This is a genomic window from Dawidia soli (genome assembly GCF_018598185.1).
GTDB lineage: Bacteria > Bacteroidota > Bacteroidia > Cytophagales > Cyclobacteriaceae > Ohtaekwangia > Ohtaekwangia soli.
Genome location: NZ_JAHESC010000046.1, coordinates 1 through 57,523 on the forward strand (window position 1 = coordinate 1; position 57,523 = coordinate 57,523).

At 53.5% G+C, this 57,523-nt stretch carries 60 protein-coding genes (1 of these 60 cut by a window edge); 41 read left to right on the plus strand and 19 right to left on the minus strand.

What is annotated here, in order from left to right; translation table 11 throughout:
• Positions 1-227 precede the first annotated feature (227 nt).
• The 8 genes from KK078_RS24225 to KK078_RS24260 form a co-directional block, all read right to left on the minus strand.
• Positions 228-665, minus strand: a complete 438-nt coding sequence (locus KK078_RS24225; protein WP_254092913.1) for a YciI family protein — start codon at positions 663-665, stop codon at positions 228-230.
• Between the two features lie 78 nt (positions 666-743).
• Positions 744-1,517: a helix-turn-helix domain-containing protein gene (locus KK078_RS24230; protein WP_254092914.1), complete on the minus strand. Its 774-nt coding sequence runs from the start codon at positions 1,515-1,517 to the stop codon at positions 744-746.
• A gap of 136 nt (positions 1,518-1,653) precedes the next feature.
• Positions 1,654-1,956, minus strand: a complete 303-nt coding sequence (locus KK078_RS24235) for a DUF3817 domain-containing protein (protein ID WP_254092915.1) — start codon at positions 1,954-1,956, stop codon at positions 1,654-1,656.
• Positions 1,957-1,965: 9 nt separating this feature from the next.
• A complete protein-coding gene (locus tag KK078_RS24240; protein ID WP_254092916.1) occupies positions 1,966-2,463 on the minus strand; it encodes a hypothetical protein in 498 nt (165 codons plus the stop codon).
• Between the two features lie 23 nt (positions 2,464-2,486).
• Positions 2,487-3,401, minus strand: coding sequence for an AraC family transcriptional regulator (locus KK078_RS24245; protein ID WP_254092917.1), 915 nt, complete (start codon positions 3,399-3,401; stop codon positions 2,487-2,489).
• A 41-nt stretch (positions 3,402-3,442) separates the two neighbouring features.
• Positions 3,443-6,034 (minus strand): ABC transporter permease, encoded by a 2,592-nt coding sequence (locus tag KK078_RS24250; RefSeq protein ID WP_254092918.1) that lies wholly within the window; start codon positions 6,032-6,034, stop codon positions 3,443-3,445.
• Positions 6,034-6,360, minus strand: a complete 327-nt coding sequence (locus KK078_RS24255) for a PadR family transcriptional regulator (protein ID WP_254092919.1) — start codon at positions 6,358-6,360, stop codon at positions 6,034-6,036. Before KK078_RS24255 ends, KK078_RS24250 begins: the two co-directional genes overlap by 1 nt.
• A 159-nt stretch (positions 6,361-6,519) precedes the next feature.
• A complete protein-coding gene (locus KK078_RS24260) occupies positions 6,520-6,885 on the minus strand; it encodes a DUF1987 domain-containing protein (RefSeq protein WP_254092920.1) in 366 nt (121 codons plus the stop codon).
• Between the two features lie 491 nt (positions 6,886-7,376).
• Between KK078_RS24260 and KK078_RS24265 the strand changes: the two genes are divergently transcribed.
• From KK078_RS24265 to KK078_RS24275, 3 genes are all read left to right on the plus strand, one after another.
• On the plus strand, positions 7,377-8,717 hold the full coding sequence (locus KK078_RS24265; RefSeq protein WP_254092921.1) for a hypothetical protein: 1,341 nt from the start codon (positions 7,377-7,379) through the stop codon (positions 8,715-8,717).
• 118 nt (positions 8,718-8,835) lie between these two features.
• Complete coding sequence (locus KK078_RS24270) at positions 8,836-9,168, plus strand: hypothetical protein (RefSeq protein WP_254092922.1); 333 nt, start codon at positions 8,836-8,838, stop codon at positions 9,166-9,168.
• Between the two features lie 67 nt (positions 9,169-9,235).
• Positions 9,236-10,447: a DUF1624 domain-containing protein gene (locus tag KK078_RS24275; RefSeq protein WP_254092923.1), complete on the plus strand. Its 1,212-nt coding sequence runs from the start codon at positions 9,236-9,238 to the stop codon at positions 10,445-10,447.
• A 144-nt stretch (positions 10,448-10,591) separates the two neighbouring features.
• Here the strand turns inward: KK078_RS24275 and KK078_RS24280 are convergent, their stop codons facing one another.
• Positions 10,592-10,957, minus strand: coding sequence for an SDR family NAD(P)-dependent oxidoreductase (locus tag KK078_RS24280; RefSeq protein WP_254092924.1), 366 nt, complete (start codon positions 10,955-10,957; stop codon positions 10,592-10,594).
• Between the two features lie 298 nt (positions 10,958-11,255).
• Between KK078_RS24280 and KK078_RS24285 the strand changes: the two genes are divergently transcribed.
• Positions 11,256-11,468 (plus strand): helix-turn-helix domain-containing protein, encoded by a 213-nt coding sequence (locus KK078_RS24285; RefSeq protein WP_254092925.1) that lies wholly within the window; start codon positions 11,256-11,258, stop codon positions 11,466-11,468.
• Positions 11,469-11,499: 31 nt separating this feature from the next.
• Here the strand turns inward: KK078_RS24285 and KK078_RS24290 are convergent, their stop codons facing one another.
• The gene (locus KK078_RS24290; protein WP_254092926.1) at positions 11,500-11,652 is read right to left on the minus strand and encodes a hypothetical protein; all 153 of its coding nucleotides are present in this window, start codon (positions 11,650-11,652) and stop codon (positions 11,500-11,502) included.
• Positions 11,653-11,806: 154 nt separating this feature from the next.
• Here KK078_RS24290 and KK078_RS24295 point away from each other — a divergent pair, with 154 nt between their 5' ends.
• A complete protein-coding gene (locus KK078_RS24295) occupies positions 11,807-12,778 on the plus strand; it encodes a helix-turn-helix transcriptional regulator (protein ID WP_254092927.1) in 972 nt (323 codons plus the stop codon).
• On the opposite strand, the gene KK078_RS24300 is transcribed toward KK078_RS24295, so the two are convergent.
• Complete coding sequence (locus KK078_RS24300) at positions 12,696-12,887, minus strand: helix-turn-helix domain-containing protein (RefSeq protein ID WP_317195987.1); 192 nt, start codon at positions 12,885-12,887, stop codon at positions 12,696-12,698. The genes KK078_RS24295 and KK078_RS24300 overlap by 83 nt on opposite strands.
• A gap of 947 nt (positions 12,888-13,834) precedes the next feature.
• On the opposite strand from KK078_RS24300, the gene fucP reads away from it, so the two are divergent.
• Entirely contained in the window at positions 13,835-15,109 is a 1,275-nt protein-coding gene (fucP, locus tag KK078_RS24305) for an L-fucose:H+ symporter permease (RefSeq protein ID WP_254092928.1), read from the plus strand.
• Here fucP and KK078_RS24310 read toward each other — a convergent pair.
• On the minus strand, positions 15,061-15,492 hold the full coding sequence (locus KK078_RS24310) for a DoxX family protein (protein WP_254092929.1): 432 nt from the start codon (positions 15,490-15,492) through the stop codon (positions 15,061-15,063). The two genes, fucP and KK078_RS24310, sit on opposite strands and share 49 nt — an antisense overlap.
• A 98-nt stretch (positions 15,493-15,590) precedes the next feature.
• Between KK078_RS24310 and KK078_RS24315 the strand changes: the two genes are divergently transcribed.
• From KK078_RS24315 to KK078_RS24335, 5 genes are all read left to right on the plus strand, one after another.
• Positions 15,591-16,121: a hypothetical protein gene (locus tag KK078_RS24315; protein ID WP_254092930.1), complete on the plus strand. Its 531-nt coding sequence runs from the start codon at positions 15,591-15,593 to the stop codon at positions 16,119-16,121.
• A 60-nt stretch (positions 16,122-16,181) separates the two neighbouring features.
• A complete protein-coding gene (locus KK078_RS24320; RefSeq protein ID WP_254092931.1) occupies positions 16,182-18,464 on the plus strand; it encodes a GH92 family glycosyl hydrolase in 2,283 nt (760 codons plus the stop codon).
• A 128-nt stretch (positions 18,465-18,592) separates the two neighbouring features.
• Positions 18,593-19,879, plus strand: a complete 1,287-nt coding sequence (locus tag KK078_RS24325; RefSeq protein WP_254092932.1) for a PorT family protein — start codon at positions 18,593-18,595, stop codon at positions 19,877-19,879.
• Positions 19,880-20,203: 324 nt separating this feature from the next.
• Positions 20,204-22,582, plus strand: coding sequence for a cellulase family glycosylhydrolase (locus KK078_RS24330; protein ID WP_254092933.1), 2,379 nt, complete (start codon positions 20,204-20,206; stop codon positions 22,580-22,582).
• 428 nt (positions 22,583-23,010) lie between these two features.
• On the plus strand, positions 23,011-24,603 hold the full coding sequence (locus tag KK078_RS24335; RefSeq protein WP_254092934.1) for a hypothetical protein: 1,593 nt from the start codon (positions 23,011-23,013) through the stop codon (positions 24,601-24,603).
• A gap of 75 nt (positions 24,604-24,678) precedes the next feature.
• Here the strand turns inward: KK078_RS24335 and KK078_RS24340 are convergent, their stop codons facing one another.
• From KK078_RS24340 to prfB, 3 genes are all read right to left on the minus strand, one after another.
• Entirely contained in the window at positions 24,679-25,332 is a 654-nt protein-coding gene (locus tag KK078_RS24340) for an HAD family hydrolase (RefSeq protein WP_254092935.1), read from the minus strand.
• A gap of 5 nt (positions 25,333-25,337) precedes the next feature.
• On the minus strand, positions 25,338-26,621 hold the full coding sequence (locus KK078_RS24345) for an MFS transporter (RefSeq protein ID WP_254092936.1): 1,284 nt from the start codon (positions 26,619-26,621) through the stop codon (positions 25,338-25,340).
• Positions 26,611-27,709 (minus strand): peptide chain release factor 2 gene (gene prfB / locus KK078_RS24350; protein ID WP_254092937.1). Its coding sequence is split into 2 segments (ribosomal slippage): positions 26,611-27,648 and positions 27,650-27,709, totalling 1,098 coding nucleotides; the frame shifts between segments, so codons are not numbered across the junction. Before prfB ends, KK078_RS24345 begins: the two co-directional genes overlap by 11 nt.
• Positions 27,710-28,272: 563 nt before the next feature.
• Between prfB and KK078_RS24355 the strand changes: the two genes are divergently transcribed.
• The 27 genes from KK078_RS24355 to KK078_RS24485 all read left to right on the plus strand — a co-directional run bounded on the left by KK078_RS24355 (position 28,273) and on the right by KK078_RS24485 (position 51,505).
• Positions 28,273-28,620 (plus strand): hypothetical protein, encoded by a 348-nt coding sequence (locus KK078_RS24355; protein WP_254092938.1) that lies wholly within the window; start codon positions 28,273-28,275, stop codon positions 28,618-28,620.
• Between the two features lie 124 nt (positions 28,621-28,744).
• On the plus strand, positions 28,745-29,392 hold the full coding sequence (locus tag KK078_RS24360; protein WP_254092939.1) for a DedA family protein: 648 nt from the start codon (positions 28,745-28,747) through the stop codon (positions 29,390-29,392).
• Positions 29,393-29,493: 101 nt separating this feature from the next.
• Positions 29,494-30,327 (plus strand): MotA/TolQ/ExbB proton channel family protein, encoded by an 834-nt coding sequence (locus KK078_RS24365; protein ID WP_254092940.1) that lies wholly within the window; start codon positions 29,494-29,496, stop codon positions 30,325-30,327.
• A gap of 21 nt (positions 30,328-30,348) precedes the next feature.
• Positions 30,349-30,954, plus strand: a complete 606-nt coding sequence (locus KK078_RS24370; RefSeq protein ID WP_254092941.1) for an ExbD/TolR family protein — start codon at positions 30,349-30,351, stop codon at positions 30,952-30,954.
• A gap of 21 nt (positions 30,955-30,975) precedes the next feature.
• The gene (locus KK078_RS24375) at positions 30,976-31,488 is read left to right on the plus strand and encodes an ExbD/TolR family protein (protein ID WP_254092942.1); all 513 of its coding nucleotides are present in this window, start codon (positions 30,976-30,978) and stop codon (positions 31,486-31,488) included.
• On the plus strand, positions 31,485-32,291 hold the full coding sequence (locus KK078_RS24380) for an energy transducer TonB (protein ID WP_254092943.1): 807 nt from the start codon (positions 31,485-31,487) through the stop codon (positions 32,289-32,291). Before KK078_RS24375 ends, KK078_RS24380 begins: the two co-directional genes overlap by 4 nt.
• Before the next feature lie 2 nt (positions 32,292-32,293).
• The gene (locus tag KK078_RS24385) at positions 32,294-32,521 is read left to right on the plus strand and encodes a hypothetical protein (RefSeq protein WP_254092944.1); all 228 of its coding nucleotides are present in this window, start codon (positions 32,294-32,296) and stop codon (positions 32,519-32,521) included.
• 3 nt (positions 32,522-32,524) lie between these two features.
• Complete coding sequence (locus tag KK078_RS24390; protein ID WP_254092945.1) at positions 32,525-33,463, plus strand: PstS family phosphate ABC transporter substrate-binding protein; 939 nt, start codon at positions 32,525-32,527, stop codon at positions 33,461-33,463.
• Between the two features lie 93 nt (positions 33,464-33,556).
• On the plus strand, positions 33,557-35,179 hold the full coding sequence (locus tag KK078_RS24395) for a tetratricopeptide repeat protein (protein WP_254092946.1): 1,623 nt from the start codon (positions 33,557-33,559) through the stop codon (positions 35,177-35,179).
• Between the two features lie 147 nt (positions 35,180-35,326).
• A complete protein-coding gene (locus KK078_RS24400; protein WP_254092947.1) occupies positions 35,327-36,040 on the plus strand; it encodes a MotA/TolQ/ExbB proton channel family protein in 714 nt (237 codons plus the stop codon).
• Positions 36,037-36,435 carry an ExbD/TolR family protein gene (locus KK078_RS24405; protein WP_254092948.1) on the plus strand — a complete coding sequence of 133 codons (399 nt, stop codon included), beginning with the start codon at positions 36,037-36,039 and terminating at the stop codon, positions 36,433-36,435. Before KK078_RS24400 ends, KK078_RS24405 begins: the two co-directional genes overlap by 4 nt.
• Before the next feature lie 281 nt (positions 36,436-36,716).
• A complete protein-coding gene (locus KK078_RS24410) occupies positions 36,717-37,088 on the plus strand; it encodes an NADH-quinone oxidoreductase subunit A (RefSeq protein ID WP_254092949.1) in 372 nt (123 codons plus the stop codon).
• Between the two features lie 11 nt (positions 37,089-37,099).
• On the plus strand, positions 37,100-37,657 hold the full coding sequence (locus tag KK078_RS24415; RefSeq protein ID WP_254092950.1) for an NADH-quinone oxidoreductase subunit B: 558 nt from the start codon (positions 37,100-37,102) through the stop codon (positions 37,655-37,657).
• 54 nt (positions 37,658-37,711) lie between these two features.
• A complete protein-coding gene (locus KK078_RS24420; protein ID WP_254092951.1) occupies positions 37,712-38,215 on the plus strand; it encodes an NADH-quinone oxidoreductase subunit C in 504 nt (167 codons plus the stop codon).
• Positions 38,216-38,229: 14 nt separating this feature from the next.
• The gene (locus tag KK078_RS24425; RefSeq protein WP_254092952.1) at positions 38,230-39,450 is read left to right on the plus strand and encodes an NADH-quinone oxidoreductase subunit D; all 1,221 of its coding nucleotides are present in this window, start codon (positions 38,230-38,232) and stop codon (positions 39,448-39,450) included.
• Between the two features lie 46 nt (positions 39,451-39,496).
• Complete coding sequence (nuoE, locus tag KK078_RS24430) at positions 39,497-40,030, plus strand: NADH-quinone oxidoreductase subunit NuoE (protein WP_254092953.1); 534 nt, start codon at positions 39,497-39,499, stop codon at positions 40,028-40,030.
• 2 nt (positions 40,031-40,032) lie between these two features.
• Positions 40,033-41,394 carry an NADH-quinone oxidoreductase subunit NuoF gene (nuoF, locus tag KK078_RS24435; protein WP_254092954.1) on the plus strand — a complete coding sequence of 454 codons (1,362 nt, stop codon included), beginning with the start codon at positions 40,033-40,035 and terminating at the stop codon, positions 41,392-41,394.
• A 30-nt stretch (positions 41,395-41,424) separates the two neighbouring features.
• Positions 41,425-42,423 (plus strand): 2Fe-2S iron-sulfur cluster-binding protein, encoded by a 999-nt coding sequence (locus tag KK078_RS24440; RefSeq protein WP_254092955.1) that lies wholly within the window; start codon positions 41,425-41,427, stop codon positions 42,421-42,423.
• Positions 42,424-42,428: 5 nt separating this feature from the next.
• The gene (nuoH, locus tag KK078_RS24445) at positions 42,429-43,481 is read left to right on the plus strand and encodes an NADH-quinone oxidoreductase subunit NuoH (protein WP_254092956.1); all 1,053 of its coding nucleotides are present in this window, start codon (positions 42,429-42,431) and stop codon (positions 43,479-43,481) included.
• A gap of 38 nt (positions 43,482-43,519) precedes the next feature.
• Positions 43,520-44,086 carry a NuoI/complex I 23 kDa subunit family protein gene (locus tag KK078_RS24450; protein WP_254092973.1) on the plus strand — a complete coding sequence of 189 codons (567 nt, stop codon included), beginning with the start codon at positions 43,520-43,522 and terminating at the stop codon, positions 44,084-44,086.
• A gap of 12 nt (positions 44,087-44,098) precedes the next feature.
• Positions 44,099-44,605, plus strand: coding sequence for an NADH-quinone oxidoreductase subunit J family protein (locus tag KK078_RS24455; RefSeq protein ID WP_254092957.1), 507 nt, complete (start codon positions 44,099-44,101; stop codon positions 44,603-44,605).
• 63 nt (positions 44,606-44,668) lie between these two features.
• Positions 44,669-44,977, plus strand: a complete 309-nt coding sequence (gene nuoK / locus KK078_RS24460; RefSeq protein ID WP_254092958.1) for an NADH-quinone oxidoreductase subunit NuoK — start codon at positions 44,669-44,671, stop codon at positions 44,975-44,977.
• Positions 44,978-44,979: 2 nt separating this feature from the next.
• Positions 44,980-46,884, plus strand: a complete 1,905-nt coding sequence (gene nuoL / locus KK078_RS24465; RefSeq protein WP_254092959.1) for an NADH-quinone oxidoreductase subunit L — start codon at positions 44,980-44,982, stop codon at positions 46,882-46,884.
• 17 nt (positions 46,885-46,901) lie between these two features.
• Positions 46,902-48,377, plus strand: a complete 1,476-nt coding sequence (locus KK078_RS24470; RefSeq protein ID WP_254092960.1) for a complex I subunit 4 family protein — start codon at positions 46,902-46,904, stop codon at positions 48,375-48,377.
• Between the two features lies 1 nt (position 48,378).
• On the plus strand, positions 48,379-49,761 hold the full coding sequence (locus KK078_RS24475) for an NADH-quinone oxidoreductase subunit N (protein ID WP_254092961.1): 1,383 nt from the start codon (positions 48,379-48,381) through the stop codon (positions 49,759-49,761).
• A gap of 212 nt (positions 49,762-49,973) precedes the next feature.
• On the plus strand, positions 49,974-50,411 hold the full coding sequence (locus KK078_RS24480) for a CBS domain-containing protein (RefSeq protein WP_254092962.1): 438 nt from the start codon (positions 49,974-49,976) through the stop codon (positions 50,409-50,411).
• Positions 50,412-50,812: 401 nt separating this feature from the next.
• Positions 50,813-51,505: an NUDIX hydrolase gene (locus tag KK078_RS24485; RefSeq protein WP_254092963.1), complete on the plus strand. Its 693-nt coding sequence runs from the start codon at positions 50,813-50,815 to the stop codon at positions 51,503-51,505.
• Positions 51,506-51,594: 89 nt separating this feature from the next.
• On the opposite strand, the gene KK078_RS24490 is transcribed toward KK078_RS24485, so the two are convergent.
• Both KK078_RS24490 and KK078_RS24495 read right to left on the minus strand, forming a co-directional pair.
• Positions 51,595-52,239 (minus strand): MgtC/SapB family protein, encoded by a 645-nt coding sequence (locus KK078_RS24490; RefSeq protein ID WP_254092964.1) that lies wholly within the window; start codon positions 52,237-52,239, stop codon positions 51,595-51,597.
• Positions 52,240-52,399: 160 nt separating this feature from the next.
• Positions 52,400-53,218: a head GIN domain-containing protein gene (locus tag KK078_RS24495; RefSeq protein ID WP_254092965.1), complete on the minus strand. Its 819-nt coding sequence runs from the start codon at positions 53,216-53,218 to the stop codon at positions 52,400-52,402.
• 132 nt (positions 53,219-53,350) lie between these two features.
• On the opposite strand from KK078_RS24495, the gene KK078_RS24500 reads away from it, so the two are divergent.
• The 3 genes from KK078_RS24500 to KK078_RS24510 all read left to right on the plus strand — a co-directional run bounded on the left by KK078_RS24500 (position 53,351) and on the right by KK078_RS24510 (position 55,727).
• Entirely contained in the window at positions 53,351-53,980 is a 630-nt protein-coding gene (locus KK078_RS24500; protein WP_254092966.1) for an IMPACT family protein, read from the plus strand.
• Between the two features lie 32 nt (positions 53,981-54,012).
• Entirely contained in the window at positions 54,013-54,402 is a 390-nt protein-coding gene (locus KK078_RS24505; protein WP_254092967.1) for a hypothetical protein, read from the plus strand.
• 71 nt (positions 54,403-54,473) lie between these two features.
• On the plus strand, positions 54,474-55,727 hold the full coding sequence (locus KK078_RS24510; protein WP_254092968.1) for a TCR/Tet family MFS transporter: 1,254 nt from the start codon (positions 54,474-54,476) through the stop codon (positions 55,725-55,727).
• Between the two features lie 21 nt (positions 55,728-55,748).
• Here KK078_RS24510 and KK078_RS24515 read toward each other — a convergent pair whose 3' ends face one another.
• Together KK078_RS24515 and KK078_RS24520 are read right to left on the minus strand one after the other, a co-directional pair.
• Positions 55,749-56,495 (minus strand): LytR/AlgR family response regulator transcription factor, encoded by a 747-nt coding sequence (locus tag KK078_RS24515; RefSeq protein WP_254092969.1) that lies wholly within the window; start codon positions 56,493-56,495, stop codon positions 55,749-55,751.
• Positions 56,492-57,523 carry the 3' portion of a sensor histidine kinase gene (locus KK078_RS24520; RefSeq protein WP_254092970.1) on the minus strand. It continues 24 nt past the right edge of the window, so the window shows 1,032 of its 1,056 coding nt (coding positions 25-1,056); its start codon lies off the right edge, out of view; the stop codon is at positions 56,492-56,494. The genes KK078_RS24515 and KK078_RS24520 overlap by 4 nt, the downstream gene beginning before the upstream one ends.

Genomic DNA, 57,523 nt, shown 5'->3' on the forward strand with positions numbered 1-57,523 from the left:
AACCCCCCCTAGCGGTCGTGCAGGTTGGTTTTTTTATTCCACCCATATTTTCCGGTCAACAGGCCCCCGCCGGGGGCGGGGGGGAAGACTCGCGCCAGGTGCTGATGTGTGTAGGGGCTACGCCCTACTACCCGTTCAGTTTTTTTTTACCAGCGCAAAAAGAGGTGTGGCATAAAAAATTATTAGTGCAGTGCTGGATTTTTATGGCAGGATCTTGCGCCAGATGCTTAGTTCAGTTTTTCGCGTACTTCTACGGTGCCGCCGTAGGCCAGGAGGGGAACTACTTTGGCGAGGGTGGCGGCTTCTTCGAGCGACGCGGCGCGGATGTTGATGGTGCTCACAATGCGCAGGCCCTCGCTGGAGACGGAGCCGGGGTGAGCTGTGCCTTCGCGGCCGCTTACGACGACGCCTTCCTGCACGATCTGGTTGCTGGTGACGAAGATGTTGCGGGCGGTCCAGTCGTCGACAACGATTTTCCATTTGGCGCGAACGTCGGTCAGGTCTTCGGGGGCGAGGGGTGCGGGGTTGATCCGCATGATCAATACATACTCTTTCATCGTGTTATTTTGTTTTGTTGTGGAGGGGGAGGTCTTTTGAGCCAGGAGGGAGAAATGCGCAAGGCATAACACTCCCCACAGCGAGGCTGCCCGGATGATGGTTTTCATATAGCAATCGTTTTATTTTATGACTGCAAAACTACCGTCGGGGTGACGGCAGCCATTGTAAAAATTCAGTGATCTTCGTTACCAGGATCTTTTGGTTGCGAAGAATAGGCCGGGGGTCTGCCCGGTAAAGGCGGTAAAGTCTTTGATGAAATGGGCCTGGTCAAAATACCCGGCGCGGTAGGCGGCATCGGTCAGGCTATCCTGCCCGGTGTGCGTATCGATCACGTGGCGCAACCGGACGACAATGGAAAATTGCTTTGGCGATGTTCCTACCAACCGCCGAAAGCGTTTCTCAAAAGCATCGCGGCTGAGCGGCAGGTCTTTCAGAATTTCGCCGATGCGTGCGGTGCCCTGGGCGGCATGGATCTGTCGCAGGGCCTCGCGGACAATGCGGTCCTGTTCGGGCTCGTGCAATAACGAAAGTAGAAATTGCTCGGTATGCGCGATGCGCTGTGCATGTGATGCCGCGGCACATAATCGGTCTTCCAACGCGGCGACTGCATCGCGAGGGAGGAGCTCGCTTAGCGCTACGCTTTGATCGGATAGCACATGCAAGGGCTGCCGGAGGAAAGCCGCGGCGCCGCCGTCGTGAAATTGTACCAGCAACATGGCCGTCTGCTGTGCATAGTGCACCATGCGCGCTGCGTGGCGTAAGCCTGTCAGCGCGGCTGCCGGCATATTTTCACGCTGTGTGCGATCGGTGAAGGCGGTGCTGCCTTGAAAGCGCAGGGCCATGACGAGCGCCGTGTCGGGCAGGATGCGATTGTCCATGCCGTGTTCGCTGGCGATGATCAGGTATGCCTTTACGAAGGGTTTCAGACGGTCGGTTGGGGCGAAACGCTCGATGTTCACACCAGCAATATACGGAAATGTGCGGGGACGGGTTTAGTGCCTCAATCCAGGCGAAGGCGGTCGGGAGACCGCGACCATACGGGGCACCGGTCTCCGCCCGAGACGGGCTAAAGACCGGCGCCAGAGGCGCGGCGCGCTACATCTTCGATAAGATTTTCCGATCGATATAGAATGTGCCGAATGGCACCAGACATGCGATCAGCACTTTCCATGTCGTTGTCGAAAACTTCCACTGATAGTCGATCCCGACACTCAATGTATTGATCACAAACAGCAAGAAGAGCAATCCGTGTACCGGACCCATGATCCTGACAAGCATCGGTTCATGCAACACGTGTTTTAACGGTACGGCAACGCCGATGAGCACCAGCAGCGAAATACCTTCCAGGATTCCGATCAGGCGCAGGCGGCCGAGCTTGGTGGTTAATAATAAAAACATAGATGCAGATTAGAAGTTGCGTATATAGGGGCGGTTGGCGAACGGCGAGAAAGGCCAGGGGATAGCGATCAGGATGACTGTCAGCCCGAGCAGGAACCAGATCGCCATGGTCTTGAATTTGGCGCGGTCCATTGGCCGTCGTTTGGCGAGGGCTGATCCGACGGTGATCAGTACGACGGCTACCGTCATGAGGAGGATGTGGATCCATCCGAAGAACCGGAACTCGTACGGCAGGCCGGCTTCCCGTGCGTGATCCCGAAAGTGCTGGATGACCGGGCTGTTGAAGTATAGCGTATAGCCGATCATCAGTTGGATGTGGGCGATGGTGGCCGTGCTGTGGCGTAAGGCATTGTCCCAGGCTTCGAACGGTATACCGGTGCGCCAGCCGCGCAGTCCGCGGTAGATGGCATAGAGCAGGCTGGCCAATACAAACCAGCGCATGAGCGAGTGTAGCAAAAGAAGCGTTGTGTACATCGTGGCGCAAAGCTGCGGAGCGAAGCTGCGCACGGCTAGGACAGATACCGGAAACGTCAGGACTTTTCAATCATCTTGCGAAACGCCGTGGGCGTGGTACCGGTGTGCTTGCGGAACAGGCGGGCAAAATAAGAGGGGTCGTCCAGGCCCACCGCCAGCGCGACTCCGGCCACCGTCAACGTGCTTTGACTCAGCAGTACTTTGGCTTCCAGGACGATAGCTTCGTCGATCCACCGGGTGGGTGACTTTTCTGTGGCCGCCTTGACGGACTTGTTGAGGTGATTGGGGGAGACGTGCAGCGCGGCGGCATAGTCTGACACGCGGTGCATTGTACAGACGTTGGTAAAGAGCAGCGCACGGAACTTGTTGGCCAGCGTTACGGCCGCTGTTTGGGCGTGGGTAGCGACGGGGGTATAGATGCGGTTGACTTCGCACAGCAACGTGATGAGGTACGGTTGCAGGATGTTGAGGTGTTGCAGTCCGTGGTCGGTGTATTCCTGGTGCAGCCGTTTGAAGAGGTGGAGTACAAAACGTGCGGTTTGATTGTCGGGTGTCAGGCGCGGGTTGCCCCACACCTGCAGGAACTCGAACTCCTTCAATAACTCGCTTTTTCCATATTTGCCTACCAGCATGTCGTTGTGAAAGCAGCAGATATAGCCTTTGTTTACATCTTTCTCGCCAAAGGAAAACACCTGTCCGGCGGGCACTACGAGCATTTCGTGGCGACGGATAGTATATCGTTCGCTGCCGATCTTCATGGTGGCCTGGCCTTCCGTCAGGAACAGGCAGGTATGAATGGTGGCACGTGTAGCCGGCACGGGGCGCGTCACGTGCCGGTACATTTCTTCCACCCGCACGATCAGGAATTTATTGAAGTCGCCCTTGAGCAGTGCCTGCAATGCCGGCGACGGCATGAAGCGCGCGGTGAAGGCGGAGGGGTTGTACAGCTGGATGTTGTCCCGGAGGGCCATGCGTGCAAGATACGGAATGGCCTTTGTGCATGTACGTTTTTTTATTCGCGCTTCAGGGCCTGCGCCGGGTTGAGCCGTGCGGCACGGAGCGCCTGGGCACCGACGGTAATCCAGGTAATGGCCAGGGCAATGACGCCTGCGAGGAGGAAGTACGCCGCGCTCAGGTCGATCCGGAATGCGAAGGTCTTGAGCCAGGAGCTTGTCAGGAAGTAGCTTAATGGCAATGCCAGCGCGATGGACAGCAAGACCATTTTGGTAAAGTCACGCGACAGCAACAGTACGATGCGCAGCTCGCCCGAGCCGAGCACCTTGCGGATGCCGATCTCTTTTTCGCGGCGCTCTAATGTAAATGCTGTCAGACCGAACAGGCCCAGGCAGGAGATCAGGATCGCCAGACCTGCAAAGTAACGTGAGAGGACTGCCACCCGCTGCTCGGCGCGGTATTGGGATTGGTAGTCGTCGTCGAGAAAACGGAAGTCGAAAATAAAACCCGGGTTATAGGTTTCGTAAAGTTTTTCGAGTCGCCGGATCGTTGCCTGCTCCTGGCCGGGCTCGATCTTCACCATGATGCGCCCGGTGTTTTCCGGGTTTATCCGGAAGAATAGCGGCCGCACATTTTCGTGGAGTGATTCGAAGTGGAAGTTTTTGGCCACGCCGACGATCTCCATGTCTTCGCCCCAGAGCTTGATCACTTTGCCAATCGGGTCTTTTAACCCCATGAAAGCGATAGCGGCTTCGTTAAATATGATGTGGGCGGTATCCGAAGGGAACTCGCGTGCGAAGGATCGCCCGTCGACGATCTGGATCCCCAGGGTCTCCAGCATGTCGTAGCTGACGGCTACGTTTTCAAATTCGGTCCGGTCGTTGGGGTCTTTACCTTCCCATACTACGCCCGATGTTCCGGAATTATGCCCGGTCAGGCTATGGGCAATAGACGAAGCATTGTGTACGCCGGGGACGTCGCGTACGGCGGCCAGGAAGGATTCAAGATCCGTGGTCTCGGCGGCGTTGCCTTCGCGTTCAAAAACGATCATGTTATCTTTGGTATAGCCGAGGCTCCGTGATTGAATATATTCCGTTTGCCGGTAGACCACGATCACGGCGACAATAAAGACAACCGAACACGTAAATTGGAAAACTACCAGCCCTTGCCGCACCCACAGCTCGCCCAGGGCGCTGGTGAGCTTGCCTTTGAGGATTGCGGCCGGATTAAAGCCCGACAAATACAAGGCCGGGTAGCTGCCCGCCAGGAGGCCGGTAAAGATCACAACACCGAACACCCGTTCAGCGAAGGCAAGCGTGACCGGCAGCGTCAGCTGCTTTTCTGTGAGAATATTAAAATATGGGAGCAACACGATGACCAGCCCCAGGGCGATGACCATCGAGATCAGGCTGAGCAGCATAGACTCACCCAGGTGCTGCCACACCAATGTATTTCTTTTGGCGCCAATGGCCTTTTTGATACCGATCTCTTTCAGACGGCGGCTCGCACGGGCGGTAGACAGGTTCATGAAATTGATGCAGGCAATGATCAGTATAAATGTTGCGATGACGGAAAAGAGCTTGACATAGGTAATGCGTCCACCAGATTCGACGCCGTTCTCAAATTGGCCATGCAGGTATTTGTCGGTGTATAATTTTAAGAACATCGTGCGATGTGTAACCTCACCGTTGGTCTTTTGTTTTACGAACCCGGCGATCTTAGCGTTAAGGGCGTTGACATCGGTACCTTCTTTTAACATGACGTAGGTAGCGGCGCCGGTGCTAAACCAGGTTGATACCCAGTCGGGATGGTCCGCCCGGAATTCTTCGAACGATCGTATGAAGTCGGCTTTTTCGGTAGCCTGGTAGGGCAGGTCCCGGAATATTCCCGAGACGGTATATTGTCGGGCGTGGTCCATCTCCACGATCTTTCCCAGCACGGTTTCGTCGGCACGGTTAAACAACTTTCGCGCCAGCGACTCGGACACTACCATGTTGTTTTTTTCTTTGAGCAGCTCGTTCCTGCGGCCGTGCAACAGGGTAAAGGTAAAAACATTAAAGTAATCTTTGCCGGCGTATCGGCCGGTCGCTTTCAGGGGGTGCTCATCTACCGACAGCGTATGGACATCGTTGCGCGTGGTCGTCACGGCGTACTCCACCTCGGGCATGTCGGCGGCGAGAGCGTCTGCGGTGGGACCGGAGGAAGTTTCGGAGGTCCAGATACGGTCGGCCTGTATACGGTTTTCGAGCACTTTATAAATACGTGCTTTGTTTTCGTGAAACTGGTCTACCTGCAGCTCATCGTTTACCCAGAGATAGATCAGCAGGACACAGGCGAGTCCTGTCGAGAGACCGGTGAGGTTGATGAGGAACGAGCTTTTGTGCCGGGCGAAGCTACGGAGTGTGATCAGGAGGTTGTGTCGCAGGATAGACATGACGTTGGTTGGGTAAAGTGATCGGAAAGTTTTCATAAACCGGGGTCGGAAATACCGCAATACACTCCACGTAAACACCCGCCGCGCGCGGCGGAGCGAGACGACGGACTGTTTCTCGAATACTTCGACCAGGTCGCCCTCGATCTCCTCTAAATAATCTTCGCGGCAAAACCAGCGTAGAAATTTCAGGGGTCGTTGTGGCGGGTAGCGCTTCATCAGCCAAAGGATATTTTCGGAATCTGTTGATAGATGGCCGTGCGCAGCGCGTACTGATCATCCAGCATTCGTTTGCCCAGCGCGGTGATCACGTAAAACTTTTTGCGCCGGCCGCCGCGGTCGTTGGTGATGCCGCCAAAACGCGACTTGACAAACCCCTTGTCTTCGAGTCGCTTCAAGGCCACGTGCACCGCGCTGATGTTGAGCTTCTTTCCAAGTTTCCCTTCCAGATTTTCGAGGATCGACACCCCGTACGCTTCGTCGTGAAGGGCCGCCACCATCAGCAATACCAATTCCTCAAATTCGCCGAGTGATTGATTACTCATATTCCGGTCTTAATTACCTTAACAAACGTAAAAATAATACATTAGTTTTAGTTTTGTTAAGTAAATGATGGATTTCGTTTAAAGGCGCTGAAACAGAATCGTTTACAAATAAAAAAGGCCGCGGAGGCGGCCTGTGAAGGGGAATGTTGTAAGTGTCTGCTATTGCAGGACCTTGAACTCAAAAGGGATCTCTACCTGCTCGGCGTATTCGTGGCCGGCTTCGTCCATCGACTCGTCGTCCTGGTGGTAGTGCCAGAACACTGTGATGTTTTTGATGTGTTTCAGCTCGTGCAGCAAATCGAGGATGAGCTTTGACGACGAGGTGTTAAAATATTCGAGTTTAAAATGAAACGCCGTGGCGGGGTTGGGCGCCTGGGCGTATTCGCGGATCCATTGCAAGACCGGTGCATAGAATTCAACCGAATCTTCGGGCAGGGAACGGCCCACCAGTTCAAAAACGCCATCATTTTTGTTTAAGGTCACCTGGGGTGTATCCTGTGTCTCAGTCAGGTATAGTGTGTTCATAATGCTGTACGGTATGTCTCTCGTATATACTCCTCCCACTGAATCCCATCGCAATACTGCACTCTGGAAAAAGGACGAATCGTGATGGATAACGTCTTCGCCGGCCCTTCTGGTATCTTCGGCGTCGTCTTTACATTCAGGGAGGAAATATGCAAAATGTTTCGACACCACGTGTGGTAATTTTCGGTGAAAAGTTTTACCTCCGGGTGTATCTGGCGGCACCTCGTACCTGTCCGATTTGCGGTGTGCCACTGACAGCTTTTTTAGACTCCGTATCTCAAAATCCGACCGTTAGCCATATCACTGCGAGGTCTTCTGGTAGTTTTGTACTATTCCCGACAAAAAAAAGTCATCAATTTGCCGTTTTTGATGGAATGAGTCCGGTATTTAGCGGGTCGCCGGGCTGCAAGAAAAATAATGTCGGCTCTATTTTATATTTTTGACATCCGTAATATACACGTACACGCTATTCAGCTTTCCCAATACATTTTATGAAAAATCTCTTGCATCTGTTTCGTGTCCCTGCACGTCTCCCGTTTATGGCTTTGTTCGTGCTGTTGTGCCTGGGCGTGGCTTGTAGCGATAGTAACGATGACGCACCTGATGACGAGGCAACAGAGGGTCCGGCTACGCTCGACCCATTGCTGACAATTGCTACCCAAGATGAAGCACTCGACGCCTGGGTACGTCGTTACGTCGTTGTTTCAGATAAAAAGGGCACTATCCTGGCGTCGCATGATTTTTCCGACGGCAAGGATTTTACCTTTGTGCCAGACGAGCCCGTGAGCGGCACCACGGTAGGAGTTTCGGTGTTTTACATCCTAACATCGACTGACAGCCGGGATGAGAAAGTTATTGATGTGCGTGCAGAGACCTATACTGCCGTTCCGCGCGGAGCGTCGTGGATGGTGGCACCGATGTTGATTCCGACCAACTATCCGACTACGACCCACGCGGGTGAAATCGGGATTCGCGTAAATAATGTGCCGGACCATTCGGAGCCGCAGTTTCTCGCTGCCACCGACAACGATTTCGCGTACACGCAATACGGGGGAGTGACGGCTACTGGCATCAAGCTTTCGAAATCTCCTTCCTTTGTATATGTACGCTCGTTATACCCCAACGAGGGCCTGTTTGTGATTGCCGAGTCGATGGCCGGTAAGACTACCAATGTGGATTGGACGGGTGCCTGGAATGTACCGACGAAGGAAACCATCCACGTTCCCGCCGGAGGAAGATATATATACAATGAACTGTTTGGTTTGCCTGTGCCAGGTGATTTTACACAGCGCTATTATTTTGGCAATGTAGCCACGCTTGATGGAACAACGATTACGCTCCGATACCCCGAGGCAGATCTCTTTAAAGACTACGCCGTTCGCACGGCCATGGAGGGCGACAGCTATTTTATCTATTCGTTTAATAAGGCTGCCCGCTACGATCTGGATATGATAGCACACGACTTTGCGATCGTGTCACAAAAGGATCGGGCTGTAACATTTTCTACCGCCGACGGCCTTGACCGCGTGAGTGTAGGGTGGGGCTATAAAAGCGATGATGATAATTTCCGTATAATGTGGCACGTATCTACAGCTGCCGGCAAGAACCGGGAGGCTGTGCGGCCGGAAATACCGGACGTCGTACTAAAAGCCGCCAATGAAATTGCGCTGGAGAAAGAACTGAAGATCACACAGGCCCGATTCTGTAACTACGAAGATATCGATAGCTATACGGCATGGCTCGAGGCCGGTATTCACTCCGGACAGGGATCTGTGGATTTTTATACATTCGGTAAGAGCTTTAAGGAGATGACCATTGTATTGCCGAAATAGGCATAATTCGCAGTAGTCGGCCTGTTCCGGGAATTTGTATATGCAGAAATCGGACAGGTCTCCAACCTTTTAGCGGAGATGGGTGTCTAAGAGCCAACGAACATCTGAACGCATAACTATGATTCGCATTGCCGTAGCAACACTCGTTGTATCCGCCTTCACATTCACCGCCTGTAAACCAAAGACATCTGCGCCTGCCTGTGAAGGGGGAGTCGACGCCACCGTGGTGGACCTGGCCGGTCTGGATGGGTGCCAGTATGTGTTTGAGCTGAGCGACGGCGCGCGTCTGCTGCCCCAAATGCCCGCGGAAGGGACTGCGGGCGATCCGCTGAGCAATTTTATCTTTGGCGCCGGTAAAAAAGTGACCATTACCTACGAAGCGGTGGACGGTATGACCACCTGCATGGCGGGTAAACTGGTGAAGATCAACTGCCTGGTAGAGCACCCGTAAAACTTTTCTGAAAAAGCAGGAACCGGGTTGACCGGAAGCCGTTTGAACGGGTAGTTTTACTCCTGTGATGACCCGTACCGTTCCTGCCGCCGCCGTTCCGTTGACCGGCCGCGCCTCCCGTATTGAATCGATCGACCTGTTGCGTGGCCTTGTGATGATCCTCATGGCCCTGGACCACGTACGTGATTACTTTCATGCCGATGCATTTCTATACAACCCCGTCGACATCGGTAAGACCAACGGCGTGTTGTTTTTCACGCGTTGGATCACGCACTTCTGCGCACCGGTGTTTGTCTTCCTGGCCGGCACGTCGGCGTTCCTGGTGGGCAGCCGCCGCGGCAAGGGCGAGCTCTCGGCGTTCCTGCTCAAGCGCGGGGTGTGGCTGGTGGTATTGGAATTGACCATCATCAACTTTGCGTGGCTTTTTAATATACATTTTCAGCTGATCCTGTGCACCGTCATCTGGGCACTGGCCATCGGTATGATCTCACTGGCGGCGTTTATTCACCTGCCGCTGCGGGCGATCGTTGTCACCGGCCTGCTGCTTATCGTGGGCCACAACGCGCTCGACGCGGTGCACGTCGCCGGCGAAGGCGCCGATGCCATCGGCTGGGCGCTGTTACACGAGGCGCGCGGTTTTGCTTTCCCGAACTTCTTCCTGTACATCGGTTATCCTGTCATTCCCTGGATCGGTATCATGCTGCTGGGTTATAGCCTTGGCACGCAGTTTCAGGCGGGCGCCGACGCCAACAAACGCCATCGTTTGCTAGTAACGACCGGTATTGCGGCCATTGTGTTGTTTGTCGCGCTGCGTTGGACCAACGTCTATGGCGACCCGGTGCCGTGGACAACCCAAGCCGACGGCCTGCATACGTTCCTGTCGTTCATGAACGTAGCGAAGTATCCGCCGTCTTTATTATATATATTGGCTACGCTCGGTCCCGCCATGCTTTTCCTGGCATTTGCTGAAAAGTATAAAGGCCGCATTGCGCAATACGTGATCGCGCTGGGGCGCGTGCCGATGTTCTATTATATTCTGCACCTTTACCTCATTCACCTGCTGGCCATTGCCGCAGCACTGGCTACGGGCTATGACTTCTCCGACATGATCTTCAGCACGTGGGTAACCGACTCGTCCAACCTGAAAGGTTATGGCTTTTCACTCGGTGTAACGTACCTGGTGTGGATCGGTGTGGTGCTGGCCTTGTTCCCACTGTGCCTGTGGTACGACCGGTATAAAACCGCGCACAAACATCAGTGGTGGCTCAGCTACCTGTAGCCGGTACGGCGCTGCTTTGCTTACGACGGACGACGTCGTCGTGATCGGTGCCGGTAACAACGTCGTACCAGGCCTCCATATCCTTTTCAAATTGCGGTCTTTTCGCGGAAGCCTGCCGGCGTGTCTATGACGTTTGCCGTGCGGTCAGTGAATGGCCTTCGAGAAAGTCCGTGCGGAAAAAGCCGGGTGCCACCACCGTTGCATGAATGCCCAGGGGAACCACACTTCCTGCGCCAACGCCTCTGTGATACCTTCTACGGCGAACTTGGTCGATCCATACAAGCCCCAGCCAACGTACCCCTTCAGCCCGCCGACAGACGAGATGTTGATGATGTGACCGGCCTGCTGCCGGCGCATATACGGCAGCATTGCCCGGGTGACTTTCAGAAGGCCGAATACGTTCGCATCATAGTTTTTACGTACTTCTTCATCCGATGCCTCTTCGACGGCGCTGAGTAGCCCAAAGCCTGCATTGTTCACCAGCACGTCGATGCGCCCGAAGTGTGACATGGCTTCGGTGGCGGCGGCGCGTGCCGGCGGAGCATTTTGGGTGAGGTAAGAATGGTGCGTGTGATGGATATTTTATACCGTGCGGGTTGGGGTGGAGATGGTATAGAAGGTTAAATAGAGGTATAGGCGTGTCGTAATGAACGCAACGGGTGTGTAGGTTTTACTGGCCTTTGTCATTATTTTTAACGGGAGGGGGATTAATCCTTTTGGCAGAAATATTAATCCGTTTGGCAGCCGGTAAAAAGACAGGCATCGTATAAAATCGCTGTGTTTTTTCCATTTGTATCTATAGGAGCTTATGAATTTTACGGAACAACTAAAAAGACTGAAGCGCGTCGATTATTATATTCATACCGGCACCGGTACGGCTGATTTTATAGCTTCAAAAATGGGTATATCTCGCCGCACATTCTTTAACGACCTGCAAAAGCTGCGCGACATGGGCGCGGAGATCGACTTTGATAAAAGCCGCAAATGTTACCGGTACGGAAACAATTTTACCCTGAGATAGTGCAGGGACTGTGGGGTGTGCGCGCGGGAGGTTAGAAGAGCCGCGTGATGCCCCAGATGGCTGTAGCCAGCAACCCGACAACGGCGAGTATCACAACGATCACAAACGCCGCCGTCAGCGCCACACTTCGTATTTCGTCCTGAGTTGCTTCCTGCTCCTCTTCGTGCGGGGAATATTTACCCATGTATTGGCGTGAATAGTAAGTATATAACCAGGGCAAAAGTATAGGTTTACCATGCAATAAGTATGCACGCAATTTTTTTTAACCATATCCATAGGCGGGATTTGTCTCGCATAGCTTATCGCGCGTGCGCTTTCACTACGTTGAATCGCTTCCCGTGAGTGCATTGCGTATACAACTTTCCGAGCACCCGGAGGTCATCTGGGAGCAGCAATATGCCGGCGACCCCGAGCGCATCGTGGAGGAGAGCGAGCTGCAGATCCGGCATCCGTCGCTGCAGGTACAAGCCATACACACGCGGTTTCGCGGTGTGCACATCGTGAGCGGTGAAGTGCTCTTTCCTCATCCTGTACATCTGCGTGCCCACACAACCCCCGCCATGTATGAACTCACGTTCTTTTCCGAGCACGACATCTGCTACTTCTACCGCTCGTATACCGTGCGACCTATACAAATCGACCGTTACCAGGCCGGGTATTCGATCGTGACCATTTTACTATCGGAGTCGTTCATGCGGCAAGTCATCGCACCCTTTACCGGTACGATGGGCGAATGGCTCACGGCACAGGGTGCCACCCTGCGGCAGGTATATTCCATGCCGCTGACACCGTCCATGAAGATCATTCTGTATAAGATCCGCACATGTCGCGATAGCGGCCTGCTCAAGCGTATGTTGCTGGAAAGCAAGGTGCTCGACCTGTTGGTATTGCTGCTTAAACAGATCACACCCGAAAGGCAGTTCAGGGGTCTGACGGTGCGGCTCGACGACGTCGACAAGCTCTATGAGGTCAAGCGTTTGGTCGAACAACATATTACGCATCAGCACTCGCTGCGCGAGCTGGCCCGCCAGGTGGGCCTCAACGAGTTCAAGCTCAAGAAGGGCTTCCGGGAATTGTTTGGCACGACGATCTTTTCTTATCTGCTCGATCTGCGCATGGAGCATGCCCGGCAACTGTTGCTACAAGGCACGATGACGGTAAAGGAAGTCGCCGAGGAGGTAGGGTATAGATACACCAAGAACTTTTTGGCTGCGTTCAAAAAGAAGTTCAAGATTCTGCCCGGAGCGGTCGGGCCGGGGAGTGATAAACCACCGTCGGGGAGGTTTGGGAAGCGTGGTACTGCTTCCTGAATTCGGCGGGAGTAATACCGGTGTTCTTTTTGAAGATGAGATTGAAGTTGGGTTGCTTGGCAAAGCCGATGCTGTAGCCAATGTCTTGCAACGTCCAGTCGGATTGCAACAGCAGCGTGGGGTAAATTTTCCTCTATTCTCGTTTTTCTACCTTTTAGAGGGTAGCAAGTACGTTGTGCACGAGCGTTGTGTGAGGATTGGGGAAATGTTGGATACCTGATTTTTCAGGTATACTTCCTGGTTGTTCATCGCATCAAATGATACATTGAACGGAATTTCTCCTCTGAGAAATCAGGTTCATAGTAAATTTTTCGATTTATAATGGTTTAGTAACAGGCTTGCTATCTTCTATATCCGTATATTTGGGAATCTCGTCTGGAGGTGATCACAAGTATACCTCCAATACGAATCTCAAACGACAAGAACATTGCTCTTATTCTCAAGCACGGGCTCGATGCCTGGTCGTTGTCGGTTAAAGTGCATTTCGACGGGCTCCAATTAAATAAACCGGGCATCGTTTCCTGTGCTGAGAATCAGAGTTGTATAATTCGGTAGTATAGAAGCCTCTGTCGTGTATATCGATAGTGCCAACGATCACCTTCTATCATCAAACAAATACTCAAGACCCGCGCAGCGGGTTATCCGGAGGACCCGATGATGCGACGGGTAATATAAGCCGAAGCGCTATTGTTACTCACGGTCTCAATGACCTGGCGGTTCGCATTCTTGTCAATAACACGAGGGGTGAGTAATAGCGACGTTTTACGCGTGCTCATGCAATGTCAGGCAGCTTGTTGACGCGGATGACGGGGCCATCTTCGCTCAGGCACGGCGGATGAAACGACGCCGTACCCGGGATGGCACCGAGGGATGATCTTAAGCCTTCTTGTTTAACCTTTTAGCATCGCAAACGCAATTTTCGTGTAAACGATTGCGTTATTTCGGAAGAAAATGCTGCTGGAATCGATATAAACGATAATTTAGGCGTTTCAAACGATTGCCAGTTTTGCCGCTTCGAGCAGAAGAACTGCCTTTTGCCAAACCTTAAACCAACATATGGAGACAGTGGACGTAGCATCCCAACGCCCGGCTACCACGGGTGCGAACCCGGCTAAGCCGGCTTTTACAAAAAAGGAATACCTGATAGTTTTTATTTTCGTCACGTCTCTCTTTATGCTGTGGGGCATTGCCATCACGATGGGCGATGTATTGAATCGTCACTTTCAGAAGGTATTGAGTATTTCCAAGGCCGAGTCGGGCCTGGTGCAGTTCTCGATCTTCGGAGCGTACGCCGTCATGGGGATACCTGCCGGCCTTTTCATGAAACGCTTTGGTTATAAGAACGGCGTGCTGTTGGGGCTTGCTTTGTACGCCATTGGCGCGTTCCTGTTCATACCATCGGCGAACGCCGAGTCGTTTGCAGCTTTCCGAGGCGCATTGTTTGTGCTGGCTTGCGGACTGGCAACGCTGGAGACGGTAGCCCACCCGTTCATGGCGGCCCTTGGCGACCAGCGGACAAGCGATCAGCGTATCAACTTCGCACAAGCATTCAATGGCGTTGGTGCGATCATCGGACCCCTGATCGGGGGGTACTTCATTTTGCGTGTGGGCCACGGGATGGAAAACGACCTGACATCGGTCAAGGTCCTCTATGCCGTCATCGGCGCGATTATCCTACTGGTGGCTTTTTCGTTCTCTCTCGTAAAGGTACCACGGCTGGCAGACCCGCACGCCGAAGCGGACGGAGCGGAAGACCTGCGTCACATTCAGCAGTCGGGCAAAACGCTGTTTCAACATAAACACTTTGTATGGGCCGTCATTGCACAGTTTTTTAATGTGGCGGCACAAGGGGGCACCTGGGCATTCTTTATTGTATATGGTGCGGAGAAAATGCCGGGCATGTCAGACGAACGTGCAGCATACTTCTTTAGCATGAGTATGTTTTTGATGATGATGGGTCGGTTTATCGGTGTGTTCCTCATGCGGTATATCGCCCCTAATATATTGTTGGCTGCCGCCGCAGTCGGTAATATTATCATGGCTGTGATCGTGGCACAGAGCGCCGGCTGGTTCTCCTTTGGTGCTCTCATGATGATGAATTTCTTTATGAGCATCATGTTCCCGACTATCTTTAGCCTGGGGTTAAAGAACCTGGGCAAGCACACAGAGCGCGGTGCTTCGTTTATTGTGATGGGTGTTGTAGGCGGTGCATTGTTCCCGCCGGTAATGGGCTTGATTGCAGACCACGACGTGGCGGTGTCGTATTATCTACCGATCATTTGCTATATCGTGATCTTCTTGTTCGGCTCTCGCTTCTCTAAAGTATCCTGACGTCGGCGGGCGGTGGTGGCAGCATGCCATAACCGCCCGTAGGCGATGACGATGCTGGCGATCAGGATAAAGATGTTCACCCAGATGGCACCGAACTCGTAGCGGTCGATGTGTAACACCATAGCCGCCACCATCAGTAAGGCTACGCCGACGGCGGTATAGCCGGTGATGCGGGGATAGATGCCCAGCAGGCCCGGCAGGATCAGGCCAAGGCCACCGAGGATATCGATCATACCGATGTAGCGGACAAAAACTTCCGTATAGGCGCCCGTCCACTCGGAGGTGTCCGCCAGTTGCTCGTGTGGCAGGAAGAGTTTCGTGTAGCCCGATATTAATAGAATAACGGCCACGGTGATCTGTAAGGTCCAAAGCAAGGCTTTCATACCCCGTTGAAGCATAAATTACTATGCCTGCCGGCGACGGCGGGGTAGGCAGGTTGCGGTATTTCACTACATTTGGACCGCAAAAAACGAAACAGATCATGACGCTTACCAAATTATTTACCGGTGCCCTGGTGGCATTGATGCTGGCCGCCTGTGGCGGGGGGACTAAAAACGAGGCGGCTTCGGCCGATACGACGGCGACGGTGCCGGCGGACGCTACCGCACCCGAGGCGGTGCCCGATGCCCAGGCTGACACCACCGCGGTGACGGCCCTGACGTATGTGACCTCTTTTAAAGTCGCGACACCCGAGAAAATCGTATTGGAACAATATGCCTCCATCTCGGGAGAAGGTACCGAAGCCCCACAGAAGACTGTGGAGATCACCGACGGTGCTGCGCTGGCAGAGATCGTTGCGCTGGTCAACAAGCTGCCGGACTCGGGTCAGATCATGGTGAAGTGGGCCGAGGTACCCGTGCTTCGTGTGAAGCTGGTATATGCGGAAGGCTCACAGTACTTCTCGTTCTTCCAGCAGTCGGTGAAGACGCCGGCGACGAACTTCTATGCCGGCAAGAAGCCTGCTGAAGAAAAGCAGCTGTATGACCTGCTGGCAGCCAAGCTGGCACACTAATTCACAACAGCCGGCCCGTATCTGTGGCCGGCTTTTTTATTTCGCAAAATCTGAATAGTCATGTATAGAAAAATCATTGCAATGTTTGCGTGCGCCGCGGCCCTGTCTGCCTGCAGCACCAAGGACACACCGCATTCGGCGACTGTGCAAAAGACCGACCTGGTCAATCCGTTCATCGGGACGGGTGGTCATGGGCATACCTTTCCGGGGGCGACGGTGCCGTACGGCATGGTACAGCTCAGCCCCGACACGCGCCTGCAGGGGTGGGATGCCTGCTCGGGTTACCACGCCTCGGACAGTGTGATCCTGGGCTTTTCTCATACGCACCTGAGCGGCACGGGTATCGGCGACTATGGGGATATACTCTTCCAGCCGGTCACGGGAGAAAAAGACGAGCACTGGACACAGGGCGATGCCACCACGCCGGGCTACCGGTCGTTTAAGACCCCCGGCTCGGAACATGCAACGCCGGGTTATTATACCGTACAACTAGCCGACTATGGCGTGAAAGCCGAAGTAACGGCCACGGCCCACGCCGGGATGCACCGCTATACCTTTCCCGCCGATAGCATACCGGGCGTGATGCTCGACCTCAGCCATCATCTTCAAACGCAACAGAACCTTCTCAATCGCCTGGTGAAGGTCAATGACCGGGAGCTGCGCGGTGTTAAGATCACCCGTGGCTGGGCAAAAGAGCAGCGCGTGTATTTTCATGCGGTGTTCTCAGAACCCTTCGAGCTGGAAATCGTCACGGAACCGCTGCCGCCCGGAGGCATCGATGACCTCCCCACAAAGGCCATCAAAGCCCGGATGCTGTTTAAGACGCTGGCCGGCAAACCGCTCCTCGTCAAGGTGGGCATCTCGGCCGTGGACTACGATGGCGCGAAGAACAACGTGATGAATGAAATTGCCGATTGGGATTTTGACGCGATAAAAGATAAGGCCCGTCAGCAATGGGAGCAGTGGCTCAGCCGCATCGACATCAAGGGCGGCACGGATGACCAACGCAAGATCTTCTATACCGCGCTGTACCATACGGCCATCAGTCCCAATGTATATACCGACGTGGACGGCCGTTACCGCGGCATGGACCGGAAGATCCATCAGTCGCCCGCCGGCCAGGAAGATCACACCGTCTTCTCGTTGTGGGATACTTTCCGGGCGTTCCACCCGCTGATGACGCTCGTGAACGGTCCGCGTAACGAGTCGTGGATCCGCGCATTGTTGCAAAAATATGACGAGTGCGGTACGTTGGCGATGTGGGAGCTGTCGTCGAACGAGACGGGCACGATGATCGGCTATCATTCGGTGCCGGTGATCGTGGATGCCTATATGAAAGGGTATCGCAACTTCGACGCGGAGAAGGCGTATGCGGCGATCGTACAAGCGTCGACGTATGACACCACGGGTGTTTTCTTCCCTGGCAAAGATGTGCAACGTGCGGTGATGCCGCTGGCGAAATATTATAACGAGACACTCGGTTTTATTCCATGCGACAAAGAGAACGAGTCGGTGGCCAAGGCACTGGAGTACGCTTACAACGACTGGTGTATTGCTCAAATGGCCAAGGCGCTGGGCAAGACCGCGGATTATGAAAAGTATACGGAGCGCGGCAAGCGTTATGCCCGGTATTTCGACAAGGCGACCGGCTTTATGCGCGGCGTAAATTCCGACAAGTCGTGGAAGACGCCGTTCAGTCCGCGGTTCTCCAACCACGGCAAGAGCGAGTATGTGGAAGGCAATGCCTGGCAGTGGTCGTGGTTCGTACCGCACGATGTCGAGGGACTTGTGGCTTTGCAAGGCGGTAAGGAGCTCTTCATCAAAAAGCTGGACAGCCTGTTCTCGATCTCGTCGGAGATCGAAGGGGAAAACAAGTCGGACGATATCTCCGGTCTGATCGGTCAGTATGCGCACGGCAACGAGCCCAGCCACCACATTACCTACTTCTATAACTATGTAGGTCAACCCTGGAAGACGCAGGAGCTGGTGGACGAGATCCTTACCACACTATATTTCAACAACGAGAACGGCCTGTCGGGCAATGAGGACTGTGGGGCGATGTCGGCCTGGTATGTCATGAGCGCGATGGGCATTTACCAGGTAGCGCCGGGGGACCCGCGTTATACCCTGGGGCGTCCGTTGTTCGACGAGGTGACGCTGCACCCCGAAGGGGGCAAGCCGTTCACTATTCGTGCTGTGAACAACGGCCCGGCGAACAAATATGCCAGTAAGATCACCCTCAATGACCAGATACTCACTACACCTTTTATCACTCATGAAGACATTGTCAAAGGCGGCACGCTGGAGTTTACCATGACAGCGACGCGGCCTGCGGCAGAGTAAGCAGAAAGTTCAGATGGAGTGGGACGCACGGGTACGCTCACTGGACGTTGGCGACAACGCTTAAAAAGCCGCATCGTAAACGATGTGGCTTTTTTTGTACCTTTGGTAAGGCTTAATCCTTATAACTTGTGAAATATTTCTTAATCCCTGGTATGCTCGTTTTGAGCGGTTTTTGCACCGTTTATGCTCAAGGTGAATACCGGCCCGGCTATCTGGTGACGACCGCGCAAGATACGCTGCGGGGCTTTATTGAATATCGTTGGAACCGGAGTCCCCAGAAGATCTCGTTCAGAGCTACTTTGGAGGGAGCGGACAGAATCTATACACCGTTGGACATACGTGCATTTTCAGTCGTGGGGGATCGGTATCAAAGTGCTATTGTTCAAATTGAGACGAGTCCCGTGTCGCTTGCGAACATGAGCGATACGAGTGTGCCACAACTGGAGACGGATACCGCTTTTATACGGGAAGTGATTACCGGGGAGAGAAGTTTGTATCGTCATTATCCGGAAGGAGCAAAAGGCAAAAACCTGTTCTACATATCCAATAATGGGCAATGGGAATTGCTGGTGCATAAACCGTTCAAGCAAGTGCAGGGTGGGGCGGTACGCGTTGCCAATAACAATCGCTACATCAGTCAGCTGTCTTCCTACCTGCAGGGTTGTCCGACTATTCAAAAGAAAACCCGCAAGCTTCGTTACGAGGAGAAAAGTATCGAGCGTCTTTTTCTCGCGTACTACGCGTGTACGACAACGAAGCCGGCGTACGAAAACGACACTAAAAAGTATCTGCTGGAGGCTGGCATATTGGCAGGCGGGATCAATACATCGCTGGACTTCAAGACAAACGGAGTATACTCTCCCCTCGCACATACCTCGTTTTCGCGGGATTTTTCAGTTGGCGGCGGGTTATTTCTGGACGTGATACGCCGGCGCAACGAAGGTAAATGGTCGCTCAATAACGAGCTGTTGTATACGTCGTATAAAACCGAAGGTGTGTTCTATTTTCGAAACACGAGTGAAGAGAATTATGAGCGTTCGCGCTGTTTACTGGAGTATTCTTATCTGAAGCTCAATACGATGATCCGCTTTAAATATCCGGTGGGTAGCGTCTACCTGTTTGCGAACGTCGGGATTTCCAATGGCATTTCAGTGCGTAAGTCGGACCGGGAGATATACGAATCAAGGTTGAATGGCCCGGTTCAATCGGAAGAAAATTCACTCTTTCATGGAGGAGACCACGGATACGAGCCCGGATACCTGGGAGGGCTTGGCGTGAAGTACCAGCGGTTCTCGTTCGAGACGCGCTATGAACAAACGACGGGAATGTTAGCGTTTGGGGACAAGCCGCTCCGATCGAAGGTCGAGAGAATGGCGTTCTTATTATCGTACCGGTTGACGAAGCCGAAGGCCTAGTTTGTACCTTATAAATAAGGTCGTTAACCCGACCTTTCGGTTCTTGATAGGAGACGCTATACTTCCGTCGGTGTACCCTACATTTTCCATTTAACGGAATTATTAGAAAAATGTCCCACAGCCACCACGTTAGGCCGGTAAAATATAACGATGGGTCCAAAAGTTTGATCGTCACGCGGTGCGCGGACGAGTATAGTATAAATTCAAGTTGACACTTTCAGGGGGTATCCGGGTGCGCAAACGGGGTGCGGCAGCTGAAAGATTTCGGGAACGGTTTCTTGGCGTCATGGGAGATATTTACCGCCTCATACTTAACAAAACAATATGATGGCCATTTTACTGAAACGCGTGTGTGTGCTGTTCCTGCTACTCACGAGCCTGGCGCAGGCGAATGCGCAACTGAGCCGCCTGCGGGCGGATGGTACCCGGATCGTCAACGAGGCGGGGCAAGAAGTGATCCTGAAGGGGGTCGGCCTGGGCGGCTGGCTCTTACAAGAGGGATACATGATGAATCCCAGCGGTGGCGGCACCCAGGGGTCGTTTAAGAAACGCCTGTACGATCAGGGGCAGACTGAAGCGCAGGTGGAGGCATTTTACCAGGCCTGGCGCGATAACTTTATTACACAGGCCGACATCAATTGGATTGCCGACCAGGGCTTCAACTGTGTGCGGATCCCCATGCATTACGACCTGTTCCTGACACCGGCGCAGCGTACCGTGCGTCACAATGTGATCCGCAACGGCAACAACTACCAGACGTATGTGAACTCTCTTACGACGTGGTATAACAACAACGAGCTGTTCGTCGATCCGAACCTGGAAGGTTTCCGCACGCTGGAGAACTGCCTCAACTGGTGCGCGGCCCGTGGCATGTATGTGATCGTCGATCTGCACGCCGCCCCCGGTGGTCAGGGTAAAGACTGGAACATTGCCGATCTGCTGGTGGAAAACGACCTGTGGAACCGTGCAATCTTTCAAAACATGACGGTGCGTCTGTGGGAGAAGATCGTAAGCCGCTATATCAACAACAACACGGTGGCTTTCTGGGATCTGATCAACGAGCCGAATGGTGTGCCGCAAAACCAAATGATCCATTCGCTTAAAAACCGTCTGGTCAACTCGATCCGTGGTCTCGGTGATACGCACTTGATTATGATCGAAGGGAACGGCTTTGGTAACAACTACGATTATCTCGAGCCATTCACATTCGACAATCGTTCGAACCTGGTGTACAATGCGCACCGCTATTGGATCCCGCCGGGCGACGACAATATTCGCGATGGCAACCCGAACCAGATCAACCGCCTTATCAACCTGGTAGAGTTCCGCACGCGCCACAACGTGCCTGTGTGGGTAGGCGAGACGGGTGAGGACAGTGACGAGTGGCTGCGCCAGAATGTGGACAAGCTGAATGCCAACCGCATCGGCTATTGCCATTGGACGTATAAACGTACCAGCGAAACTCCCAACGCGGCGTTGCGTCGCATCATCGGCCCGCCGTACCTGACCTCGGGTGTGTCGGCGATGAATGGTGTATTGAACAACATCAAGTTCGCCAATACGGTAGTAAACAACGGTCCGTTGGCAGCGGTGGATCCGCGTCGCCAGCCTTTGTCGACTGTATGTAGTGGTGCCTATGCGACAGTGCCGGCTACGATCCAGGCGGAAGGCTTTTGCGCGGCGCAAGGCATCCAGGTAGATGCAACGACCGATGCCGGCGGTGGTCAATATGTAGGGTGGACGGAGGTAGGTGACTGGTTGGGTTACCGCATCAACGTACCTGCCGCGGGTACCTATACCATCGCGTATCGCGTGGCCAGCCAGAACGGCGGCGGCTCACTGCGCCTGGAGCGCTTTGGCGGCAGTGCTCAGTATGGCACGCTTTCGATCCCGGCCACCGGAGGTTGGCAGAGCTGGCAAACGCTGTCGCACACTGTGCAGCTGCCAGCGGGTCAGCAAGAGATCGGTATCGCGGTGACGGGTGCGGGCTTTAACCTGAACTGGATCCGTGTCGTGGGCGACAACAATAACCCGACGCCTACTGCCCCCATCGGGCAAACGATCTGGCTGCGTGGCACGAACGGCCAGTATGTAAGCAGCGAGAATGGTACACAAGCCATGCATTGTACACGGCCGGCGGCCGACGCATGGGAGCATTTTACGGTAATCGATGCCGGCGGTGGGAAGATCGCGCTGCAAGGCATGAGCAAATATGTGTCGTCTGAGAACGGCGTACAGGCCATGACCTGCAGCCGTGCGACCATTGGCGACTGGGAGCGTTTTGACTGGATCGTCAATGCCGACAACACCATCTCGCTGCGCGGCAACAATGGCATGTATGTATCGTCTGAGAACGGCGAGCAGGCTATGAACTGTAACCGTCCGACGGTTCAGGGTTGGGAAGTCTTCAACTGGGGCGTTGTAGGCGTTGCCCGTATGGCTGCGGCGGCACACGTGCCGGGTGAAATACAGGCTACTGAACAAGAATTGTCTGTATATCCGAACCCTTCAGCGGGGCAGATCACACTGAAGGTAGGCAAGCCTTCGCTTATCGAGATCCGGAGTGTTGCGGATGGCAGCACGGTCTTCACAGGTGAGGTGAAAGAAACCACGCAGGTGAAAAACCTTCCGGCGGGGATCTATACGGTTACCCTGAAAGAGGGCAACCGCACGCGTGTACGACGCATTGTTGTGGCACCGTAAAAATCAAGGCGTGGGAGTATTGATAGAGGGCTCCCACGCCTCTGTATTGTTTTAAGGTTACCGGAATGCCGATTTGTACAACGGGGTGTGATGGTATGATATAGTATTTAGCGTCCGCTTCGTTTCCTGTAAGATCGCGCGCCATAATTCTCGAATTCTTCTTCTCTTTCGGGTGGGATCCGCGCCAGTATGTTCCGATCCCGCTTTTATGTTTATGCCGTTGTTTCAGGGCATGTAAGAAAAACAGATAGAATCGCTGTGCCGACAACGGTTTCGGTTATTTTGCCAGTTCTCTCTACGAGCGGACATTAGCGGGTGGGAGTGGCGTTGGGCGAGACTGTGCGGCTTTTTTCTAGTTTTGCTGCTGTCTTTTTATAGACATATCTATTATAGTTCAAATCACTTCTATCTAACCTTTTACCACATCCATGTTACGATTACGTGTATTCGTTATTGTATTAAGCTTTTGGTCTTTTACGGCCTTTTCTCAAGCGAAGATCACCGTTGGCGACGCCTACGACGTGGTCGATGCGCCAAGCAAGTATTACTTTACTGAGAACGGCGAGATCATGACCGTGAAGGTCGCCAAGAAAGAGGTCATCATTCAGAAAATGAGCGCCAAGACGCTGAAGTTTCTGAAGGTGCGCTCGTATGACGACCTTCCGAAAGACTACATGCTGGAGTCTGTCCTGCAATTTAAGGATCACTACTACCTGTTCTACTCGTTGTGGGAAGACAAACAGGAACAGCTGTTTGCCCGCGAGATCGATTTTGCATCGGGCTCCTTTAAAGGTCCGGCGAAGAAGATCATCACGGTGAGCGAAAAGATCAGCGGAACGATGGTGAAGACGGGCTTTATGAGCATGGGCACTGCCGACAAATTCAGCTTCTTTTTCTCGTACGACAACAGTGCGCTGATCGTTCAGTACCGGCTGGTGCCGGAAAAGAAACGCGACAGCAAGAGCTACGACATCATTGGCATGCACGTGTTCGATCCCACGCTGAAAGAGAAGTGGGGTAACAAGGTGACGATGCCGTATACCGAAAAGAAAATGGATAACCTCGACTACTCGGTGGATGCCGCCGGTAACGTATACATGGTTGCCCGAGTTTTTAACGACGACACCACCGACAAGAAAGACGACAACGACAATCCCAACTACAAGATCGAGATCATGAAGATCGCTGCCGGCACCGGTAAGATCACTTCGAGCAAAGTAGACCTGGCCGACAAGTTCATCCAGCGTTTCTGGTTGTACGAGACGGCACAGGGCCCGATGATCGGCGCCGGATATTACAACAAGGGCAACGAAGCCAGCAGTGTGGACGGCATGATCCTGTTTAAGTTCAATACCGACGGCCGCGTGACCGATATGAAGACGATCGAGATCCCGGTAGAGATCCTGAACGAGTACGTCAGCAACAAGACGCGCCGTAAGAACGAGAAGAAGGAAGACGACGACGAGGCCGAAGCCACCAACATGGTGCTGAAAGATGTGAACGTACAGGATGACGGCAGCGTGATCCTGGTCGGAGAGCAAGACTATTACACCGTGCATTACTCGCGCTCGGGGAATATGACGACGACGTATTATGTGTACCACTACAACGACGTGTTGGTGTCGAAGGTTGATGCCAACGGCAAACTGGCATGGATGAAGAAACTGCCGAAGCGGCAGCAGGGTACAGCCGGCCAGGGTGGTATGTCGTACCGGTTCCTGTCGGGTGCGGGCAGCCACTACTTCCTGTTCCTGGACAACGAGAAGAACGTCGACCTGCCGAAGGACGAGCTGCCGGCGCGCCACATGGACGGCCAGGGCGGTTTCCTGATGTGCTACAAGCTGAACGACAAGACCGGCGAGCTGAAGAAGACGCAGATCCTGGATACGCGCGACGTGGAGGGTATGACCCTGCACCAATTCAAGCCGAGCCGTATGCTGGGCACAGCGCTTAACACACTGGTCTTTGAAGCATACAAAAAGAAGAAAGAAGACGTGCTCGTGAAAGTGGTATTGGATTAACCATTCCGATCCATAAAAAAGGCGTGGAGGCTATTGCTTCCACGCCTTTTTTTATGGCACATGGGTGTGGCAGGTTTACACCACGAGTCGTACGACCTTCTGGTCTTTATAGTCTTTTGCAAACGTGATGATGTTGCCATAGTCGGTAAACTCATCGGGGGCATGCATGGTGGTGAGCACGACGCTTTTCATGCCGGCACGCAACGCGGCCTCTACGCCTTTGGGCGAATCTTCAAACACGACACACGACAGCGGTTCGACGCCAAGAATGGAGGCTGCCTTTTCAAATACTTCGGGGTGCGGTTTGCTTTCGAGCACGTCGTGCGCGCTGACCACAGCCTTGAAGTATTTGCGGATGTCGAGGTTATCGAGTACAAAGTCGATATTGAACGGTATGGCAGCCGAGGCGATGGCCATGGGTATATTGGCGTGGTAGGCGCTTTCGAGGAAGTCGTGGAGGCCTGGCAGCAGCGTGAGGTGAGGTTTATAGACGGCCTGGTATTTTTCTTCCTTGCGTTGTGAGATGGCGGCGACTTCGTCGGGGGTAAAGCGGCCCACGCCAAATACGCGCGCGAGCAGCTCGTCGTTCTTGCCGTACATGTGGCTGCGTACTTCCTGGCGGGTCAGGCCTGCACCGAGGTCGTTGGTCAGCACATCGTACCAGATATCGAGGTGAAAGTGCATGTCGTCTATCATGGTACCGTTCATGTCAAACAGGAATGCTTTCATAGTTATTAGCGGGTTATTCTTTTAAAATTTATGTTGATAAATATCCATGCCATGGAGGCCATGGCACCGCACACGCAAAAGGTAACGGCCGTGTTGGCGGGGTCGTTGCCGTATAGCCACCCGGATGCCAATGCGCCCAGCAGGATCCCGAGCTCCATGGATATATATAAAGACGCCATACCGCGTCCGCGGTGGGTGGCATGTGCCAGGTCGGCGGTCCAGGCCAGCAGTGTGGGCGAGGTGATGCCTTGCGCAAAACCATACACCACGACACCGGCAATCAACATGTAGCGACTGTCGGCAAAGGCAATGATCAGCATGGCAATAGCGATAAAGGTTGCGGACACACGCAACACGGGCCGGCGGCCAAAACGGTCGGAGGCTTTACCGCCCAACAACCGAACCAGCAACGACGCTACTGTAAGATACGAAAATAGCAGCCCTTTGTTTTGCATCTCAAACCGTGCACCCAGGTCGGGCAGCAAAGTAAAGACGGCGCCGTAGGCATATGCCACGAGTGTCATGATAATGGCGGGTGTCAGTACCCGCGGCTCGAACAGGTCTGTGCGGCGCACTTTTAGCAGGCGGGGGTGAAAGCTGTGCTTTTTAGCGACGGTGTCGCGAATGCCCATCAAAATAAGGATCGATAAAATGGCGAATGCGGAGGAACAATAAAACATCACGTTCAATCCGAAGTGGTTGGCGAGTGTGCCGCCCAGGGCGGGGCCCGACGCCGAGCCGATGGATCCGGCGGTGCCTAACAGTCCCATGGCTTCTCCCCGGCGGTGCGCAGGAATAATATCTGACAGGTAGGCGGTCTGCCCGGTGGGCGTGAAGCCCGTGGAGAATCCGTGCACGAGGCGCAGCAACAGAAAACCCGCGATGGAAGTAAGGACAGGGTATACCAGACTGCAGAGACAACACACGACCGAGCCGACGACCATGACGGGTACGCGCCCCAGGGTGTCGGCCAGGCGGCCGCTGAACGGACGCGAGATCATGGCGGTGAGTGCGAAGAGGGAGATGATCAATCCTTTATGTTCGGCGCCACCCAGTTGGGTGAGGTAAGCGGGCAGCTCGGGGATGATCATGTTGAAGCTCGAGAAGAACAACAGCGAGCTGAGGCATACCAGCCAAAACTGACGGGTATATACACGCCCGCCGTCACCTGAGGCAGGCTTGGGCAGGTGAAAGGTGCCTGGGCCTGCCGCCGACTCGGGTTCGGAGACGGCGGCAGGGGGCTCAGTGATGGACGAACGGTCGGAGACCGTGGGGGTACTATTGTTCAACGCTGGTTTCTTGTGCACCCAGGAGGAATGCTTTTATAAAATCGTCGAGATCGCCGTCGAGCACATTTTGCGCGTCGTGGCGTTCCACGCCGGTGCGGGCATCTTTCACAAGTTTATAAGGGTGGAGCACATAGTTCCGGATCTGCGAGCCGAAGTCGATCTTCATTTTACCGGCTTCGATCTTGTCGCGTTCGGCATGGCGCTTCTCCATTTCCAACTGGTATAGTTTCGATTTCAGCATTTGCATGGCGCGTTCGCGGTTGGCATGCTGTGAGCGTTCTACCTGGCAGACGATGACGATGCCGGTCGGTTTGTGGGTGAGCTGTACCTTGGTCTCTACCTTGTTTACGTTCTGTCCGCCGGCACCTCCCGAGCGTGAGGTCTGGATCTCGACGTCGGCGGGGTTGACTTCTATCTGGATAGAGTCGTCGACCTTAGGATATACGAACACCGAGGCAAACGAGGTATGGCGTCGCTGGTTGGAGTCGTAGGGCGAGATGCGCACCAGGCGGTGCACACCGATCTCGGACTTGAGCTTGCCATAGGCAAAGGGGCCGTCGATCTCGAGCGTGGCGGATTTGATGCCGGCCACTTCGCCGCTTTGGTAGTCGATCTGCGATACGCCGTAGCCGGCTTTTTCGCCCCACATAATATACATGCGGTTGAGCATATCGGCCCAATCATTGCTTTCCGTACCACCGGCACCGGGATTGATCTCAACGACGGCACTGAGCTGATCTTCTTCCTTGCTCAGCATCTTTTTGAATTCGAGCTCTTCGATGGCGCGGGCGGTCTTGTCGTACTCACGATCAAGCTCGTCTTCGCCGACGTCGCCGGCCTCGTGGAATTCGCAGAGCACCTCGAGGTCGTCCATGAGCTTCGAGACGTTGTCGAAGGCATCGGTCCAGACCTTTTTGATGCGAATGTTCTTTAAGATTACCTCGGCCTGCTTGGGGTTGTTCCAGAAGTCGGCCTGTTGGGTGATGAGTTCTTCGTCTTTTACTTCGAGCGCCTTACGATCGTAGTCAAAGATACCTCCTCAAGGCGCTAACACGAGCCTTCAAATCTTTCAACTGGTCAGTTGTCATGAAGATTTTTTTTAGTTAAGCGGCAAATATAATGGTTAGTTCGGGATGGACAGGCGAAATGTTTTTTTGCTTGCGACGGGGGGTGCGCTGGATAGGACTTACATAGGGCTTTAGTAGGGCTTATGTAGGGCTTATGTAGGGCTTCAGTAGGGCGTAACCCGGGACTTGATTTTGGGGGCAATGACCCCTTTCCGCGGGCGTCTCCCGGAGGCTGGAGACTTGCGCCATGTTGCGCGGGTGCGTGTTCTGCGGGAAGGGTCAGGGATTGCCAGGGAACGCATTAAAAACTGCGTTGTTGGCGGCCACAAAAGCATGTTACGTGTAAAAACGTGCGTATGTAATTTTCTCCCATGGGCCGATAGAGTTTTAGTTGGTTACAACTTTTAGTAAAATATTGAAAAACAGGGGATAAGGGTGGTTTTTTAACGGCTGCACGATCTCCGCATACGATTTCGGAAAGAGCCTCAAGACAGTAAAAAATATTTAAAAAGGCAACCGTTCGTAACATTTAATTGGGTTAACGACCGTTTCCTGGAAAATTTTCGATTACATTTGCCCGAACTATGAAAAGTGATATAGCAAAATATAAACCTGTGGCGGGGCTCTTTTTAGAGGCTCTGATGCTGGTTTTTATCTTTGTTTATTCACAAGGTGCCCTTTCTCAGCAGCCCACCGACACGGGTGACATGCCGCTGAAAAGTGTACTTTCTTTTCACGAGATCAGCCTTCGCAACCATTTCTCTTCACACCCGTGTGACCAGGTGTTGTCGAAGTTTCCGATCACGGCAGGTTTGTTCCCACCCTTTGCACGAGACTTGTCAGGTGCAGCCTTAGCGTTGAGCAAGGCGTTGACTGTAAGTCATTTTGAACGGAGTATATTTTACGTGACGGCGACGGACAATGCTCCGTAAGGCTGTACGTTTACCGTATCATAACCTATCGCCGAGGAGGTCTTTCGGTTTGAAAGATTCCCGCCCCAGCACAATAATCTTACGCATTAAACGATTAGGCTAAGCGAGTGTTAGCCCGGCCGCTATGATTCCAGCCATTTTGCCTTTTGTCGACTTGTTTAATCCGGAGGCCATTATTCGGTTTGGGGGATTGGCGTTGTTGCTTTTTATCATCTTCGCAGAAACAGGGTTGTTCTTCGGTTTTTTTTTGCCGGGAGATTCGCTTTTGTTTATTGCAGGCCTGTTGTGCGAGTCGCAGCTTGAGATGTCGGTATGGTTGCTGGTCGTCCTGCTGGTGATCGCGGCGGTGTCTGGCACGACGGTGGGGTATGGTTTCGGCCGGTGGGCGGAGCGTTATTTAAAAAATAGGCGTGAAAATTTTTTCTATAAGAAGAGATATTTAGCCATGGCTCAGGAGTTTTACCAACGGTACGGCATGATGGCATTTGTGATGGGACGATTCCTGCCGGTGGTGCGGACGTTCGTTCCGATCCTGGCGGGCATGGTGCGTATAGCGTTTGGGAGGTTCTTTTTTTTCAACCTTGTAGGGGCCGCGGTCTGGATAGTTGTCATGGTGCTAGCGGGACACTTGCTCGGCAAACGGTTTCCTTCGATCATTGAACACCTGGAGATCATTGTCGCGGGCATGGTTTTAATAACCACCATCCCTTTAGTAATGTCGTGGTTAAGACATCGAAATATGACCGGAAAACAAAATTTGGATCAAAATTGACGAATAATTAATGTGATTAGTGACTATTTAAAAGCTCAAGAATTAATATAATAGCGCAAATTTTTCCTAAACTTTAAACTATCAACAATTTACTTTAAACTATGAAAACTCAACAATCATCTTCTTCTTCATCCTTAGCTGAGAGCCTGAAGTCTGGATTTGCGGCGGCCGTTATTTTCATCGAGATCATTATCGGTGTTCTTATCTGGCATTTTGTGCTGGGAAATCCGGATAACTTCGTGGGTGGCGATCCGAACAATCACCCGGTAGAAGGCAACTTTCTCGGCATTTTCTACAAAGGTGGATACCTGGTGCCACTGGCTATCGCGCTCCTGTTGATGGTTTTTACATTTGCTATCGAGCGTGCGTTTACACTGGGCCGTGCAAAAGGCAAAGGTAACGTAAAGGCATTTGTTCAGCGCATCCGTCTGTTGGTTGCTGGTGGCAGCATCACACAAGCTGTTGCCGAGTGCGATAAGCAAAAAGGTTCTGTTGCCAATGTAGTGAAAGCAGGTTTGCTGAAATACAACGAGCTCTCGAACAACAACACCATCGAGTTAGAGAAGAAGGTAACGATGATCCAGAAGGATATCGAAGAAACCACGCAGCTGGAAATGCCTATGCTGGAGAAAAACCTGGTGATCTTTGCAACTGTTGCATCGGTGGCTACGCTGCTTGGTCTGCTGGGTACGGTATTGGGTATGATCAAGGCGTTCTCGTCTATGGCGCAGGCAGGTGCTCCTGACTCGGTGGGTCTGGCCACGGGTATCTCTGAGGCGCTTATCAACACCGCTCTTGGTGTGGGTACTTCAGCTCTCGCGATCATATTCTACAACCTGTTTACCAGCAAGATCGACGCCCTGACACACGGTATCGATGAGGCGGGTTTCAGCATTGTGCAGAATTTCACGGCTACTCAACAAGGAAAACTCTAATCATTTAAACACTTATAAGGTATGCCTAAATCAAAAGTACATAGAGTACCACCGTCGATGGACATGACGCCATTGGTGGATTTGGGGTTCCTGTTGGTGACATTCTTCATGCTAACAGCGACGGCACGGCCTGATGAGCCTGTGACTGTTGATATGCCTTCGTCTGTTTCGGAAATCAAAATGCCGGAGACCGACATCATGTTGATCACGGTATCGAAAGACGGCAAGGTATACTTCAACCTGGATGGTAAATACACCCGCCAGGAGCTGTTGAGGACCATGGGTGAGCGTTACGGCATCAGCTTCTCCGACCAGGAGGTGGCGCGTTTTGCGGTAATGTCAACGTTCGGTTTGCCAATCGGTAACCTGAAGGACTACATCAACATGGGCCCGGAAGAGCGTAAGAATGTGAACCAGCCTGGAATACCGGTAGATTCGGCCAACAACCAGTTGAAAGACTGGATCGTGTTTTCGCGCATGGCCAATCAAAAGGTTCGCATCGCGATCAAGGGGGACTCGGATTCGAGCTATCCCGTCGTGGAGAAAGTGGTCAATACACTGATCGACAACAAAGTCAATCGGTTCAACCTGATCACGAACATGGAAATGAATAAAAAACCTTCGTAACCATTAAATTCAAAAGAAGAAATGGCAGAAATACAACAAGGTGGTGGAGGAGGTAAGAAAGGCGGTAAGGTCCGGGCCAAGAAAATGTCGACAAAAATCGACATGACACCGATGGTAGACCTTGCCTTCTTGTTACTTACTTTCTTCATGCTGACCACAACGTTCAGCAAGCCTCAGACGATGGAGATTACCATGCCTGAGAAAATAAAAGATGAGGATAAACCCCCGGAAGTAAACGAGAAGAAAGTTGTGACACTGATCCTGGGGGCCAACGACAAGATCTATTGGTACCACGGCATCACAGATCCGAAAGTGGAAGTGACCGACTTTTCCGCGAATGGTATCCGTAAGGTATTGTTGAAGCAAAATGCAGAGATTCCCGGTATGATCCTCTTGATCAAGCCCGGCGATGATTCACGCTACAAAAACATGGTGGACATTCTCGATGAGATGAACATCACAAACATGCAGCGTTACGCATTGGTGAAGATCACAGATACGGATAAGGAGTTGGTAAAAGAATCGAACTTATGAAAGCAGAACAATTAAAACCGCAGCGGTGGGAAGATATTGTCTTCGAATACCGCAATAAGGATTACGGCGCCTATGAGAACCGGGTGAAGTATTCCAAGCATGTCCTGCTGGCAGCGATTATTACGTTAGTTACGGCAGCACTGGCGCTGGCGTATCCCAAAATTGTAGCGTTGTTCAAATCGCAAGAGGAGGAAGTTATACCGGTATTAAAGACGGTAAAATATACCGATCTGGCACCGCCGCCGCCGATTCAGAACACGCCGCCGCCGCCGCAGGTGAACATTCCGCCCCCGGTAAAAACCATCATTAAATATCTTCCTCCGAAAGTGACTGACAAGGAGGTTATCGAAGAGGAAGAGATGCCTACGATCGAAGAGATCAAGGTAAACGAAGTAGGTTCGGAGAACATCGAAGGTGACGCTACAGACGTCGTGTTCGATGAGCCCGTGAAAGAGGTGGTTGCCGATGCGGGCAACGACGACGATAAGATCTTTACCGTCGTGGAACAGCAAGCCGAGTACCCCGGAGGGATGGCAGAAATGATGAAGTTTCTGCAGAAGAACGTGAAATATCCTGCGGCAGCACGCCGGATGGGAATCGAGGGTTCGGTATTCGTGAGCTTTGTGGTAGACAGAGAAGGAAAAATTAGCGATCCGCAGATCGTGAAAGGTATCAGCGCCGACTGCGATAAGGAAGCTTTGCGCGTAGTAACGCTGATGCCGCCCTGGAAGCCTGGTAAGCAAAACGGTAGAGCGGTTAAGTCGCGCTTCGTATTGCCCATCAAGTTTAAGCTGGCGACCTAGTTATGAAGATGGAATCTGACGAGTACAAAACAACGGGCCTTGAGGCAGTTGTGAAGTATTTGGGAGCGTTCATGGCACTGGCCTATATCGGGATCGGTGCCATGTTCATCGCTCGGGCTGAGACGGTGTTCAACGTACCCGGGCAATATGCTGTTCCGTTGGGTATCCTGCTCATCGTGTATGGCTTATTCCGGGGGTATAAGGTGTACCAACGGTATTTTCAGAAATAGAAGATGAAGATCTTATTTCATAGTTTCTTAATCACCTTGTGTTTATTGGCAGCCTGCACGGGGCGTGACAAGAAGGGAAGACCTCTTGACACGCCCACGTCCGGCTCCATTCGCATCGCCGTGGACGAGTCGCTCAAGCCCCTGCTCGACACGGAAGTAGATACGTTTATGGGGCTGTATCAGCGGGCGCGCATCGAGGTGGCCTACACCTCTGAGCAAGAAGCGGTCCGCCAATTATTATTGGACAGCGTGCGATTGGTCGTTATTACCCGCAAGCTGCTTCCTGAAGAAATTGAAACCCTGGCTCAGCAGGCATATAAGCCGCACCAGGTAACCGTGGCGCGTGAAGGCATCGCCCTCATTATGAACCGCGCCCGCACCGATAGTGTTCTATCGGTGGAACAACTGGGCAAGATGCTGAGAGGCGAGATTGTCAACTGGCACGAAGTCAGCCCCAAGGGGCCGGCAGGTGCCCTTGAAATTGTCTTCGACCAGCCGACATCGGGTATTTTGCGGTACCTAAAGGACTCGCTAAAGATCGATACACTGCCGAAGAACTGTTTTGCAGTAAACGACAACCCATCGGTGATACAGCATGTGGCCTCGCGGCCGAACACGCTCGGGCTGATAGGTGGTACCTGGATCAGTGACCAAGATGATTCTACTGCGAATGCTTTTTTGAATACAGTGCGCGTTGCGGCGCTGTCGCGGCAGACGGGAGGAGAGAGCTTTCAACCCTTTCAGGCATATATTGCCCAGAACAATTATCCGCTGGTGCGCGAGATCACGATCGTCAGCAGAGAAGCGCGTGCCGGTCTGGGAAGTGGTCTCATAGCATTTATTGCTGGGGAAAAGGGTCAACGAATTGTGTTAAAAGCGGGCTTAGTGCCCGTGACCATGCCGATCCGGGTTGTAGAAATTAATCGTCAACCCTTATTTTAGCGCTTGGTGGGGCTTTTTGCGCAACTCGTGGCGCCATGCTGGAGTATGGCATCGTGTTTGTTTTAATAAACCTAAACTTTATACTTATAACACATGAAAGAAGTCAGTAAACGAGCATGGAACGTAGGGAAAATGCTCATGTTCTTCCTTTCCTGTGCGGCCTCGCTTGCGGTAGCACAGGAAAATCCCGCAATTAAACAGGCTGCTTACCTGCTGGAGACCGAACAGCCCACAAAAGCTGTGGCTACGTTGCAGGCTGCAGTCACTGCAAACCCGCAGGATGCAGCCTTGTTATACTACTTAGGCCACGCTCAGATTAAAAATAACGAACGTGCCAAGGCTGAGATAAATTTTCAAAAAGGTACCGAGCTTGACCCCAAGAACGGTTTGAACTTCGCCGGCAAAGGACAACTGCGGATGCTGGACAACCAGGCGGCAGAAGCCAAGGTAGCGTTTGACGAAGCCCTGAAAGTATCCAAGTCGAAAGACGACGAGGTATTGAAAGCTGTTGCCGAAGGTTACCTGCTGGGTGACAAGCTGGCGAAAGAAGCTCTTGCCGTGCTGGAGAAAGTGAAAGGTAAAGATGTGGACGCCGCTGTGCTGAAGGGCGACGCATACCTGAAACTGAACGACGGTGGCAAAGCGGTGAGCAGCTACGAAAACGGCGCTACTTATGACGCGAAGCGTGGCCTGCCTCACTACAAAGTGGGTCTGGTATACCTGCGTTCGAAGAACTACGAAGTAGCCGAGCAAAACTTCAAGAAGGCATTGGAAGTGGATCCGAAATACACCCTGGCATACAAAGAGCTGGGTGAGCTCTACTACCAGTCACGCCGTGCCCCGGAAGCTGTGAAGGCTTACGAAGGCTACATGGGCCTGACCGAGAAGCCGGAGTCTGCCAAGCTGCGTTATGCTTTCTACCTGTTCATGGCGAAAGACTACAAGCGTGCTAACCCGATCTTTGACGAGCTGTCCAAACGTTCTGATGCAACATCGACCGTATACAAATACAAAGCATATGCACTGACGGAGTCTAAAGAATATGCTGCTGCGCACACGGCATTCGACGCTTACTTTGGAAAGGCTACCAAAGAAGAGATCCAGGCGAGCGACTATGAATACTTTGCGAAAATGCTTCAGGAAGAAGGCAACGACTCGCTGGCGGTAGAAAACTATCAGAAGAGCTTCGATCTCGAAAAGAAGGACGATGTTGCTTCGAAGATCGCCGATATCCAATTCAAGCGTAAGAAATATCCGGAAGCTGCAAAAGCGTACGAGCAACTGGAGTCCCTGCGGAAGCTGACGTCGCCGGAGCTGTATGCACAAGGTCGTGCGTTGTATTACACCGACCAGTATCAGCAAGCGGATTCGACGTTCCAGAAACTGATCGCGCTGCAGCCGGCCATGACACTGGGTTATCTGTGGCAGGCGCGTTCGGTCGCGGCGCAAGATCCCGAGACGAACGGCAAGATCCAAGGTACGGCGAAGCCTTACTTCGAGAAGGTGATAGAGGTAGGCCTGGCCCGCCCCGACAGGAGCAAGAACGACCTGATCGAAGCATACTCGTACCTGGGCTATTACCACTTTACGCGGAACGAGATCCAGGCTTCGAAAGGGTTCTGGGAAAAAGTGCTGGCAATCGATCCGAACGATGCCCGTGCACAGGAGATCCTCAAGGCGATGAACGCCCCGGCTCCCAAGCCCACGAAAGGTTAATCGATACGAATGCATATAAAGGCAGAAAGCATAACGCTTTCTGCCTTCTTTTTTTAATCCAAAGGCGTATAAAACGCTTTAAATGGTAATCGTTCACAATATTATTGCTACTATTACCATTAAGTAATAAACCATTTACAGGACGGCATGCTGACAACGATCTTCTCGATCCTTCTGCAGATCACAACCCCGACATCCACTCCGACCGATGCACCGGTCGAAACACTCCCCGCACCGACTGAATCGCTCTCGCTTTTTGACATGGTCATGAAGGGCGGGGTGATCATGATCCCCATCGCTATTCTCGGTTTCATCGCCACGTATTTCTTTATTGAGCGGTGGCTGTACCTGCGCCAGGTGACGAAGGAGAAGAAGGAATTTTTGTCGTCGATCAAGCAGTACCTGAAGTCCGGCGATATTAAAAACGCGCGCATGTACGCGACACAGGACGGTTCTGCCACGGGCAAGATCATTCTGGTGGGGCTGGAGCACATCGGCAAGCCGATGAAGGAGCTCGAGAGCCTCATGGAGTCGGCCGCCAACATCGAGGTGGCGGAAATGGAGCGTAACATGGGCTACCTGGGCATCATTGCCGGGGTGGCGCCGATGCTGGGCTTTATCGGTACCATTGGCGGCATTATCCGCATCTTTTATGACATTTCCCAGACCGACAACATCACGATCGGCATCATTGCCGGCGGTCTGTATGAAAAGATGATCACCAGCGGCGCGGGCCTGTTTGTCGGGGTGATCTCCTATTGTGCCTACCACATTCTTCAGCAGCGTGTGAATGTGTTCACGCTCAAGATGCAGAAAGATGTGTTTGACTTTATGCGTTCCATTTTAACACCGCAGGCATGAAGATCCGGCACCGGAAACAGTTTGCCGCCGAGGTATCAACCTCATCCCTGAACGACATCATGTTCTTTCTGTTGTTGTTCTTTTTGATCATTTCAACCGTTACCAACCCGGCTGTGATCAGGGTGGCGCTGCCGAAGTCCGATACAAAACAGAGTGTGAACCGGAACCCGATAACGTTGACGGTGACGGAGGACAAACGTTATTTTATCAACAAGAATCAAATACCGTTCAGCCAGCTGGAGGCCGCATTATTGAAAGAGGCCGGGGGAGAGCAGGACCCTACCGTTGTGGTACATATTCCGGCGGGCTCGTCGGTGCAAGACCTGGTGGACGTGGTGCAGATCGGTGCACGCAATAAGATCCGCATGGTGCTGGCAACGCGCAAGCCAGATTAACGACGCGCGCTATATTCCTACACGTCTTTACGTACGTAATCTTCACAAGATCCTTTTGTGTCCGGGCAGTTGCCGGAGTGCTTAGCATAGAATGATTCTAAACTAAACATAGTTGTATAGTGCTATGCAATTTGTTTTGACGCGCTTCTCTAATTTGCGCGCGATTGAACGAATCGCTGTAAGATTTGTTCTCAGAATGCGCCCAAAAAGCTCAAATTAATGCAAAACGCATGATGGGATTTGCGGGATAAAAACGAACTTTGCACCCGTCAAACACGCTTATGGAGAACGTAGCAGTCGAACAATATCTACCCATCGGGTTGATGTTTCTTTTCGCCCTGGGCTTTGTGGTCGTCACGATGGCCGCCACGCACCTGTTGGGTCCTAAACGCAAGTCGCAGGTGAAGCTTGAGGCGTTTGAATGTGGTATCGAGTCAAAGGGCAACGCCCGGATACCGTTTAACATCAAGTACTTTCTGGTGGCAATTCTCTTCGTTTTGTTTGACGTGGAGGTAATCTTCATGTACCCGTGGGCTGTAAACTTCAAGCATCTCGGCCTGCTGGGTTTTATTGAAATGGTCACCTTCATGGTGCTTTTACTAGTAGGTTTCTTCTATCTCCTGAAGAAGGGTGCTTTGAAGTGGGAAGATTAAAACAGTGAGTGATGGAAACAGCAACAGGATCAACGATCACCGTAGCGCCCAAGCCGGAAGGTATTGAGGGTGCTGGCTTTTTTGCCACCAGTTTGGATAAAGTCGTAGGACTAGCCCGCGCAAACTCGATCTGGCCCCTGCCATTCGCGACGTCTTGCTGCGGTATTGAATTCATGGCGACGATGGCGTCGCATTACGATCTGGCCCGTTTTGGGTCGGAGCGTTTGAGCTTTTCCCCCCGCCAGGCGGACCTGCTGATGGTGATGGGCACGATCGCCAAGAAGATGGGCCCCATCCTGCGGCAGGTGTACGAACAAATGGCCGAGCCCCGCTGGGTAATCTCCGTGGGGGCGTGTGCCTCGAGCGGTGGTATTTTCGATACCTACAGCGTGCTGCAAGGTATCGACCGCATCATACCGGTAGACGTGTATGTACCGGGTTGCCCCCCGCGCCCGGAGCAGATCATCGACGGCATTCTCAAGATCCAGCACCTGGTGGAAACCGAGTCGGTGCGCCGTCGCGATTCGCCTGAATACAAGGCCATGTTGAACAAATACGGAATGGAATAATCAGTCCTGGGTCTTTGACCCGAGACGTGAGTCTTATACAACTGAATTTTATTAATGGAAGGTTCTGCCCAGGAAAAAACCATCGGTATCCTGAAGGAAAAATATGAAGACCAGATTCTTCATATTGATACACCGTACGATTTTCTAACGGTCTCCCTGAAGGCCGAAAAGATCATCGAGATCATCCAACACCTCTACCACCACCCGGAGGGCAAATTCCAGTACCTCACCACGCTCTGCGGCATACACTACCCGGACCTGCAGCAGATCGCCGTGATGTACCAGCTTCACAGCCTGACGACCAACAACCGCGTACGACTGAAAGTATTCCTGCCGGAAGCTAACCCGGTGGTGCCGACGCTGACGCCTGTCTTCTCGGCGGCCAACTGGCTGGAGCGCGAGACCTACGACTTTTTTGGCGTGGTCTTCGAGGGGCACCCCAACCTGAAGCGCATTCTGAACGTGGAGGACATGATCATTTTCCCCATGCGCAAGGAGTATCCGCTGGAAGACCAGACGCGCGAAGACAAGAACGATTCAATGTTTGGAAGAGATTAGCAGACGCCTGAATTATGCAAGACAATCAACCGGCCACCGACGCACTTACTACCCCAGAAGAGAAACAATATTCTTATCTGAACCTGGGGCCGACCCACCCGGCTACGCACGGTATTTTCCAGAATGTATTAAAGATGGACGGCGAGATCATCATGGACGCCGAGCCGACCGTAGGCTACATTCACCGCGCGTTTGAAAAGCTGGCGGAGCGTCGTCCGTTCTATCAGATCACGCCGATCACCGACCGCCTCAACTATTGTTCGTCGCCCATCAACAACATGGGCTGGCACATGACGGTAGAGAAACTGCTGGGCATCGAGATCCCCAAGCGCGTGCAATACATGCGTGTGATCATCATGGAGCTGGCGCGCATGGCCGACCACATCATTTGTAATACCATCATCGGGCAGGACACCGGCGCCACGACAGGTTTCTTGTACCTGTTCCAGATGCGTGAGCGCATCTATGAAATCTACGAAGAGATCTGCGGTGCCCGTCTGACGACCAACGTCGGCCGCATCGGCGGGTTGGAGCGTGACTTTTCACCCAAGTGCTGGAATCTGATCGAGAAGTTTATTGTGGATTTCCCGATCAAGTTTTCCGAGTTTACGAGCCTGCTGGAGCGCAACCGGATCTTTATGGATCGGACGATCAATTGCGGCCCTATCTCGGCTGAACGCGCGTTGAACTACAGTTTCTCCGGCCCCAACCTGCGGGCTGCCGGCGTGGACTATGACGTTCGCGTCATGACCCCCTATTCATCGTACGAAGAATTTGACTTCGTTATTCCGGTGGGCACTAACGGCGACACATACGATCGGTTTATGGTGCGCCAGGAGGAGATGTGGCAGAGTCTGAGCATCATCAAGCAGGCCATCGAGAAGATCAAGAAAGAACCTGCCGGTGTGTATAGCGCCAAGGTGCCGGAATATTGCCTGCCGCCGAAGGAAGAAGTATACAACGACATGGAAGCGCTGATCTACCACTTCAAGATCGTGATGGGTGAGACCGAGATCCCGAAAGGGGAGGTGTACCATTGTGTGGAGGGTGGTAACGGCGAGTTGGGCTTTTACCTGATCAGCGACGGAGGCCGTACGCCGTTCCGTCTGCAGTTCCGCCGTCCGTGCTTCATTTATTACCAGGCATACCCGGAGATGATCAAAGGGTCGATGCTGTCGGACGCGGTGATTACGATGAGTAGTATGAACGTCATTGCGGGCGAACTGGATGCCTGAGCGGCAGGAAGGAATTTATACCGAGAGAGAAACGATTTAACGGATCATGAGCAAAGTAGAATTTTCACCCGATACGCTGGCCCTGGCGCAGCGCATCATCAAGCGATATCCGGAGGGCAGGCAGAAGTCGGCGTTGTTGCCGCTGCTGCACGTAGCGCAGGCGGAGTTTGACGGCTGGCTCAGCCCGGAGACGATGGACTACGTTGCCTCACTGCTGAACATCAAGCCGATTGAAGTATACGAGGTGGCGTCGTTCTACACGATGTACAACCTGAAACCGGTGGGCAAGTGCCTGATCGAAGTATGCCAAACCGGCCCCTGCTGGCTGCGCGGCGCCGACGACATCGTGGAGCACTTTGAGAAGAAGCTGGGTATTAAAGTGGGGGAGACGACCGCTGACGGAATGTTTACGCTCAAGACCGTAGAGTGTCTCGGCTCGTGTGGCACCGCCCCGATGCTGCAATGCGGCGCCGATTATTATGAGAACCTGACGACCGAGAAGGTCGATACGCTGATAGAGAAACTGCGCGCTTCGGACAACCGCAGCACGTACATGAAATCGAACATGCAGGAGCTATAGCCATGGGAAGACAAATACTTTTAGAACACATCAATGTTCCGGGCATCAATACCTTTGACGTGTACCGGAAGCACGGCGGCTATGCATCCGTGGAGAAGGCGCTCAAGACGATGACGCCCGACGAGGTGACGGAGGAAGTGAAGAAGTCTGGCCTGCGCGGCCGGGGTGGTGCCGGGTTCCCGGCGGGGATGAAGTGGAGTTTCCTGGACCGCAAGTCCGAAAAGCCCCGCTACCTGGTGTGCAACGCCGACGAGTCTGAGCCGGGCACCTTCAAGGACCGCTACCTGATGGAGAAGATCCCGCACGTTCTCATCGAAGGCATGATCACGTCCAGCTATGCGCTGGGCGCCAAGACTTCGTACATCTATGTACGGGGTGAATATATGTATATCATCCGCATCCTGGAGCAAGCCATTGAAGAGGCTTATGCAAAGGGATTCCTGGGTAAGAATATTCTGGGTACCGATTACTCGCTGGACCTGTACGTGCAGCCCGGCGGTGGTGCCTATATCTGCGGTGAAGAGACTGCGCTGCTGGAGTCGCTCGAAGGCAAGCGTGGCAACCCGCGCCTGAAGCCGCCGTTCCCGGCGGTAGCCGGTCTGTATGCCTCGCCTACGGTGGTGAACAATGTGGAAACCATTGCTACGGTTTGCGCGATCGTGAACATGGGCGGCGATGAATATGCAAAAATCGGTATCGGCAAGAGCACGGGTACGAAACTGATCTCTGCCAGCGGCCACATCAACAAGCCCGGTGTATACGAGATCGAGCTCGGTCTGCCGGTAGAAGAATTTATATACTCGGACCAATACTGCGGGGGGATCTGGAAAGGCCGTAAGATGAAGGCAGTTGTGGCGGGTGGTTCATCCGTACCGATCCTGCCGACGGAGCTGATCCTGAAGACCGCCAAAGGCGAGCCGCGGCTGATGTCATACGAGTCATTGTCCGACGGCGGGTTTGTGTCGGGTACGATGTTGGGCTCGGGGGGCTTTATCGTGATGGACGAGACGGCCTGTATCGTGCGCAACCTGTGGACATTCACACGCTTTTACCACCACGAGTCGTGCGGGCAGTGTAGCCCGTGCCGTGAAGGTACCGGTTGGATGGAGAAGGTGTTGCACCGCCTCGAGCACGGCCACGGCCACGAAGGCGACATCGATCTGCTGGTGGACGTAGCCAAGAAGATCGAAGGGAATACCATCTGCCCGTTGGGCGATGCGGCTGCCTGGCCGGTAGCCAGCGCGATACGCCACTTCCGCGAGGAGTTCGAGTATCACGTACGGTACCCGGAGAAGGTGAAGAATCCGAAACACTTCGAGCTGGAGCCGTTCGTACCGGCGGCTGCGGCCATGGCGACAGTATAATTAAAACAGGATTTAAAATAGTTTAGCGACATGGCTAAAGTAACAATAGATGGCATTGAAGTAGAAGTGGCAGATGGAACCACGATTTTGAACGCCGCCCGTCAGATCGGTGGCGAAGTGGTTCCCCCGGCCATGTGTTACTATTCTTCGTTGAAAGATACCGGTGGCAAGTGCCGTGTGTGCCTGGTGAAGGTAACACAAGGCTCTGCGAAAGACCCACGCCCCATGCCGAAACTGGTGGCTTCGTGCCGCACGCCGGTGATGGATGGCATGGTGGTACAAAACATCACTTCGCCGGAAGTACTGGAGGCACGTAAGGGCGTTGTCGAATTCCTGCTGCTGAACCACCCGCTGGATTGTCCGGTGTGCGATCAGGCCGGCGAGTGCGACCTGCAGAACCTGTCGTATGAGCACGGGGTGGGCAAAACCCGCTATGAGGAAGATCGCCGCACGTTCGAGAAGATCGACATCGGCGATAAGATCAAGCTTCACATGACACGCTGCATTCTGTGCTACCGCTGTACGTTCGTAGCCGATCAGCTCACTCAAGAGCGTGTGCACGGTGTATTGAACCGCGGCGATGCTTCGGAGATCAGCACCTATATCGAAAAAGCTGTCGACAACGACTTCTCGGGTAACATGATCGACGTGTGCCCGGTCGGCGCGCTGACCGATAAGACCTTCCGCTTTAAGAGCCGGGTATGGTTCACCAAGCCCCTGGATGCACATCGCGACTGCGACAAGTGCTGTGGCAAGGTTGTGCTGTGGACGAAAGGCGACGATGTACTGCGTGTGTCGGCCCGCAAGGATCAATATAACGAGGTAAAAGAGTATATCTGTAACGAGTGCCGTTACGATCACAAAGACATGAAGGACTGGACGATCGAAGGCCCGCGCCACATCGACCGTCACTCGGTCATTTCGCAGAACCATTACGAAAAGATCGACATGCAAAAACTGAAGCTGGACATCGACCGTCAGCTGACGTTCCAGAAGGGCAAGCAATTACCAGAAACTACTAACCCGTAAGGAATATGGATTTTATACTATACAAACTGATCCTGGTGGGGGTTGTTTTCGGTGTGACCCTGTTCGTGGCCGCATACTCTACGTATGCCGAGCGCAAGGTTGCTGCCTTCCTGCAAGACCGCATCGGTCCGGATCGTGCGGGTCCGTTCGGGATCCTGCAGCCGCTGGCCGACGGATTGAAATTTATCTATAAAGAAGAGATCATCCCGGTGGTATCGAACCGGTTCCTGTTCGTGCTCGGGCCGTGTATTGCCATGATGACCGCCATGATGGCGGGGGTGTTGATTCCGTGGGGCAATACGCTGATATACGGCGACAACGTGTATTCGCTGCAGATCGCCGACCTGAACGTTGGTATCCTGTATGTGTTTGGCGTGGTATCGATCGGTGTTTATGGTATAATGATCGGGGGCTGGGCCTCGAACAACAAGTTCTCCTTGCTGGGTGCGATCCGTGCCTCGGCGCAGATGATCAGCTATGAGATTGCCATGGGGCTTTCTATCATCGCCCTGGTGCTGGTGACCGGCACGTTGAGCCTGGGTGAGATCTCCGCGCAACAGGCCGGTGGTGTGGGCGGCGAGTGGCACTTCTGGAACGTGGTGTACCAGCCGCTCGGATTTTTGATCTTTATCATCTGTGCGTTTGCCGAGTGTAACCGCACGCCGTTCGACTTGCCGGAGTGCGAAACGGAATTGATCGGCGGTTATCACACGGAGTATAGCTCGATGAAGCTGGGCTTCTACCTCTTTGCCGAATACATCAATATGTTTGTGTCGTCGGCTGTGATCTCGACGCTGTACTTTGGTGGTTACAACTTCCCTTTCATGAACGACCTGGGACTGGACCACAACACGATCTCGATTATCGGCACCCTGGTGCTGATCACGAAGGTGTGTTTCTTCATCTTCTTCTTTATGTGGATCCGCTGGACGATCCCGCGCTTCCGCTATGACCAGCTGATGAACCTGGGCTGGAAGGTGCTGATCCCGCTATCGATCTTCAACATCTTTGTTACCGGCCTGGTGATGCTGCTGAAGCACGGCAATTTCCACTGGTAAGAAGGGCTATAAAATTAAAAAAACGGACACAAGGTATAATCATGTTAACGAACCGATCCAAGCTTGTTGTAAATAAGAAGATGACCTTCGCCGAGAAGATCTATCTGCCGGCGCTGTTGAGCGGTGTGGCGATCACGATCCGCCACTTGTTCCGGAAAGGTGCCACGGTGCGCTATCCGGAAACGAAGCGCCCTATCGCGGAGATCTGGCGGGGACAACACGTGTTAAAGCGTGACGACAAGGGCGCCGAGCGTTGTACGGCTTGCGGCCTGTGCGCGGTGGCGTGCCCGGCGGAAGCCATTACGATGACGGCGGCGGAACGCAAAAAGGGCGAGGAGAACCTGTACCGCGAAGAGAAGTATGCGGCGAAGTACGAGATCAACATGCTGCGCTGTATCTTCTGTGGTCTGTGCGAAGAGGCATGTCCGAAGGAGGCGATCTTTTTGACGGACCGCATCGTGTCGACGGACTACGGCCGGGGCGAGTTTATTTATGGGAAAGACAAGCTGGTGGAGAAGGTCGATGAACGCATCGACGTGACCAAGCGCCAAACCCAGAACGTACTGGAGTTTAAACAACAGAAACGACTGAGTCATAACAAATAAATCAACTTCGCAGTGCTGAACGTTTTTTACTTTCTTTCCTTTCTGGCGGTGCTCTCGGCCATCATGGTGGTTGTTTCCAAGAGCCCGGTACACAGCGTACTTTACCTTATCATTACTTTCTTTACGATCGCGGGGCACTACGTGCTGTTGAACGCCGAGTTTCTGTTCATAGTACACATCATCGTGTACGCCGGCGCGATCATGGTGTTATTCCTGTATGTGATCATGATGCTGAATCTCAATACCGAGACGGAGGCGCACAAGAGCACGATGCTGAAGTTCGCGGCCACGATCTGTGCGGGGTTGCTGCTGGTCGTGCTGGTGGGCTCCCTGAAGGGCACGGAGGCGCTGCCGGTGAATGCGGTGGCCGACGAAGACCTTGGGTCTGTGCAGCGGCTGGGTAAGGTCATGTTCGACAAATTCCTGTTGCCGTTCGAGATCTCATCGGTGCTGCTGCTGGCGGCCATGGTGGGTGCCGTGATGCTCGGCAAATCTGAAAAGGCTAACGATATTCTGTAACAGCGTCTGACAAGGAGACGCGGGTAACACTATAGATCGAAAATTATTACTACTACAACAACGATGAATGCTTTACCGATAGATTACTATGTCTGGCTTTCTGCCGCGCTGTTCACCATTGGGGTGCTTGGCGTGCTGTACCGCAGAAACGCGATCATCATTTTTATGTGTATCGAGTTAATGCTTAACGCAGTCAATCTGTTGCTGGTGGCGTTCTCCAGCCGGCTGAACGATCCGTCGGGACAGGTGTTCGTGTTCTTTATCATGGCCGTGGCGGCTGCCGAAGTAGCGGTGGGCCTGGCCATCCTGGTGACGATGTATCGCAGCACCCGGAGTACAGATATTAATATTTTGAATCGCTTAAAATGGTAAGTATGGAGATGCTGGTAAGCCTCGTACCGTTGTTCCCCTTGCTGGGTTTTCTGATCGTAGCCCTGAATGTGCGCAGGCTGTCACACGGTGTGACCGCGTTCATCGCGTGTGGCGCGGTGCTCGTTTCGTTCGTTCTTTCGGTCGTATTGTTTACACACTTGCTGGGTATGCCGGCCGACCAACGCGCCCTGGGCGTTACGTTGTTCGACTGGATCAAGGCCGGCAACTTCACGACGTCGATCAGCTTCCTGGTGGACCCGCTGTCATCGTTGTTCCTGCTGATCATTACCGGCGTGGGTTTCCTGATCCACGTATATTCCATCGGGTACATGCACGACGATGCGGGCTTTAACCGCTTCTTCTCGTATCTGAACCTGTTCGTGTTCTTTATGTTGCTGCTCGTGATGGGCGCCAACTATTTGCTGATGTTCGTAGGCTGGGAGGGCGTAGGCCTTTGCTCGTACCTGCTGATCGGCTTTTGGTTCAAGAACCAGGCGTATAATAACGCCGCGAATAAGGCTTTTATCATGAACCGTATCGGTGACCTGGGCATGCTGCTCGGTGTCATCCTGATCTTTGTACACTTTGGCAGCATTCAGTATGCCGAGGTGTTTCCGAAGGCCGAGGGCATCGGCACCGGCACGCTGACGCTGATCACGATGTTGTTGTTCGTCGGTGCCATGGGTAAGAGTGCGCAGCTGCCGCTGTATACGTGGTTGCCCGACGCCATGGCCGGGCCGACGCCGGTATCGGCGCTGATCCACGCGGCTACTATGGTGACGGCTGGTATCTATATGATCGCGCGCAACAACCTGCTCTATGCATTATCTCCGGCTACGCTGGAGGTGGTCATGGTCGTCGGCCTTGCCACGGCCATCTTTGCAGCGACGATCGCCGTGAAACAGAATGATATTAAAAAGGTACTGGCATACTCTACGGTCAGCCAATTGGGCCTGATGTTCCTGGCGCTGGGCCTGGGCTCTTTCACGAGTGGCATCTTCCACATGGCGACGCACGCGTTCTTTAAAGCGTTGCTGTTCCTTGGCGCGGGTAGCGTGATCCACGCCCTGGGGGGTGAGCAGGATATTCGCCAGATGGGTGGTTTGAAGAAATATCTGCCGGCTACTTACTTCACATTCCTGGTGGGTGTGCTGGCCATTTCGGGGATCCCGCCGTTTGCCGGCTTTTTCTCAAAAGATGAAATTCTCGTGGCAGCCTTTGCGCATAACCGTATCGTATGGGCGCTTGCGCTCGCGGCTTCCCTGCTGACGGTATTTTATATGTTCCGCATGTTCTTCCTGACCTTTTTTGGTAAGGAGCGTGCGAGCCACGATGTGATGCACCACATTCACGAGTCGCCGAAGAGCATTACCCTTCCGTTGATCGTACTGGCTTTGCTATCGCTCGCAGGTGGTTTTATGGGTGTGCCCGAAGTATTGGGCGGCTCGCATTGGCTGGCGTCGTACCTGGCACCTGTGTTTGCCTCCTCGGCGGCATTGGCGGGTGAACATCACCACATGAGCCATACGCTGGAGTATGCCTTGATGGCAGCCGTGGTGGGACTCACGCTTATGGTGATCCTCTACGCGTATATGCGCTACGTAAAAGGCAACCGTGTACCGGCTGCGGATACGCAAGTCGATGGCGTGCAGAAGGTGCTGGCCAACAAGTATTATGTCGACGAGATCTATCATGCGATCGTCGTGAAGCCTTTGTACTGGATCTCGGCTACGTTCGATGCGATCGTCGAGCGTCTGGGCGTCGATAAGATCGTAAACCTGATCGGCGGCAGCGTTGTGCCGGCCAGCCGTGGTGCGCGGTTGCTGCAGAGCGGAAGCATCGGCTACTACATTTTTGTGATGGTGGTCAGCATTGTGCTGATCCTGGCCATGGGAATAATTCGCTAATGATAATTTAAGAAGACATGTTTATAACGATATTCCTCTTATTCTTCCCGCTTCTCGTTGCGCTGTTGCTGTTTGCGTTCAAGCCGGCGCAGGCAAAGATGCTGGCGCTGGTGGCCTCCATCATTGAGCTAGCCGTGTCGTTGTACCTGGTGGTGATCTTTCCGAGGACGGACGCGGTGCAGTTTGTTGTCGATGTTCCCTGGGTGCGAGCTTTCGGACTGCACTTTGCCGTGGGCATGGACGGTATCAGCTTGTTGCTGGTGCTGCTGACGACGTTGCTGGTGCCGTTCATCATCCTGTCGTCGTTCAGTCGTACGATTGAAAAGGCTTCTACGTTCTATGGTTTGATCCTGGTGATGCAGATGGCACTGATCGGTGTGTTCTGTGCGCTGGACGGCCTGCTGTTCTATCTCTTCTGGGAGATTGCCCTGATCCCGATCTACTTCATCTGCCTGATCTGGGGCGGTGAGGATCGCGGCCGCATTACTTTTAAGTTCTTCGTCTATACGCTCGCGGGCTCTCTGTTCATGCTGGTGGCCCTGGTATACTTGTATTTCCAAACACCGGGTACGCATACTTTCGCGATGCAGGCTTTATACGAGGCCGGCCGCGCGCTGCCCTTGTATGAGCAAAGCCTGATCTTCTGGGCGATGTTTGTAGCTTTTGCCATTAAGATGCCGGTGTTCCCGTTCCATACGTGGCAGCCCGATACGTATACTGTAGCGCCGACGCAAGGTACGATGCTGCTGTCGGGCATCATGCTGAAGATGGGCATTTACGGTGTGATCCGCTGGTTGTTGCCGCTGGTGCCGGCGGGTGTAGCGGCCTGGGGCTTTACGGCCGTGGTATTGTCGGTGATCGGCATTATCTATGCGTCGTGTATCGCTATTGTTCAAAAAGACTTCAAGCGCCTGATCGCCTATTCGTCGGTGGCGCACGTGGGCCTGATCTCGGCGGGTGCGTTTACGCTGAGCACGATCGGTGTGCAGGGTGCCATGATCCAGATGCTGAGCCACGGCATTGTGGTGTTTGCGCTGTTCTATATCATCGATATCATTTCGCAGCGTACGAAAACACGTACATTGTCGGAGCTGGGCGGTATTCGCAATGTGGCGCCGGTGTTGACGACCGTGTTTGTCGTCGTGATGCTGGGCAGCGTAGCCCTGCCGTTCACCAGCGGTTTTGTGGGAGAGTTTCTGCTCATCAACTCGGTATTCCAATACCACGGCGTACTGGGCGTTATTGCCGGGCTGACCATCATTCTGGGCGCCGTATATATGCTGCGTACATTCCAGCAGAGCATGTCGGGCGAGACCAACGCGGTGACGGCGCGCTTTGCGGACCTGACGACCCAGGAGAAGCTGGTGCTGTATCCCATGGTGTTGCTGATCCTGGTAATCGGCATTTATCCGGCTCCACTCCTGGAGATCTCTGAACCGGCGGTCGCCAGCTTACTGAAAATTTATTCGAACCTTTCTGCATCCGTAAAGTAATATGAACGCACTGCTTGTTATCTGTGGTCTGAGTATCGTTTCGCTGCTTGCCGAAATCGCCAACTTTAAGAAGTGGCTGACGGCTATTGTCATTCTGGGCCTGGCGGCGGCGGCGGCATTGCTGGTACAAGACTGGAATACCTCGGTGTCGTACTTCAGCGACATGCTGGTGTTCGACAACTTTGCGCTGGCTTTTACGGGGCTGCTGGCATTCATATCCATCCTGTGGTTCTGGATGGCGAGCGATTATTTTCAGGCGCAACCCCATCATCGGACGGATCGCACGTCGCTAATCATCTTCTCGATCGTGGGTGCGGTGTTGATGGCTTCCTATAATAACATGGCGATGCTTTTCCTGGGCATCGAGATCCTGTCGCTGTCGCTGTATGTATTGGCAGGCAGCAACAAAGACAGTCTTTTTTCGATCGAGGCCGCCTTCAAGTATTTTCTGATGGGGTCTTTCGCGACTGGCTTCCTGCTGATGGGCATTGCCCTGCTGTACGGTGCTACCGGTTCATTTGATATTCGCGAGATCGCGGCCTTTACGACTTCGCATGCGGACACGCTGCCCAGCTTTTTTTATGCGGGTGTGCTGATGTTGCTGGTCGGTCTGGCCTTTAAGATCTCGGCGGTGCCTTTCCACTTCTGGGCTCCGGATGTTTACGGCGGTGCCCCTACGACGGTAACTGCGTTTATGTCTACCGTTGTGAAGATCGGTGCGCTGGCGGCCTTCTATCGCATGTTTGCGATCGGCTTGCCATCAACACACAGCACATGGTCTACCATCTTGATGGTGATTACGGTGCTGACGCTGGTGTTGCCAAATATCACGGCGGTGTATCAGTCGCATGTGAAGCGCATCCTGGCGTATTCCAGCGTAGGGCATGTGGGCTATATCCTGCTGGCCTTTACGGCGGATCCGACGGGTGCGTCGGGTGTGGTGTATTATTACCTGGCATCCTATGCGGTGGCTTCCATTGCTGCTTTCAGCGTGCTGCACCTGGTGGAGGGTAACAGCGAGTCGATCACGATAGAGTACTTCAATGGTCTGTTCAAGCGCAATCCGCTGCTGGCCGTCGGCCTGACGATTGCGTTGTTGTCGCTGGCCGGCATTCCGCCGTTCCCCGGATTTTTCGGGAAGTACATGGTCTTCGCGTTGGCGATCGCCCAGGGTTACACCCCGCTGGTGATCGTGGCTGTGGTGACGTCGCTGATCGGCGTGTATTATTACTTCCGTATCATCATTGCGATGTACTTCCAGGAGCCGCAGCAGGCTACGCCGCTTCCCGTATCGGGCGCTCAGCGTGCGCTGGCCTTTGTATTAATCATATTAAGTTTTGCCCTGGGCATCTTCCCGGATGCTGTGCTTTCGCTGATACAATAATCCGCCTACGCTAAAGCTTCGGCGGATAAGCTTTGGCCTTCCGGCGCTAAAGCTTTGGTGGACGGGGCTACTACGCTGAAAAGGTGCGGCGGGTGGAGAAATTGCGGCTTTTGGCCGATGGTGCGGTTCCGGTGCGTCGCCGACGAGGCCGGAACCGCTTGCTTTTTGATGCTAAAAGGGTTATCTTCAATCGATTGCTAAACTTTTATATCATGGCGAAAGTACGAGACATTCTAGAAGTCAAAGGCTATGCTGTATACTCGGTAGAGCCAACTGTTACAGTTTATCATGCCATTGAACGCATGTGTGAGAAGAATATCGGGGGACTGGTCATTGTGGAAAACGGCAAAATGGTGGGGATCTTCACGGAGCGTGATTATGCCCGCAAGCTTATTTTAAAGGGCAAGTCTTCGAAGGACACGTTGATCCGCGAGCTCATGACCGAGAACGTCGTGACGGTTACGCCGGAGACGACGATCGAGGAATGTATGTGGTTGATGAGCGACAAGAAGTTTCGCCACTTGCCGGTGGTGAACGAGTACGACGACCTGGTCGGCGTGATCTCCATCAGCGACGTTGTGCGCAACATCATAAACGAGCAAAAGTCCATCATCCAGCATCTGGAGCATTATATCACCGGCGCGCAATAGGCGGCCGGTTCGATGCAAAGTATACCTTGTTTGTGCGTTACGTAGGTAGGTATACGTAGTAAAAAAGCAGAATCATAGTTTTCTGTGTATGCATGGTATAACAAGTTTATCATGCATTTTTTTATTCTACGGCTTAGTGTCGAGGCGGTTGAACATTCTGCGAAAACAACGCGAGGCGTTTTATTGTTTTGATATTCATGACAGCGTGCGGGTATCGGAGGCGTTTGCACAAACTATATATATCGCAGTGAGCATGATTTTTTCGGTATAAATACGTACGGACTTTTCATACCGGGCGCGCCAACGGAAAATTTTAACAATTAAAATGACAATGCTTTGCCGATACCGTTGGTAAGTTTCTCCTAATTCTTGATATTTATATAGTAAAGACCCTCTACGTTATGGATATCATCACTAAGTACAACACACAAGACAGGCTACTCGTGGCAGTAGACTGCATCATTTTTGGATTTGACGGCCATCAGCTCAAAGCGTTGCTCGTCAAAAGGAACATCGATCCTGATCGAGGCAAATGGTCACTGATGGGTGGCTTTGTTCATCAGGACGAGAGTACCGATGAGGCGGCGCAGCGTGTGCTGCATCACCTCACCGGGTTGCAAACCACTTACATGGAGCAATTGTATTGCTTCAGCAATGTTGACCGGGATCCGGCCAGCCGCGTAGTGTCGATCGCGTATTTTGCTCTGATCAACATCAAAGATTATCAGGAGCGGATACACGATGAACATGAAGCACGGTGGTTCCCGTTAGACCAGATCCCCGACCTGGTATTTGACCACACGGAAATGCTGCGCAAAGCAAAAGAGCGCTTGCAACAGAAGGTGGCCAATCAACCGATCGGATTCGAATTGCTGCCAGGTAAGTTTACGTTGCCGCAATTGCAGAACCTCTACGAGGCGATCTATGAGACACCGCTTGACAAGCGGAACTTCACTCGCAAGATCCTGTCGCTGGACATTCTCAACAAGCTCGAAGAAAAGGAAAAGGAATCATCCCGCAAGGGCGCCTTTTACTATGTATTCGACCGCGACAAATTCTCCAGGCTACACCAGGAAGGTGTAAAGTTCATTTAAGTCAGCGCGGGTTGCAGACCCGCGTGACTGTTACCCGGTGGCTCTTCTCATGATGGGGAGGGCCACTGGCTACGTATTGCCTGTCGTTGTCAGTAGTCGTATGACTTCACGCGGTGGTCCTGCCGCAGGTGATCGTTTAAGGCATTGAGCTTTTCTTCGCGGCCGCTGACGTCGTACGTAATCGAGATGATGTTCTCGTCTTTGCTTTCGCGCTCGGGCTCATAGCGGAGCTGGAGTTGCTTCAGCATGTCGTTCAGCGCGGGGCGGAAATTTCCGTCGTCGTGATACGTGATGTGGTATGACCGCGACTGATGGCGACGCGAGATGAAGGTCTTTACTTTTTCGAACAAGGTCAACACGACGAGTGCGATGAGCGACCCGGCAATGGCGATGCCATACTCGCCGGCGCCCACGGCCATGCCCAGGGCGGCGGCGATCCAGATGGTAGTAGCTGTAGTGATACCGTTAATAGAGAGGCCGTCTTTGAAAATAACCCCTGCGCCCAGGAAGCCTACACCGGTGACAATGTTGGACGCAATACGGTCGGGCGAGCCGCCGCCGATGCGAATGGAGATCTCGGTAAAGATCGTTGAGCCGAGGCAGATGACGATCATCGTGCGCAGGCCGGCGGCTTTGCTGCGATACTCGCGCTCGAGGCCGATGGCTGCGCCTACTATAAAGGACAGGAACAGGCGCAGGGCCATTTCGTCGTGCAAGTTGAATAGTTCTTTCATGCGGGAATAGCATGCTAAAATTACATGCCTGAGCGGGTTTAGCGCTGGTGCGCTACACGGCAGCCACAGACTGCAGGCAGAATCATCCTTGCGCTAGCAGGGCAACGAAAAAGGCGGCCGGTGTGGCCGCCTTTTAGCGTATGCGGAGATGCAACTCAACTTACATCTTCCGGACTTTTCCGCTGCCAGCCGAGTGGCTGTTCAGCTGCTTGGGATCGCCTTTATAGAGTACGCTGCCGCTGCCGCTGATGCTGGCATTGAGCGCTTCTTTTACGTTGATCTCTACGTCGCCGGAGCCTGAGATCCTGACATCGCAGGTGTTGGTTTCCAGGTTAGCGGCCAATACACGGCCGGAGCCGCTGATGCTGGCCTTCACGCTGTTGGCTTTGCCCGCCACCGAGATCCTGCCGGAGCCGGATACGCTGAAGTCTGCGAGGCTGGTAACCTGGATGTCGGCATCTACACTGCCGGAGCCACTCACGCGGCTCTCAAAGTTTTTTGCCGTGCCCTTTACCACCATTCCGCCCGAGCCTGAGACACTGGCTTCGGCGCCACCGGTGGCTTCGATCTCGAGTTTCATCGAGCCGGAGCCGCTGACCGACAACTCGAGGTTTTCACTATGTATGCGTGTTTCGGCAATGAGGTCGCCCGAGCCGCCGACGTTCAGTCCTTCTACCGTCGGCATGGTGATGTATACATTGATGCGGTCTTCGTTTTTCCAGGTCCAGTTGTTCCACTTGCCGCGTTTGCCGATGACGAGGCGTGTACCTTCTACGCTGGTCTCAATTTCGGCGAGCAGTTCCTGTTTGCCTTCCACTTCCACCTTGGCGGTGTTGCCCTGGCGCAGGTATAATTTGCCCGGCACGCGAAATGCAATTTTGGTGAACGAACCGGGGTTACGGGTTTCGCGTGTCTGTGCGAAAACGGACGTTACGCTTACAAAAGCGATCAGCAGGAGCGAAGGGATTATATGTTTCATAAATACAAAAGGTTGTTTTTCGATGTTTGCCTATAAGACTACACTGCGTCGTTCAAGGTTGCATGGCGTGGAAAAAACCTGCTTTGCAGCGTATATGCGGCATTCGCGCGCGTAAAACGTGTACCTTGCGGTGTGCAGGCATTTTCATACCGTACCATTCAGCAGCCCACGCAGGGCGTCTATAAGGAGAAGGGGAGCAAATTTCTTGCCTTTGCGTACCCGGTGTCGTCGGAGGCGGCCATCAAGGAACATCTGGAGGCGCTTCGCAAGGAATATTTTGACGCGCGTCACCACTGTTATGCCTGGATGCTCGGTCCCGACAAGCAACGCTTTCGTGCGGCGGACGATGGGGAGCCCAACCACTCGGCCGGAGACCCGATCCTGGGCCAGATCCGTTCACGCGATCTGACGGATGTACTCGTGGTCGTGGTGCGTTATTTTGGCGGTATCAAGTTGGGCGTGGGGGGATTGATCAGCGCGTACAAGCTGGCGGCAGAAGATGCGCTGCTGCATGCGGTCGTGGACACGCGCGAAGTGCGCAAGGAGGTGACGCTGCGATACGATTACAGTGCCACGCCCGAGGTGATGCGCGTGATCAAAGAATTTGATGTGGCGATCACCGCGCAGGAATATACCGATGGCTGCGTGCTACAGGGCACGGTGGCGCTTCAGACGCACCCGGCATTGGTCGAGAAGGTCGCGCTGCTGGGTGCGCTGAGCGTGCGCGTGGTGCTGCTGCCGGACGCGCCGGCTTCGGTGTGACTGTTGCAACCTTTACCGGGCAATACGTGTCTATGGTGAAAATATCCTCCATGTACCGCTGCCTGATCGTATTCCTGCTGGCCGGCCTGGCCGGTTGTACGCCCGACGACCATACCACCGACGGCCTGACGCACGCGATGAAGCGGGCTTGTTCCAGCTGCGAAACGTCACGGGAGAATATGCAGTGGCTGGTGTCGCTGCTGCGGCAAGCGGGCGTGGAGGGGGCGGCCTACGGCAATGTGTATATGATCTCCACCCATGCGGGAACGGTGTTCGTGCACCAGCCCTTGATGATGAGCTGCCTGGCGTGCCGCACATATGCCTGCGACGGTACGGAGATACCGTTGGACAATCCGCTGGTACACGACGAAGTGGTCCCGGGCATCCGCCCCGCGAACCTGTTGTATAAAGCCCCCCTATAATTGTCCCGTTTACGTACGTAGATAATGGCCTATAATGGTTTTATTTGCGGACTAATTTTCCCCGTTTCATTATGGCCTCGAAGAAGAACGCTGCCCTCGGATTTATTTTTGTTACGCTGTTGATCGACGTGATCGGTTTTGGGATCATCATACCGGTGATGCCGAAGCTTATCATGCAAATGGCACATGTCGATGTATCGGAGGCCGCCGAGTATGGTGGGTGGTTATTGATGGCCTTTGCCTTTCCACAGTTCCTGTTCTCGCCGCTGATGGGTAACTTGAGCGATCGTTTCGGGCGGCGGCCTATTTTACTGGCGTCACTGTTCGGATTTTGCATCGACTACCTGTTCCTGGTTTTTGCACCTTCGATCGAGTGGCTCTTTGTCGGACGGATCGTCGCCGGTCTTATGGGCGCGAGCTTTACAACGGCGGCAGCCTATATTGCCGACATCAGCGAGCCGGAAAAACGTGCGCAGAACTTTGGTATGATCGGGGCGGCCTTTGGTCTCGGTTTCATTATCGGTCCTTTCCTGGGGGGTGAGCTTGCCAAATTCGGCGTGCGTGCGCCGTTCATTGGTGCCGCGGTGCTGACCTTCGTGAACTGGCTATACGGTTTCTTTATCCTGCCCGAATCATTGAAACCCGAGAACCGCCGCACGTTTGAATGGAAGCGTGCCAATCCGATCGGCTCGCTGGAATTCTTGTTTCGCTATAAGGTTATTCTCGGCATGGTGGCGTCGATCTTACTGGTATATATCGCCGCCCACGCGGTGCAGAGCACATGGGCTTTTTATACCAAGGCGCGCTTTGGCTGGGAGGAGACCCTGGTGGGCCGCTCGCTGGCCGTGGTGGGTCTATTGGTGGGGTTGGTGCAGGGTTGGCTGATCCGGTTCATCTTGCCGAAGCTGGGGCAGGAGCGGAGCATTTATGTAGGTCTTGCGATCTATGCCGTAGGCTTCTTTTTGTTTGGTATCGCAACCGAAGGGTGGATGATGTTTGTGTTCCTCATCCCGTATTGCCTGGGCGGTATTTGCGGCCCGGCATTGCAGGGGGTCATGTCGGCGCAGGTGCCGCCAACCGAGCAGGGCGAGCTGCAGGGAGCCATGACCAGCTTGATGAGCCTAACCTCGATCATCGGCCCCGGGGTGATGACGTGGATCTTTGCCCATACGTCTAAAACGGGGTCGCCGCTATACTTTCCCGGCGCGGTGATGATGGTAGGCGCCGCGCTGTCGATCATCAGTGCCTTCCTGGCGCGGCTCAGCCTGAAGCGTCCGCATAAGAAGGTGGATACCCTGGCGGAGCAGCAGCCGGTGGTGCACTGATCCGACTGTTGCTGCAATTCATCAGATCCCTAAAACGGATTTCAGTTTGCTATAGCCCGCTTTGCTGAGCGGTATGCGTACGCCGCTTTTCAGCAGCGCCACGTGTGTATCTTTTTCCAATGGCTCGATGCGTGTGAGCTGTGTAAGCTGGATCATATACGAGCGGTGCACGCGTATGAACTGCGCGGGGTCGAGCGACTGCTCGTAGAAGCTCATCGTCTTTTTCTTCAGGAACATTTCCTTGGCGGTATAGATCTTGACATAGTCGTCGTACGCTTCCACGTAGTGGATGTCCTGTACGGGAATGATGCGGATGTTGCCGCCTTCGCGCACCACCACGCGTGTGCGTTCTTCGGGCTGGCGGATCTCTTCGCGCAGGATGGCGGCCTGTTGTGTGCTCTTGTCGGCGTGGCCGCGTTGCTGCATCCACTTCTCCAGTGCTTTGTCAAAGCGCTCGCGGCTGAAAGGCTTGAGCAGGTAGTCGATGGCGTGTGCTTCGAAGGCCTTCATGGCGTACTCGTCAAAGGCGGTGGTAAAGATCACGGCTGGCGGTTGTTCGAGCAACTCGAGCATTTCGAAGCCGTTGATCTTGGGCATTTGTATGTCGAGGAAGATCAGATCGGGTTTATGATGGGCGATGGCTTTGATGCCTTCAAAGCCGTCGTTGCATTCTGCCACCACGGCGATATCGGCGGCGTGCGCCTGCAGGTATTCGCGGGTGATGCTGCGCGCCAATGGCTCGTCGTCGATGAGTATAGTCTTGATCATGCGGTCTGCGGTATTTTTACGTGGGTGATAAAGCGAGGGTTCTCTTCGGTCTCCTGTTGTTCGGTGGTCAGCAGGTCGTTGCGGGCATAGAGCAGATAAAGCCTGCGTTGTACGGAGTTCAGGCCGAAGCCTGTACCGCGGCGCGGTTGTGCCGTGGTGGGATCGAACGGGTTTTCGACCGACAGCAACAGTTGCCCGTCGCGGGTCGCGGCGTTGATGCGAATGGTGATCTCGCCGGTGGTGTCGTAGAGACCGAACTTAATGGCGTTCTCGACAATGGGTTGTAGCAGTAGCGAAGGCAGGCGTAGCGCGGGGGCCGTCGTGTCGTGTTGCACTTCGGTGCGGAGGCGATGGCCAAAGCGCACTTTTTCGATGTCGAGGTATAGTTGTAAGTGTTTGAGTTCTTCTTCGAGGGTGACCAGCTGCTGATCGTCGCGACGCACGGTGCCGCGCAGGAAGTCGGAGAGTTGCTGAATCATTTTGCGCGCTTCTTCGGGGCGGGTGCCGGCCAGTGCGCTGATGGAGTTCAGGCTGTTAAACAGGAAGTGTGGCTGCAGCTGCTGGCGGAGCGATGCAAGCTCGGCTTCGCGCGCCATCTTTTGTGCATCTTGTTCGCGCTTTTCGCTGGCGCGCTGGTCCTGCATGTAGTACCACATCCAGCTCATGAGCGACATGAGGGCGATCATCAGCCAGCTGAACAGGCCGCGGATGATATACGAGCCTTCCATGTAGTCGAGGTAGACGATGTCGTCGGCAAAGGCGTAGCGCATAAAGCAACGGTGTATAAACACGCAGAGGGCGGCCAGCCCGACGCTCCACACGAGCATCGACAATGAATTTTTGGCGCCGGGCGAATAATACTTCAGGGCGTTGTGCATGGCGTGCCCGGCGGCAGCCAGTAACAGGTTAATGGTCACGGCGTCGGCCAGTGCGGCTTGCCATCGCAGGTCGAAGCTGGTGAGCAGGGCATACGTTTCGATGGTGATCAGCAGCACCCACCAGCCGGCATAGGCCAGGGCAAGTTTATA

Coding starts and splice junctions, on each gene's coding strand:
- KK078_RS24225 (WP_254092913.1), bottom strand. CDS start 665: ATGAAAACCATCATCCGGGCAGCCTCGCTGTGGGGAGTGTTATGCCTT.
- KK078_RS24235 (WP_254092915.1), bottom strand. CDS start 1,956: ATGTTTTTATTATTAACCACCAAGCTCGGCCGCCTGCGCCTGATCGGA.
- KK078_RS24245 (WP_254092917.1), bottom strand. CDS start 3,401: ATGGCCCTCCGGGACAACATCCAGCTGTACAACCCCTCCGCCTTCACC.
- KK078_RS24250 (WP_254092918.1), bottom strand. CDS start 6,034: ATGAAGCGCTACCCGCCACAACGACCCCTGAAATTTCTACGCTGGTTT.
- KK078_RS24255 (WP_254092919.1), bottom strand. CDS start 6,360: ATGAGTAATCAATCACTCGGCGAATTTGAGGAATTGGTATTGCTGATG.
- KK078_RS24260 (WP_254092920.1), bottom strand. CDS start 6,885: ATGAACACACTATACCTGACTGAGACACAGGATACACCCCAGGTGACC.
- KK078_RS24265 (WP_254092921.1), top strand. CDS start 7,377: ATGAAAAATCTCTTGCATCTGTTTCGTGTCCCTGCACGTCTCCCGTTT.
- KK078_RS24270 (WP_254092922.1), top strand. CDS start 8,836: ATGATTCGCATTGCCGTAGCAACACTCGTTGTATCCGCCTTCACATTC.
- KK078_RS24275 (WP_254092923.1), top strand. CDS start 9,236: ATGACCCGTACCGTTCCTGCCGCCGCCGTTCCGTTGACCGGCCGCGCC.
- KK078_RS24280 (WP_254092924.1), bottom strand. CDS start 10,957: ATGTCACACTTCGGGCGCATCGACGTGCTGGTGAACAATGCAGGCTTT.
- KK078_RS24285 (WP_254092925.1), top strand. CDS start 11,256: ATGAATTTTACGGAACAACTAAAAAGACTGAAGCGCGTCGATTATTAT.
- KK078_RS24290 (WP_254092926.1), bottom strand. CDS start 11,652: ATGGGTAAATATTCCCCGCACGAAGAGGAGCAGGAAGCAACTCAGGAC.
- fucP (WP_254092928.1), top strand. CDS start 13,835: ATGGAGACAGTGGACGTAGCATCCCAACGCCCGGCTACCACGGGTGCG.
- KK078_RS24310 (WP_254092929.1), bottom strand. CDS start 15,492: ATGAAAGCCTTGCTTTGGACCTTACAGATCACCGTGGCCGTTATTCTA.
- KK078_RS24315 (WP_254092930.1), top strand. CDS start 15,591: ATGACGCTTACCAAATTATTTACCGGTGCCCTGGTGGCATTGATGCTG.
- KK078_RS24320 (WP_254092931.1), top strand. CDS start 16,182: ATGTATAGAAAAATCATTGCAATGTTTGCGTGCGCCGCGGCCCTGTCT.
- KK078_RS24330 (WP_254092933.1), top strand. CDS start 20,204: ATGATGGCCATTTTACTGAAACGCGTGTGTGTGCTGTTCCTGCTACTC.
- KK078_RS24335 (WP_254092934.1), top strand. CDS start 23,011: ATGTTACGATTACGTGTATTCGTTATTGTATTAAGCTTTTGGTCTTTT.
- KK078_RS24340 (WP_254092935.1), bottom strand. CDS start 25,332: ATGAAAGCATTCCTGTTTGACATGAACGGTACCATGATAGACGACATG.
- KK078_RS24355 (WP_254092938.1), top strand. CDS start 28,273: ATGAAAAGTGATATAGCAAAATATAAACCTGTGGCGGGGCTCTTTTTA.
- KK078_RS24360 (WP_254092939.1), top strand. CDS start 28,745: ATGATTCCAGCCATTTTGCCTTTTGTCGACTTGTTTAATCCGGAGGCC.
- KK078_RS24365 (WP_254092940.1), top strand. CDS start 29,494: ATGAAAACTCAACAATCATCTTCTTCTTCATCCTTAGCTGAGAGCCTG.
- KK078_RS24370 (WP_254092941.1), top strand. CDS start 30,349: ATGCCTAAATCAAAAGTACATAGAGTACCACCGTCGATGGACATGACG.
- KK078_RS24375 (WP_254092942.1), top strand. CDS start 30,976: ATGGCAGAAATACAACAAGGTGGTGGAGGAGGTAAGAAAGGCGGTAAG.
- KK078_RS24380 (WP_254092943.1), top strand. CDS start 31,485: ATGAAAGCAGAACAATTAAAACCGCAGCGGTGGGAAGATATTGTCTTC.
- KK078_RS24385 (WP_254092944.1), top strand. CDS start 32,294: ATGAAGATGGAATCTGACGAGTACAAAACAACGGGCCTTGAGGCAGTT.
- KK078_RS24390 (WP_254092945.1), top strand. CDS start 32,525: ATGAAGATCTTATTTCATAGTTTCTTAATCACCTTGTGTTTATTGGCA.
- KK078_RS24395 (WP_254092946.1), top strand. CDS start 33,557: ATGAAAGAAGTCAGTAAACGAGCATGGAACGTAGGGAAAATGCTCATG.
- KK078_RS24400 (WP_254092947.1), top strand. CDS start 35,327: ATGCTGACAACGATCTTCTCGATCCTTCTGCAGATCACAACCCCGACA.
- KK078_RS24405 (WP_254092948.1), top strand. CDS start 36,037: ATGAAGATCCGGCACCGGAAACAGTTTGCCGCCGAGGTATCAACCTCA.
- KK078_RS24410 (WP_254092949.1), top strand. CDS start 36,717: ATGGAGAACGTAGCAGTCGAACAATATCTACCCATCGGGTTGATGTTT.
- KK078_RS24415 (WP_254092950.1), top strand. CDS start 37,100: ATGGAAACAGCAACAGGATCAACGATCACCGTAGCGCCCAAGCCGGAA.
- KK078_RS24420 (WP_254092951.1), top strand. CDS start 37,712: ATGGAAGGTTCTGCCCAGGAAAAAACCATCGGTATCCTGAAGGAAAAA.
- KK078_RS24425 (WP_254092952.1), top strand. CDS start 38,230: ATGCAAGACAATCAACCGGCCACCGACGCACTTACTACCCCAGAAGAG.
- nuoE (WP_254092953.1), top strand. CDS start 39,497: ATGAGCAAAGTAGAATTTTCACCCGATACGCTGGCCCTGGCGCAGCGC.
- nuoF (WP_254092954.1), top strand. CDS start 40,033: ATGGGAAGACAAATACTTTTAGAACACATCAATGTTCCGGGCATCAAT.
- KK078_RS24440 (WP_254092955.1), top strand. CDS start 41,425: ATGGCTAAAGTAACAATAGATGGCATTGAAGTAGAAGTGGCAGATGGA.
- nuoH (WP_254092956.1), top strand. CDS start 42,429: ATGGATTTTATACTATACAAACTGATCCTGGTGGGGGTTGTTTTCGGT.
- nuoK (WP_254092958.1), top strand. CDS start 44,669: ATGAATGCTTTACCGATAGATTACTATGTCTGGCTTTCTGCCGCGCTG.
- nuoL (WP_254092959.1), top strand. CDS start 44,980: ATGGAGATGCTGGTAAGCCTCGTACCGTTGTTCCCCTTGCTGGGTTTT.
- KK078_RS24470 (WP_254092960.1), top strand. CDS start 46,902: ATGTTTATAACGATATTCCTCTTATTCTTCCCGCTTCTCGTTGCGCTG.
- KK078_RS24475 (WP_254092961.1), top strand. CDS start 48,379: ATGAACGCACTGCTTGTTATCTGTGGTCTGAGTATCGTTTCGCTGCTT.
- KK078_RS24480 (WP_254092962.1), top strand. CDS start 49,974: ATGGCGAAAGTACGAGACATTCTAGAAGTCAAAGGCTATGCTGTATAC.
- KK078_RS24485 (WP_254092963.1), top strand. CDS start 50,813: ATGGATATCATCACTAAGTACAACACACAAGACAGGCTACTCGTGGCA.
- KK078_RS24490 (WP_254092964.1), bottom strand. CDS start 52,239: ATGAAAGAACTATTCAACTTGCACGACGAAATGGCCCTGCGCCTGTTC.
- KK078_RS24495 (WP_254092965.1), bottom strand. CDS start 53,218: ATGAAACATATAATCCCTTCGCTCCTGCTGATCGCTTTTGTAAGCGTA.
- KK078_RS24505 (WP_254092967.1), top strand. CDS start 54,013: ATGGTGAAAATATCCTCCATGTACCGCTGCCTGATCGTATTCCTGCTG.
- KK078_RS24510 (WP_254092968.1), top strand. CDS start 54,474: ATGGCCTCGAAGAAGAACGCTGCCCTCGGATTTATTTTTGTTACGCTG.
- KK078_RS24515 (WP_254092969.1), bottom strand. CDS start 56,495: ATGATCAAGACTATACTCATCGACGACGAGCCATTGGCGCGCAGCATC.